The following is a 57,494-nucleotide window of genomic DNA, read 5'->3' as shown; positions in this document are numbered from 1 at the left end:
ACCGTCGAGATGGCGCTCGAGCGCGACGAGTTGAAAGGGCCGCTTGAGCGATATTTGCGCGGGCGGTTAGGTTTGTAACGGGCGAATCGAATCAGGAATCGGGAGGCGTTTATGTTCGAACGGATTGCAGTGGTAGGAACCGGGTATGTCGGACTCGTCTCCGGCACCTGTTATGCAGAAGCCGGGCATTTCGTCATTGGCGTGGATCGGGCGGAGGAGAAAATACAGCTCCTGCAAAGCGGTCATATTCCGATCTATGAACCGGGCCTGGATGAAATGGTGCAGCGGCATCTGCAAGGCGGGCGACTGGCCTTTACGACCGATCTGAAGCACGCGGTGCGTCAATCGGATATCGTGTTTCTGGCTGTCGGCACTCCGACGCTCCCGAACGGCGAGGTCGATCTAAGCCAAGTCCAGGCAGCCGTTACTGAAATTGCGGAGGCGATGGACGCGCCAAAGCTCATTGTGATGAAAAGCACGGTGCCGGTCGGCACGTCGCGGCTCGTGGAAGGATGGATTGAGACAGCTTTACGCAAGCCTCTGGCGTTCGATGTCGTGTCTAATCCGGAGTTTCTGCGGGAGGGTTCGGCAATTCGGGATACGCTGCAACCTGACCGGATCGTCATCGGCGCGGACCGCCGGGACGCGGCGGAACGAATTGCCGCGCTCCATGCGTCCTTCGGTGCACCGGTGCTGTACACGGACCGAGAGAGCGCCGAGCTGATCAAATATGCGTCCAATGCCTTCCTGGCAGCCAAAATCTCGTTCATTAACGAGATGGCAAACGTATGCGAGAAGGTGGGCGCCGACATCGACCTCGTCTCCAAAGGGATGGGGATGGACCGGCGCATCGGACCGCACTTTCTGGAGGCGGGCATCGGGTACGGCGGCTCCTGCTTTCCGAAGGATACGAAAGCGCAGCTCCGCTTGGCGGAGCATGTCGATTACGATTTTCTTATATTGCGGTCGGTCATCGAGGTGAACCGCCGCCAGCGGGAGAGGTTCGCAGATAAGATCGAGCAGACGCTGGGAGGCCCCTGCACGGTAGCGCTGATGGGCTTGACGTTCAAGCCGGAGACCGATGATCTGCGCGACGCACCGGCGCTCGATATCTTAAGCATGCTGGTGGAACGCGGCTTTCGCGTACGCGCATATGACCCGGTCGCCGCTGAGCTTGCGGCGGATGTTCTGAGTTTGGACGGCGCGGTTTACGTCAGCGACCCCTACGAAGCGTTAACCGGCGCCGATGCGATGGTCGTTACGACGGAATGGAGCGCCGTACGGACGCTGGACCTTGAGGAAGTAAAGGCAAGGCTCGCCAGGCCGGTCGTGATCGACGGCCGCAACTGCTTCGATCCGGTCCAAATGGCGAAGCACGGCATCCGGTATATCGGCGTAGGTCGTCCGGAGATCGTGATTCAGCCGGACAGCACGGCGCTAGTTCGCCAATGAAGCGGTGCGCGTATACGAAAGTTAATAAAGCAAAGCCCGGGAGCTTGTCAGCCCCGGGCTTATTTGCGCTGCAGGTCGTGCACATTTTGCAGCCCATCTGGCGGAAGCGCCGCCGTGCAACATCATCACTCGCATAGGGCGACGGGCCGAAAAAAAGGTATATGTTGGGTTAATAGGGATTTTGATGCAGAGTACCCATTTTGATATAATAGACTGGACAACGGTGTGCGGAACAACGCCGAATGAAATGAGGTTGAGGTGAATGAGTGATAAACCAGCGATACAAGAAAGACGGAAGCAGCCTGCTGCGGGCGGTTATATCGTAGGAATTGGCGCCTCTGCAGGCGGTCTGGAGGCGCTGCAGCACTTCTTCGATCATATGGTAGCGGACAGTGGCTTGTCTTTTGTGGTCATTCAGCATCTTTCACCGAATTACAAGAGTTTCATGGCGGAGATTTTGGCCAAGAACACTCGGATGCGCATATACGAAGCGGAGAATCAAATGGAGGTGAAGCCGAACTGCGTCTATTTGATTCCGCCGCGCAAAGCGATTACGATCAACAACCGAAAGCTGCAAGTGACCGGTTATTTGCAATCGGCCGGTCTTTATCTGCCGATCGACATGTTTCTGACTTCGCTGGCCATGGATGTGGGCACCCAAGCGGTCGGCGTCATTTTGTCCGGCACGGGAAGCGACGGCACGCGCGGTGCGGAGGCGATCAAGGAGCACGGGGGTCTGGTTATCGTGCAGGACGAGAAGTCGGCGAAATTCGACGGGATGCCGAATAGCGCCCGATCGACCGGCTGCGTCGACCACGTGCTTGCGCCGAGCGCGATAGCCAATTACTTGTTGGGTCGGGCGGTCGTCGATCATGAGAAAGAAAGGGATATGCCGGGGGACGAAGCGCTGCCATCTATCGTCGGTTGGGACGAGCAAACGATGCAGCGCGTTTTCGAATTGCTGAACATGTCCAGAGGCATCGATTTTTCGCACTACAAGCAGAACAGCATCTTCCGTCGCATGGAGCGTCGAATGAGCATGATCGGCATGAACAAGCAGGCCGATTATTTGCAGCTGCTGCAGAACGACGAGAACGAGCTCGGTTCGCTCGTCAAGGACCTGCTGATCGGCGTTACGCGCTTTTTTCGCGATGCACAAGCGTTCGAGGCGCTGCAGCACAAAGTGATTCCCGCGATCTTGGAAAGCAAGCAAAGCGAGCGGCAAATCCGAATATGGGCGGCCGGCTGCTCGACCGGAGAAGAGGCGTACTCGCTGGCGATATTGTTTCACCAGCATATGGCGAAGACCGGGCAATCGTTCTCGGTAAAAATTTTCGCAACCGATCTGGATCAAGACTCGATTGATTTCGCGGGACATGGCGTGTATCCGGAAGCTGCCATGAAGGGCGTCTCCAAGCGGCTTCGCAAGACGTATTTTACGCAAATCGGCGATATGCACCAGATCAACAAAGAAATCCGCAACATGGTTGTGTTTGTGTCTCACAACATGATCAAAGATCCTCCATTTCATAATTTGGACTTGATCACATGCCGCAACATGCTGATTTACTTGCAATCGGACATGCAGCAGAAGCTCATCTCTTTATTCCATGCTGCTTTGAATCCGAACGGTTATCTGTTCCTCGGGCCAAGTGAAACGCTCGGACGACTGGCGAATTTGTTCACGCCGTTCGAGCGTAAATGGAACATATTTCAGCAGCACAGCATCAACTCGAATAAAGCTGCGGCCGGAGTTCCCGGAATGAACGGTTCTGCGCATATCCCGAAGATTCATCAGATGGCACAGAGGTGGGTTCCGCTCTCGAAAGAGGTTCACGGCTGCAAAAAAACGGACGATTTGTACACGACGTTCGTCGATGAACATTTGCCACCATGCATGGTTATCGACGAGAACAACGAAGTGCTGCACTTGAGCGGCAACATCAATCCGTACTTGGCGCTTGCGCGCGGAAAGCCGAGCTGGAACATCTATAAGATGGTGGAGGCGCATTTGTCGGTGGCGATCGTTACGGCGATCCAGAAGGTACGCAGGGAACGGCGCGCTATTTATTACAAAGACATCAAGGTCAACAATTCGGAGCATTCGCCGTACATTAACCTGATAGTCAAGCCGTTCTCGTTGACCAATAAAAAGTTCGACAAGCTCGTGCTCGTTTCGTTCGAGGAGTCGGCGCAGCAGCAGTCGCCGCAGGTACGCGTCGTCGAATCGTTCGATATTGAAAATAACGTAAACCAGCGTATGGTGGAGCTCGAGCAGGAGCTGCAGCGGGCCGAAGAGTCGCTGCAGGCTACGATCGAGGAGCTGGAAACGTCGAACGAAGAGCTGCAGGCGACCAATGAAGAGCTGGTGGCCGCCAATGAAGAGCTGATGAGCACGAACGAAGAGCTGCAGTCCGTCAACGAGGAACTGGTGACGGTCAACCTCGAATATCAGTACAAAATTTTAGAACTGACCGATTTGAACAATGATATGGATAACTTTCTGGTCAGCACAAGGATCGGCACCATTTTTCTGGACCGGAATATGTGCATTCGCCGGTTCACGCCAGTGATCGCTCAGGAGATCAATTTGCTGGATGCCGACTGCGGCCGGCCGCTCGCGCACATCTCGCACAACTTCCGCTATAACGGCTTCGTGGAAGACGCGAAGCGAGTGCTCCGAACGTTAGTGCCCGAAGAGCGGGAGATCCAGAACCAAGGCGGCAAATGGTACAGCATGCGCGTGCTGCCGTATCGGACGAGCGACAATGTTATTAAAGGAATCGTGCTTACTTTTGTCGATATTACCGAGCTGAAGAGCGCCAATATCGAAATGCTGAAGCTGTCGTACGCCATTGAACAAAGCCCGTCGATTACCGTCATTGCCGGTTTGGACGGGACCATCGAATACGTCAATCCGAAATTCACGGAAGTGACCGGATTCGAGCCGGCCGACGCCATAGGCGGGCACATTCGAGAACTGCAGCATTGGGAAGGTTCCAGCGTGCCGTTCACGGAAATTTGGAGCCTGCTGTCGGAGGGTCAAGAGTGGAAGGGCGAGCTGGAGAGCCACAGCAGGAACGGATTGACTTACTGGGAATCGGTCAAGTTTTTGCCGATCAAAGATAGCGAAGGACAGACGATTCATTATCTGAAAATCGCTGAAGATATGTCCGAGCGGAGACATACGGAAGAATTGCTGCGCAAGTCGGAAATGCTTTCGGCCGTCGGCCAGCTGGCAGCGGGCATCGCCCATGAAATCCGCAACCCTCTTACCGCGCTGAAAGGGTTCACCAAGCTGCTCCGTTCGGGGGCTCATAACGATAGTTATTTATCGATCATGTCCGCCGAGCTGGAGCGGATCGAGCAAATCGTCAGCGAGCTCCTCGTGCTCGCGAAGCCGCAGGCGGTCGATTATTTGCCGAAGTCGGTCTCCTCCATTCTGAACGATGTGATCATGCTGCTTGATACGCAGGCGATCATTACGAATGTCGAAATCGTCAATGAAATCGACGATCCGCTGCCGCTCATCAGTTGTGTGGAAAACCAATTAAAGCAGGTATTCATTAATGTGGTGAAGAACGGCGTCGAGGCGATGCCGGACGGCGGACAATTAATTGTGCGCGCGCGCCTTGCAGCAGACGGTATGGTGAACATCGGGTTTATCGATCATGGCTGCGGTATTCCCGAAAAGAAGCTTGCGCGTCTCGGAGAACCGTTCTACACGACGAAAAGCAATGGGACCGGCCTGGGTCTGATGGTCAGCTATAAAATTATTGAAAACCATCAAGGCGTGATGGTAATTACGAGCAAAGAAAATGTCGGAACGGCCGTTGTCATTCAGCTGCCGACGATCTCCTGATTTTCTTCCAATACAAGACCCAGCAGATCTTTTTTGGCGCAAGGGAAAGCGTACCAGCCTTCCTATATGTGGGGGAAGCGGGTGAAGCGCAAAAAAAAAGACCGCCTGTCCCGGAATGCAGCATGTCCTTGCTGCTTCATCAAGGGACCGGCGGTCTTTATGTCGTTCTCCCGGCGGCGAACGTTATTTCACGGTAAAGGGCAGCTGTTTAATCCGTTCGGGGTCCGGTGTGACGAACAGCGTCTTCTGATGATCGTAGATGACGAAGCCGGGCTTGGCGCCGCTCGGTTTACGGACGTGCTTGACCAGCGTATAATCGACCGGCACTCCGCTGGATTCCTTCGCTTGGCTGTAATACGCGGCGAGCTGCGCCGCTTCGAGCAGCGTGGCGTCGCCGAATTCCGCGCTGCGAATGACAACGTGAGAGCCGGGAATATCCTTCGTATGCAGCCACGTATCGCCGGGTCCGGCGAGCCGGTTGGTCAAGTACTCGTTCTGCGTATTGTTCTTGCCCACATAAAGAGCAATGCCTTCGCTGGATGTGTAGCAGGCGAGCTGCGGCCTGGCGTTTGCCTTCTTGCGCTTGCCCTTCTTGCCGCGGTCGCGCAAGTAACCTTGTTCTGTCAGTTCCTCGCGGATTTCCTCGATATCGGAGAGGCTCGCGCTCGTAAGCTGCTGCAGCAAATTGTCCAGATAGGCGATTTCCTCGTGCGCCTGCTGCATTTGCTCCTTCACGACGCTTAGGCTGTTTTTGGCTTTCGTATATTTTTTGAAGTACCGCTGGGTATTTTCAGACGGTGACAGCAGCGGGTCCAGCTCGATTTCGATCGGACGCTGTTCTTCATCGTAGTAGTTAATCACTTCGATACGGCTGTCGCCTTTGCGGATCTGATGCATGGAGGCGGTCAGCAGCTCGCCGAGAATCCGGAAACGATCGGCCTGCTGCGCGTCCTGCAGCGTTTCCTCCAGTTTCTCCAGCTTCTTCACGTTCTTGGTCCGCTCGTTCGTCAGTAAGCGGAACAGGTCGCTGACCCGCTGCTTGACCGTATCCCGCTCGGCTTTATCGCTGTAATAGGCTTCCAGGCAGGCGCTTATCGAATCGAATCGGCGCATGCCGCCGCCGATATGCGTCAGTTCGAGGATGGAGAAGTAGCTCTTTCCCGACGACGGATGCTCGGTTATGACAGGCGTCAGCTGCCTTCGCTCCAGCTTGCCGATGAGCTCATGGAACGGCTCCCACAGCTTGCGTACGGCTGAGGCCGCGTCAAGCTCCGGGTCAAAGGCGCCGCCGAAGGCGCGGTATGCGAGCTCGCGCGCCACAAGCGGGCTGATGCCGCTAAAGCGCTGTACGATCGCTTGCTCCCACAGCCGGGCGCCGTATTCCCCGCCGGCTTCCAGCAGCCCGGCGGCCGTATCGCCGAGCTGCTGCTCGAATGCGTCCGCACTCAGGCCGAGCGGCAGCGTCTTGTGCTGCTCCGGCGGAGCTGTGTAACGTACGCCGGGCATGACTATCCGGTAGCTGCTGATCGCCGGTGTGACGTGATGAATGCCGTCCAGAATCGTGCCGGTCGCCGGGTCTAGCAAAATAATGTTGCTATGGCGGCCCATAATTTCCACGACGATCGTCTTCAAGGACAGGTCGCCGAGCTCGTCGCGCTGCCGGATGTGGAAGCGGATGACGCGCTCCATGCCCGGCTGATCGATCGCTTCAATGATGCCGTTCTCGCAATGCTTGCGCAGCAGCATGCAGAACATCGGCGCTTCGAGTGGATTCAAGAAGCTTTCCTCCGTAACGTGTACACGCGGATAGGTCGGGCTGGCCGATAACAGAAGCTTCGTATTTTTGCCTCCGGCGCGAAGCTGCATCACGATATCGTTCGCGGAGGGCATTTGCACTTTATTGATACGGGCGGGCAGGAGGCTTTGCAGCTCGCTTACGAGCCCGTGTGTAACGAGACCGTCAAAAGACATGAGGGAACAACTCCAATCGTGTTTGCCGCTGCGGCGCGGCCAGGCTTACCAGCCGGACCGGACACGCGTTGCGGGCAAACGTAGGCTAAGTTTTAAACGCTACCCCCTATCATGCCATATTTTCATCAAAAACTTAAGGTCTTTTTGCAGCTGCAGGAAAACGTGCTAATTTGCGGCTTGTCTGAATACATTTACCCTAGACAACCTTATGGGAGGGAATGAGCAGATGAGTCAGAAACCGTGGTATCAATGGACGGCCGAGGAGATCTTGCAGTCGTCGGGAACAGAGCCCTCACAAGGCTTGAGCTGGGAGGAGGCGGACAAGCGGCTCGGCTCGCAGGGCAAGAACGAGCTGGCCGAAGGTCAGAGCATCTCGCCGATCACGTTGTTCCTGAATCAATTTAAAGATTTTATGGTGCTTGTGCTGGTAGGAGCCACGCTTGTTTCCGGATTGCTCGGGGAGTATTTGGATGCCATTACGATCATTGCGATCATCATTATGAACGGCATTCTCGGCTTTGCCCAGGAGTTTCGGGCGGAGCGTTCGCTGCGCGCGCTGAAGGAACTGTCGGCCCCGAACGCCAAGGTGGTAAGAGCGGGCAAGCTCGAGCTGATTCCGGCCCGCGATCTCGTGCCCGGCGATCTCGTGCTGCTCGAAAGCGGAGACCGGGTGCCGGCCGACATTCGTTTCATCGAAACGTTCGGCACTTACATCGAGGAATCGGCTCTAACCGGAGAGTCCGTGCCGGTGGCCAAGCATACATCCCCGCTGCCGCAGGACGATATTCCGCTAGGCGATCAGCGCAACCTCGGTTTCATGGGAACGATGGTCACCCGGGGAACGGCCAGAGGGGTTGTCGTACGCACCGGCATGCAGACGGAGATGGGCAAGATCGCCGATCTTATCCAGAATACCGATGCCATGGAAACGCCGCTGCAGCATCGGCTCGAGCAGCTCGGTAAAATATTGATCATCGTCGCGCTGGCGCTGACGGTGCTTGTCGTCGTCGCGGGGATTGTACACGGCCAAGAGCCTTACGGCATGTTTCTCGCGGGCGTCAGCCTGGCGGTCGCCGCGATTCCCGAAGGGCTGCCGGCGATCGTCACGATCGCGCTCGCGCTCGGCGTGCAGCGGATGATTCAGCGCAAGGCGATCGTCCGCAAGCTGCCGTCGGTCGAGACGCTCGGCTGCGCGTCGGTGATTTGCTCGGATAAGACCGGCACGCTGACACAGAACAAAATGTCCGTGACGCACCTGTGGCTGGGCGGCGAGGTGCTGGAGGTGACGGGCGACGGGTACGAGCCGAACGGGAGCATCATGAACCGGGGCAAGCCCGCCGACCTGCGCGACAATCAGATGCTCCGTCGTCTGCTCCAGGTCGCCGTGCTGTGCAATAACGCCATGCTATATGAAGAAGCGAACGAAACGAAGAAGAAGAAGGAGGCGACCGAGCGGAGCGGCGTCTGGGCGATTAAAGGCGACCCGACGGAAGGCGCGCTGACCGTGCTCGGAGCAAAAGCGGGTCTTACGAAACAAGCGCTCGACGGGCTGTACCGGCGCACGCTTGAGCTTCCGTTCGATTCCGAGCGGAAGCGGATGTCCGTGATCGTCGAGCATCAAGGCGGACGGATGGCATGCACGAAAGGAGCGCCGGATTTGCTCGTTCAGCAATGCGCCTATGTGCTGTGGGACGATAAAGTCATTCCGTTCACCTCGACGCTGAAGCAAAAGGTGCTCGCCGCAGCCGAGGGCATGGCCAAAAACGCGCTGCGCGTGCTCGGTCTTGCGTACCGCGATTTGAAAGCGACGGAGCGGAATCTTGACGAGTCGACCGTCGAGAGTCAGCTCGTGTTCATCGGTCTGACCGGCATGATCGATCCTCCTCGTCGCGAGGTGCGCGACGCGATCGTGAAGTGCCGCCGCGCCGGCATCAAGACGGTCATGATCACCGGCGACCATCAGACGACGGCGGAGGCGATTGCGAGGCAGCTCGGCATTTTGCAGCAGGACGGGCTGGCCTTGAACGGCCAACAGCTTGCCGCCATGAGCGACGACGAGCTGGATAAGCGGGTGAACGACGTGTTCGTGTACGCGCGCGTATCCCCGGAGCATAAGCTGCGCATCGTCAAGTCGCTGCAGCGCCAAGGCCACACGGTTGCGATGACCGGCGACGGGGTCAACGACGCGCCTGCGATCAAGGCGGCCGATATCGGCATTGCGATGGGCATCAGCGGCACGGACGTCTCCAAAGAAGCGTCGTCGCTCGTCTTGTCCGACGACAACTTCGCGACGATCGTGGCGGCGATTGAGGAAGGCCGGGGCATTTACGAGAACATCCGTAAATTCATCCGATACCTGCTGGCGTCGAATGTAGGCGAAATTATGACGATGTTCCTCGCGATGATGGCCGGCCTGCCGCTGCCGCTCGTGCCGATTCAAATTTTGTGGGTGAACCTGGTGACGGACGGGCTGCCGGCGATGGCGCTTGGCGTCGACCAGGCAGAGAGAGATTTGATGCAGCAAAAGCCGCGTTCGGCCAAAGAAAACATCTTCGCCCGCCGGCTCGGCTGGAAAATCGTCAGCCGCGGCATCTTGATCGGGCTTTGTACGCTGGCGGCATTCTACATTACGCTGAAACAGGGCGCCGATAGCCCGAACGCGCTCATGAAAGCGCAGACCGTGGCGTTCGTTACGCTGGTCATGGCTCAGTTGATTCACGTGTTTGATTGCCGCAGCTCGCGCTCGATTTTCCATCGCAACCCGCTCCAGAACGTTTGGCTCGTGCTGGCGGTGGCGTCTTCGCTGCTGCTGATGTTCCCGGTGCTTTACGTCGACGCGCTGCAGCCGATCTTCAAGACGGTGCCGCTCGGTCTCGTCGATTGGGGGCTTGTGCTCGTGTTCGCGGGTATTCCGACGTTCCTTATGGGGCTGGGCAGCTTGCTCAGCACGTCCAAACGCAAACAGACGACGCTGCCCAAAGGGCGCAACCCGATGAAGCCCGTCGTCCGATAAGAATCTCTAAACATGCGGCCCGAGCCGCCTGCAGCGACGCAGGGGCTAAGGCCGTTGCTTTTTTTGGAGCGATGCGGTAAAATTTTGCGGAACCGCTTTGCAGCGTCACTTTTTTACGCTATAGTAGGGGATAAACCGTAAAAATGGGAGTTTTCGCTATGAATTTCACGAAAATGCACGGATTGGGCAACGATTTCATCGTTTTTTCCAATACGGAGACGCTTCCCGCCGACGCTTCCGAGCTGGCTGTCCGCTTGTGCGACCGCCATTTCGGGATCGGGGCCGACGGACTCGTGTTCGTGCTGCCGTCCAACCGTGCTGACTATATGATGCGCATTATCAATTCCGATGGCTCGGAGGCCGAACAATGCGGCAATGCGATCCGCTGCGCGGCGAAGTACATTTACGACAACGGGCTTGTCGATGCGGGGCAAACCGAGCTGACGATCGAGACGATCGGCGCCGGGCCGCAAGTCGTCCAGCTCCAGGTGGAGAACAGACGGGTGACCCGGGTGCGCGTCGATATGGGCGAGCCGGTACTCGCCGGCTTGCAGGTGCCGACGACGGTCGACGCCGAGCCGGTGCTGGAGCATCCGGTCGCGGTAGACGGCCGTGAATTCACGTTTACCGCCGTATCGATGGGCAATCCGCACTGCGTCATTTTCGTGGAGGACGCGGTCCGTTTCGACTTGGCCGCATGGGGGCCGAAGCTGGAAACGCATCCGCTGTTTCCGCGCCGCATCAACGTCGAGTTCGCTACGGTCAAAAGCCGGGACTATGCGGATATGCGCGTCTGGGAACGAGGCGCCGGTCCTACGCTGGCCTGCGGGACAGGCGCCTGCGCGACACTCGTTGCCGGCGTGTTGAACGGCAAAATGGACCGGAAGGGCATTGTCGCTCTGAAGGGCGGCGAGCTGCTGATCGAATGGAACGAGACGGACAACCGCGTGTACATGACCGGTCCTGCCGAGACGGTGTATACGGGAACGCTCCCGTCACTTATATAAGAAGCAAGAAAGGGGAGGCCGCGAGTGAAACCGGATTTGAGAGAAGCGCTGCGCCGTGGCGTGCTGGTCGGAGATGGGGCGATGGGCACCTATTTATATCAAATGGGCTTTCCCGTCGGCATCTCCTACGAGGAATTGAATTTGCTCAAGCCCGACGTCATTCGGGACGTCCATCGGCGATATTATGAAGCGGGCGCGCGGTTGATCGAGACGAATACTTTCTCCGCAAACCGCGAGAAGCTGTCGAAGTTCGGTCTGGAGGGAGAAGTCGAGGCGATTAACCGGGCCGGCGTGAAGCTGGCGCGTCAAGCGGTCGGGGACGATGCCTATGTCGTCGGGGCTGTCGGTTCGATTCGCGCAGGCAAACGGAAGAACGTCCGTACCGCCAAGGTCAAGGAAGATTTGCGCCAGCAGATCGAGGTGCTGGCCGATGCGGGCGTGGACGGGCTGCTGCTTGAAACGTTTTTCGATTTGGAGGAAATGATGCTTGCGCTGAAGCTGATTCGCAAAGTCAGCTCGCTGCCGGTCATTTGCCAGTTTACGACCGAAGGCGTCGGCGCGACGATGGACGGGGTGCCGATGCCCGAGGCTTTCTCGAAGCTGCTCGCGGCTGGCGCAGACGTCGTCGGCTTCAACTGCCGCAGCGGCCCGAACGGTCTCCTGCGCTCCCTCGAACAGGCGAGCGGCATGGACGAGAAGCCGCCGTTCTCGGTGTTCCCGAACGCGGGACTGGCCGATTACGTGGACGGCCGGTATACGTTCGCCGCAACGCCGTCCTATTTCGGCGAGTCCGCCCGTAAATTCGCCGATCTCGGCGCACGCATTGTCGGCGGTTGCTGCGGCACGACGCCGGAGCATATCGCCGCCATCGCCGCCGCTCTGGAAGGCTACATGCCGAACGAGAGCGGGGCGCAGCAGACACGGGGGATAAGCGGCGAAGCCGGCGTCTTCGCGACGAGTGAATGGCAGAAGGTGCGCGGTATCGCGATCACGGAGCCGCCACCCGCGGAGCCGACGATTGTCGATCTCGTCAAGGAACGGCCGACGGTTATCGTAGAACTCGACCCGCCTCGCGATTTGGATATCGCGAAGTTTATGCAGGGCGCGGCCGCTTTGAAGGAAGTCGGCGTCGACGCGCTGACGATGGCCGACAATTCGCTAGCCGTGACGCGGATGAGCAATCTGGCGCTCGGTTCGATCGTGCAGGAACGCGTCGGGATTCGGCCGCTTATTCACATCGCATGCCGCGACCGCAATATGATCGGTACGCAGTCGCATATGATGGGGCTGCATGCGCTGGGCATCGACCACGTGCTCGCGGTCACCGGCGATCCGGCGAAATTCGGCGATTTGCCCGGCTCCAGCTCGGTGTACGATTTGACTTCGTTCGAGATCATTCGTATGATCAAACAGCTGAATGAAGGGGTTGCTTTCTCCGGGAAGCCGTTGAAGAAGAAAGCGAACTTCATCGTCGGGGCCGCCTTCAATCCGAATGTCAAATACTTGGACAAAGCCGTGCAGCGCCTCGAACGCAAAATCGAGGCGGGCGCCGACTACATCATGACGCAGCCCGTGTACAACGCCGAACTGATCGAGAGCATCTATCAAGCGACGCGTCATCTGAACATTCCGATCTTCCTTGGCATCATGCCGCTCGCCAGCGGAGGCAATGCGGAGTACCTGCACAATGAGGTGCCCGGCATTCAATTATCCGACGATGTGCGCCGGCGCATGAACGGGTTGAAGGGCGAGGAAGGACGCGCGATGGGGGTGCAAATCGCCAAAGAACTGCTTGACGTGGCGATTTCGCGGTTTAACGGCATTTACTTGATGACGCCGTTCATGGCTTACGAGATGACCGTAGAGCTGACGCAGTACGTGTGGGAGAAGGCGGGCCGCAGGGATTTCCACTTGTCCCCACTTGCAAAATGAATTAAAATAGGGTAACGGATGTGACTGCCATGGTGACGAGTATGACCGGTTTCGGACAAGCTGAGCGTTCCATCGCCGGATTTCGGATGCAGATCGACCTCAAATCGGTGAACCATCGATACTGCGAAGTGGCGGTTCGCCTTCCGCGCGAGTTTGCCCGTTATGAGAATACGGTGAAGCAGGCGATCCAACAGCGAGTGAAGCGGGGACGCGTCGACGCGTTCGTTACGGTCGAACGGGACCGTGAGGCGCCGCTCGAGGTCGATATCGATTGGGCGCTGGCGCAAAGCTACCGCCATGCGGCCGAGGCGCTCCGCGAGAAGCTCTCGCTTACGGGCGAGCTCACGCTGCGTGAGGTGCTGGGCTTGCCGGGGATTGTGTCGTTTCGCGACAAACCGGATCTCGATGAGGAGTCGCTTGAATACGAAATCGCTGCTTGCGCCAATGCCGCCGTCTCCGAGCTTGTTTCCATGCGGGAGCGGGAAGGGAATTTTTTGCTGGGGGATATTCACAGTCGCTTGGAAGCCATCGAACGGTTCCGGCAGCACGCCGCCCGGCTTGCACCTCAGATCATTCAAGAATATGCCGTCAAGCTTAGGAGCCGCATTCAGGATATGCTGCAGCAGACGGAGCTGGACGAAACGCGTCTGGCTATGGAAGTGGCACTGTTCGCGGATCGCGCGAGCATCGATGAAGAATTGATCAGGCTGGAAAGCCACGCGGAGCAATTCCGCAAGCTGCTGAGCGAAACGGAGCCCGTCGGTCGCAAGCTCGATTTTCTCGTTCAAGAAATGAACCGGGAAGTCAATACCGTCGGCTCGAAAGCGAGTCATGCGGGTCTTGCCGCCGTCGTCGTGGATATGAAAGCGGAACTCGAGAAAATACGCGAGCAGATTCAAAATATCGAGTAAATTCGGACTATCATTCTTTCTTTTCCGCTCGCGACCGAAACGCCGAGGGAAGCAAAGAACCAGGGGGAACCATTCAATGGCGATCAAACTTATCAATATCGGTTTCGGGAACATTGTTTCCGCGAATCGAATCATTTCCATCGTCAGCCCGGAATCGGCGCCGATCAAACGGATTATCCAAGAAGCGCGAGACCGCCATATGCTGATCGATGCGACCTACGGTCGCCGTACCCGTGCTGTGATTATTACCGACAGCGATCATGTGATCTTGTCCGCCGTCCAGCCGGAAACGGTGGCACACCGACTTTCCAATAAGGACGATGATCATGACGAGTAATGTAAGTGTTTCCCCTTCGGACAAAGGGATTTTGATTGTCCTGTCCGGACCATCCGGCGTAGGCAAGGGCACCGTATGCAAAGCGCTTCGCGCCTGTGCGCCGGACATCGTTTATTCGGTATCGGCTACGACGCGTTCGCCCAGAGAGGGCGAAGTCGACGGGGTGAATTATTTTTTCAAGTCGAGGGAACACTTTCAGCAGTTGATCGAACAGGACCAAATGCTGGAATGGGCCGAGTACGTCGGTAATTTCTACGGAACCCCTCGCAAATTCGTGGAAGATACGTTGAACAGCGGGAAAGACATCATTCTGGAAATCGAAGTGCAGGGCGCCTTGAAGGTGAAACAAAAGTTCCCGAACGGCGTATTTATATTTTTGCTGCCTCCTTCGCTGACTGAACTGGAAAGCCGCATCGTCGGCCGCGGGACCGAATCGGAAGAATCCATTAGAAACCGGATGTCGGTCGCCTTGGAAGAAATCGCGATGATGGAGCAATACGATTATGCGATCGTGAACGATCAGGTCGATTTGGCCTGCCATCGCATTCGCAGCATCTTGACGGCGGAACATTGCCGCAAGGACCGCATGGTGTCAAAAATTCAACATTGGATGGAAGAGGTGAGAAAATAACATGTTGTATCCTTCCATTGACCGGCTTTTGGATAAAGTCGACAGCAAATACTCGCTCGTCGTCGCAGCCGCCAAACGGGCGCGCTTGCTGCGTGACGGAGCCAAAAGCGAAGTTCGTCAAAAACGCTCGCATAAATTTGTTGGCCTGGCGCTAGAAGAAATATACGAAGATCATATTTCGTACGAGAAGCTCCAAAACAAAGAAACGATTAAGTAAAACAACCCTTCGTGGTTGTTATTTTTTTAGCGCAGAAAGGGAGAGGGGATTCGGCGGATGTCGAAAGGGTTGAACGGAAAAACGATCGTCCTCGGCGTTAGCGGAGGCATCGCCGCTTATAAAGCGGCCGCGTTGTGCAGCAAGCTGGCGCAGGCGGGTGCTGAAGTTCGGGTCATTATGACCGCATCGGCCGTTAAGTTTGTGGCGCCGCTGACGTTCCAGACGTTATCGCGTCATGAGGTGGCAGTCGATACGTTCGACGAGAAGGATGCGTCCGTCGTCCAGCACATCGATCTCGCCGACCGTGCGGACCTGTTCGTCGTTGCGCCTGCGACGGCCAACGTGATTGGCAAAATGGCGCACGGACTTGGCGACGATATGCTCAGTACGACGCTGCTTGCGACGACGGCGCCGGTCCTGGTCGCACCGGCAATGAACGTGCATATGTACGCGCATCCGGCCGTTCAGCAAAATATGAAGACGCTGGCGGACCGCGGCGTTCGTTTCGTCGAACCGGGTACCGGTCAATTGGCGTGCGGTTATGTAGGCAAAGGCCGGTTGGCCGAGCCGGAGGAGATCATGCGGGCGATCGAGCAGCATTTTGCCGAAGACGGACGGTTGAAGGGGAAGCGGGTGCTGATCACGGCTGGCGCAACGCTGGAACGCATCGATCCGGTTCGCTACATCAGCAACGATTCCTCGGGCAAAATGGGGTACGCGATCGCCGAGGCGGCGGCTCGTATGGGAGCGGACGTCACGCTTGTGTCGGGCAAGGTTTCGGTTCCGGTCCCGCCGGGCGTGACGCTCGTTCAGGCGGAATCGACACTGGAGATGCGCGATGCGGTATTGTCCCGGATGGACGATCAGGATGTGATCATCAAAGCGGCGGCGGTCGCCGATTATCGGCCGGCCGAGCAGTATGAACATAAACTCAAAAAGATGGAAGACGAAATGACGATGAGGCTGGTCAAAAATCCGGACATTCTGCAGCTTGTCGGCGAACGGAAAACGAAGCAGCTCGTCGTCGGTTTTGCGGCCGAAACCCGGGATCTGGAGAAGTTCGCGATGGACAAGCTGCAACGGAAACGGTGCGATCTGCTTGTCGCGAACAACGTGACGCTGGAAGGGGCCGGCTTCGGCACCGATACGAACATCGTGCGCATCTTCGATGCGAGCGGCTTGGTCGAAGCGCTGCCGATGCTGGGTAAGCGGGAGGTCGCATCGCGGCTGCTCAGTCTGATCGCCGACCGTCTGACGAAGGGGGATGCAACGGGCGCATGATCGCCAAAGTGATAGTCGATGTCCCGGCCAAGCCGACGAATCGCTCGTTCGACTATGTGGTGCCGGAGCCGCTGCTCGAGCTCGTGGCCGTCGGCAGCCGGGTCGGCGTCCCGTTCGGCCCGCGTACGGTGCAGGGGTTCGTGGTCGAGCTGCAGAACGGATCCGATATCGACGTAAGCAAGCTGAAGCCGATCAAGCAGGTGCTCGACGTTACGCCGCCGCTTACGCCGGAGCTCGTCAAGCTTGCCCGCTGGATCGGCCGTACGTATGTGTGCCATGAAATTGTCGCCTTGCAGGCGATGATTCCCGGCGCGTTGAAGGCGAAATATGAGCGTCACGTGGCGGTCGCGGAGGAGAGCGAACGTGCAGAGACCGCAGCGATGCTGTTTCCCGAGCATCGTATGATCGTCGATTACGTCCGCAAGCAGGAGAGCGTTGAGCCCGAGTCGCTGCTTGCGAAATTTCCCGAAGCCGGCGGGCGGATCAAGCAGCTGTTGGAGGAAGGCGTTCTTGTCGAACGGCAGATGGTCAAAGACCGGATGACGGTGAAGAAGGCGCTGACCGTGTTCCCGCCGGACGATCCGTCGCAGCTGGATGCGTGGATCGCGGAGCTGCCGGCGCGCGCGGCGAAGCAGCACGAGGTGCTGCGTTTTTTTCGCGAGCAGCCGGTACCGGAGCCCGTGAAGCTGACGGATTTGCAGACCAAGCTGCATATTACGGCATCGGCGGTCAAAGGTTTGGTGGAGCGCGGTTGGTTGCGGCTCGAGGAAGTGGAGGTGCGGCGGGATCCTTATGGGTCCCGCACCTTCAAGCCGACGACGCCGCTGCCGTTGACGCCTGAACAGCAGGACGTGTACGACCGGATTCGCCGGGCGGTGCTGGCCCGGGAGCGGCGCATCTTTCTGCTGCACGGCGTAACCGGAAGCGGCAAGACGGAAGTATACCTGCAGTCCATCCAGACGTGTCTGGATCAGGGACGCGAAGCGATCGTGCTCGTGCCCGAAATCTCGCTGACGCCGCAAATGGTGGAGCGGTTCAAGGGCCGGTTCGGCCACCAAGTCGCCGTGCTGCACAGCCGTTTGTCGCATGGGGAGCGTTATGACGAGTGGCGCAAAATCGTACGCCGCGAGGTGCGTGTCGTGATCGGCGCAAGATCGGCGGTATTCGCGCCTTTTACGAAGCTCGGGCTCATTATTATCGATGAAGAACACGAATCGACCTATAAGCAGGAAGAGAGCCCGAAGTACCATGCGCGCGACGTGGCGATCGCCCGCGCGCGCGAGCATGGGGCATCGGTTGTGCTCGGTTCGGCGACGCCGTCGCTGGAGAGCATGTACCGCACCAGCGTTGAGGCAGAACGGCTGGCCACGGAGGACCGGCCGCGCTTCGAGCTGTTGTCGATGGCAAGCCGGGTGGAAGGCCGTCCGCTGCCTCCGGTGCATATCGTCGATATGCGGGAGGAGCTCAAGAACGGCAATCGCTCGATGTTCAGCCGCGCGTTGTATAAAGCGATCGAAGTAAGGTTACACAAGAAAGAACAGATCGTTTTATTGCTGAACCGCCGCGGGTATGCGACGTTCGTCATGTGCCGCACGTGCGGGTATGTGGCGCAGTGTCCGCATTGCGACATTTCACTCACGTACCATCAGAGCTCGCGCGCCGTCCGCTGCCATTATTGCGGCTATGCGGAGCGGGAGCTGTCCGTCTGTCCGGATTGCGGGAGCGAGCATATCCGCCATTTCGGTACCGGGACACAGCGGGTGGAAGAGGAGCTCGGCAAGCTGTTTCCCGGCATCCGGGTCATCCGGATGGACGTCGATACGACGACGGAGAAAGGCTCGCACGAGAAGTGGCTGACGATGTTCCGCAACCGCCAGGCGGATGTGCTGCTCGGCACGCAGATGGTGGCCAAGGGGCTTGATTTTCCCGATGTGACCCTGGTCGGAGCGCTGGCCGCCGATTCGGTGCTGAATCTGCCGGATTTTCGCGCGGCCGAACGGACGTTCCAGCTGCTGACGCAGGTAGCGGGCCGGGCCGGACGCCACCAGCTGCCGGGCGAGGTGTTCGTGCAGACGTACACACCGGAGCATTACAGCATCGTCAGCGCCAGCCGTCACGATTATTTGGGCTTCATGCGCAAGGAAATGCTGATGCGCAAGCTTCACCATTACCCGCCGTTTCATCAGCTGGTGCTGATTACGCTGTCTCACGAACAGGTGCAACTGCTGATTCGTTCCGGGGAAGCGCTGGCCGGACGGTTGAAGGCGCTCGCGGTCGCTTTGCCGAAAGACTCGACGGAGTTTGAGGTCTTGGGCCCCGTCGCTTCGCCGATCTCCCGGATCAAAGATAGATATCGATTCCAATGCATGATAAAATATCGGGGAGATTCCCGCATCGAAGAGCTTGTGCAGCAAGCGGTTTCGGTGCTCGACGAACCGATGAAGCAGCACAAGCTGACCGTCTCGATCGATGTGGACCCGCAGATCTTGATGTAAGCCGCAAGGAGAAGCCGACTTGAACGCTTATTCGTCGGGTCGGCAAGCGTTGTTGAGGAAATAGCGGAGCCTCGAGTTCGTTATTTGCAGGTTGGCAAGCTTGTTTCCGGAACCGGGCGGCGTTTGAAACAGATAGCGTACGGAAGTTCCGCTATGATCCGGAGAAGTCCGTATTCGAAACAGACGGTGTTCTTGTTCCTCTTATTCCTAACGTTACCTTGTGCAGCTGCTCTACATACTATAGGTCTTAGAAGCAACAGCAAGTCATGTTTACTATAGAAAGGTGCTGAACGTTATGGCAATTAAAATCATCGTGAAAGATCCGGACCCCGTTCTGCGGGAAAAAAGCAAGCCGGTGCCGAAAATTACACCCAACATTCATAAGCTGCTGGATGATATGGCCGATACGATGTACGATGCGGAAGGGGTAGGCTTGGCAGCGCCGCAAATCGGTATTTTGAAGCGTGTCATTGTGATGGACGTCGGCGACGAGCACGGGTTGATCGAGCTGATTAACCCGGAAATTATCGAGAAGGACGGCGAACAATTCGGGCCGGAAGGCTGCCTGAGCATTCCCGGACTTCGCGGGGACGTGCGCCGGGCTGAGCGCGTGAAGGTGAAAGGCTTGAACCGCAACGGCGAAGAAATCGTAATTGAAGGCAGGGAACTGCTCGCCCGCTGCATTCAGCATGAAGTGGATCACTTGGACGGGATTTTGTATACGGACTTGGCGGAGTCGATGTATCGAACGCCTGAAGATTCGGAGCAGGACGAAGCATGAGTGTGAGAGTCGTCTTTATGGGAACGCCGGAATTTGCTGTTCCGGCGCTGCAAGCTTTACTGCGGTTCGACGGAGTCCGCGTGGTCGGGGTTGTGACGCAGCCAGACCGTCCCGTCGGACGCAAGCGTGTGCTGACACCGACGCCGGTTAAGGTCGAGGCCGAGAAGCACGCCCTGCCCGTACTGCAGCCGGAGCGTCTGCGACGGCCGGAATCGGTGGAAGCGATTCGCGAGCTGAAGCCGGATTTGATCGTCACCGCCGCTTACGGTCAAATTTTACCGAAGTCGGTGCTCGACCTGCCGAAGCTCGGCTGCATCAACATTCACGCTTCGCTGCTGCCGAAATACAGAGGCGGCGCGCCGATTCACTACGCCGTCATGAACGGTGACAAAGTGACCGGCGTCACGATCATGTACATGGCCGAAGGACTTGATACGGGCGATATGATCAGCCGTATCGAGGTGCCGATCGGCGACGAAGATACAACCGGTACGATGTTCGATAAATTAAGCGCCGCCGGGGCGGCGCTGCTGGAATCGACGCTGCCGGACTTGCTGGCCGGGCGCGTACAAGCGGTGCCGCAGGCGGATAGCGATGCGGTATACTCGCCCAACATCACGCGCGAGCAGGAGCGGATCGACTGGCACCAGCCGGCCACGGCCATCTGGAATCTGGTGCGCGCGCTGCACCCGCGTCCGGGCGCCTATACGCTATGGAACGGTGAGGTGCTGAAAATATGGGCGTGCGCCAAGCCGAATGCAGCGGAAGTTGCGAGGGCCGGCGTTCAGCCGGGCACTGTGCTGGAAGTGGGCCCCGGCGGCATCGTCGTAGCCGCAGGCGAAGGTGTGCTGCGGATTACGGAGCTGCAGCCGGCAGGCAAGAAAGCGATGGACGCCGCTACGTTCGTGCGGGGCGGACAATTGGCGCCCGGCACGGTGCTGGGTTCGCAGGATGACGGGAGCTGAGATCTAACATGAGCGACACAAGGAAAGCAGGGGCGGACAGCCGCCGCGAAGGGCAGCCGTCTGCCGGATCGCCGCAACGTGCGGGCAACGTACGCGGAGCGGGGCGCCCGAACGCATCGGGCGGCAGGAGCGGTCCCGCCGTTAAACCGCCGGCCCGCAAGCCTGTGCGGGGCACGGCCCGGGAAGCAGCTCTCGACGTGCTGACGCGGATCGACGCCGACCGCGCTTACAGCAACCTGCTGCTGAACCAAACGCTGCAGGCGTACAAGCTTGATAAGCCGGATGCGGGCCTCGCGACGGAAATCGTATACGGGACGGTGCAGCGACTCAATACGATCGATTATTTCTTAACGCCTTTTGTGGCGAAAGGGCTGGCGAAGCTGGAGCCGTGGGTGCGAAGCTTGCTGCGTCTAAGCTTCTATCAGCTGTATTACTTGGACCGGATTCCCGACCACGCGATCGTGAACGAAGCGGTCAATCTGGCGAAGCGCCGCGGCCATTCGGGCATCTCAGGCATGGTGAACGGCGTGCTGCGCAATGTGCTCCGGCGCAAAGGCGAGCTTGCGCTGCCGGCGGATTTACCGCCAGCGGCGCGAATCGCGCTCGAAGAGTCGCACCCCGAATGGATGGTGCGGCGCTGGATCGCGCAGTACGGCGAATCCGCAGCGCGCGACTTGTGCCGCGCAAACAACGAGCCGCCCCGGGTCAGCTTGCGCGCCAATCGTCTGCGGCTCGATCCGCAGACGCTGATCGAGCGGCTGCAGAAGCAGGGCCTGGACGCGCAGGCCTCCGCGCTGGCGCCTTCCGGCGTCGTCGTTCGAGGCGGCGGCAACATGGCGCTGACGCCCGAGTTCGCAAGCGGTCTGTTCTCCGTGCAGGACGAGAGCTCGATGCTCGTCGCCGAATGGGTCGATCCGCAGCCGGGCGAACGGGTGCTCGACTGCTGCGCGGCGCCGGGGGGCAAGACGACGCATATGGCCGAGAAGATGGGCGATCGCGGCGAGATCGTCGCTTGCGACGTGCACGAGCACAAGGCGCAGCTGATCGCCGGGCAAGCGGATCGACTTGACCTGAAGTCGATCCGCACGATGACCGCCGACGCCCGCGAGCTTGACCGCTATTTTCCGCCGGGGAGCTTTGACCGGATCCTGCTCGATGCCCCGTGCTCGGGGCTCGGGGTCATCCGCCGCAAGCCGGACTTGAAGTGGGCCAAAACGGAAGCGGAAATCGCAGCCGTCTGCAGCATTCAGCGCGACCTCCTCGCGGCGGTCGCACCGCTGCTGAAGCCGGGCGGCGTGCTCGTTTACAGCACGTGTACGGTGGAGAAGGCCGAGAACGAAGAGATGGTGCAAAGCTTTTTGCGCGAGCACCCCGATTTTTCGGCGGACGCGCCTCCGGGCGGGCCGGCGGCGATGCGCCAGCTGATGCCGTACGAATACGGCTCGGACGGCTTTTTTATCGCCCGTCTGCGCAAACGAGCATAAGCGTTTAAAATGTGGTAAAATAAAACGTGGCCTTTTCGGCAGTATTGCCCGAAGGGCCTTCAATTTAGAAAAAACGGGTCGTGATAAGATATGGAACTGCCAGCAAGCAAAATGCCCACCAACCTTAAGCCCTACGTCTACGATTATACGTTAGAGGATTGGCAGGCTTGGGTGAAAGAGAACGGAGAGTCGGGCTTTCGCGCCGGCCAAATTTTTGACTGGTTATATGTGAAAAGAGTTTCAAGCTTCGACGCGATGACGAACCTGCCGAAATCGCTGCGGGACAAGCTGCGGGATCAGTTCGACTTCGTCACGTTAAACGAAGTGGCGCACTACCGGTCCAAAGACGGTACCGTGAAGTTTCTATTCGAATTAACGGATAAGAACGCGATCGAAACGGTCATCATGAAGCACAGCTACGGCAACAGCATTTGCGTCACGACGCAAGTCGGCTGCCGGATCGGCTGTACGTTCTGCGCTTCCACGCTAGGCGGCTTGAAGCGGAATTTGACCTCGGGCGAAATTATCGCGCAGGTGGTCAAAGCCCAGCAACTGCTCGATGAAACGGAAGAGCGCGTCAGCAGCATCGTCATCATGGGCATTGGCGAGCCGTTCGAGAACTATGACGCCGTCATGAAGTTTCTCAAGGTGATGATTCATCCGAAAGGTCTGAACATCGGGCAGCGCCACATTACGGTATCGACGAGCGGCATCGTGCCGAACATTTACCGTTTTGCGGACGAAGATACGCAGATCAATCTGGCGATCTCGATACACGCGCCAAACGACGAGCTGCGTTCCAAGCTGATGCCGGTGAACCGGCGCTATCCTTTTGCCGACTTGCTGGAAGCCTGTCGTTACTATGTGGCCAAGACCGGCCGCCGCATCACGTTCGAATACGCTTTGATGGGGAATGTAAACGACAGACCGGAGCATGCGGAGGAGCTGGCTCGGGTGCTCAAGACGTTCCCGATGGCTCACGTCAACCTCATCCCGGTCAACTTCGTATCCGAGCGCGACTACGTGCGTACGCCGCGCAACGATATCTTCGCGTTCCAACGCATTCTCGAGAAGAACAAAGTGAACGCCACGATCCGCCGCGAGCAGGGCAGCGACATCGCCGCGGCTTGCGGACAATTGCGGGCGAAGCATATGGAGTCGGGTGCGAGGTGAAACCTACGATGTTGAAAATGGCCTTTTTATCCGATATTGGACGGGTCCGCACGGTCAATGAAGACCGTGCGCTCGTTCAGGATCAACCGGACGGATGGGCGCTCGCCATCGTCGCCGACGGCATGGGCGGTCATCAGGCGGGCGATATCGCAAGCGCAATGGCGATCGAATGGATTCCGCAAGGTCTGCATCCGATGGACGCTGATCTGAACGGCGAGCAGCGGGGCCAGCGTCTGCGTTCGGCGATCGAAAAAGCGAATGAGAAAATATTTGAGTACGCTTCCGAGCGGGAAAACTACCACGGAATGGGAACAACGGTGGTCGCTGTTCTGGCCAGCAGTGAATCCGCTGTGATCGCGCATATCGGGGACAGCCGGGCTTACCGCATTCGCGGCGGTCATATCGAACAGCTGACGGAGGATCATTCGCTCGTGAACGAGCTGGTCAAGAGCGGGCAAATCAGCCGTGAAGAGGCGGAACACCATCCGCGCCGCAATGTGTTGACACGGGCGCTGGGCACGGAGCCTACGATCGAGGTTGACGTGCAGGAAATTTCCTGGCAGTCCGGCGACATGCTGCTGCTGTGCAGCGACGGCCTTAGCGGTCTCGTGGAGCAGCAGCGCATTTTACATACGGTGTTGGGAGAAGGCGATCTTGAGGACAAAGTTCGCGGCTTGATCAACGAAGCGCTGGCTGCGGGCGGCGACGATAACGTCACTGTCGTATTGATGGCTAACGATTCCCGGCATCGGGCGTCGGAACCTAACGGAGAAGCGGGGTGAGGGATGGAATGATCGGCAGACAGCTAGGAGGACGTTACGAAATTCTCGAGCGGGTCGGCGGCGGAGGAATGGCCATCGTATACAAAGGACTAGATATTTTATTACATCGACATGTGGCCGTGAAAGTGCTCCGCCAGCAGTACGTGCACGACGAGGAATTCATCCAGCGGTTCCGCCGCGAAGCGCAAGCGGCCGCCTCCTTATCGCATCCGAATGTGGTCAGCATCTACGACGTCGGTCAGGAAGAAGACGTGCATTACATCGTGATGGAGTACATCGAAGGGACGACCTTGAACGATTTGATTAAAACGAGGGCGCCTCTGCAGGTGGAAGAAGCCGTGCATATCGCCGGTCAAATCTGCGATGCGCTCGATCACGCACACCATAATCAAATCATCCATCGCGACATCAAGCCGCACAATATCCTGATTGGCAAAAACGGACGCGTCAAAGTGACCGATTTCGGCATCGCGCGCGCCGTTACATCCTCTACGATCACACAAACCGGCTCGGTGGTCGGTTCGGTGCATTATTTCTCGCCGGAGCATGCCAAAGGTACGCCGACCGGCGAGCAATCCGATTTGTACTCGCTAGGGATCGTCATGTACCAAATGCTGACCGGTCGTCTTCCTTTTCTCGGGGAGAGCCCGATCAGCGTTGCACTGAAGCATTTGCAGGAGGACGTCGAGGAGCCGCGCAAAGTAAATCCGCTCATTCCGCAGAGCGTCGAGAACGTCATTTTGCGGGCGATGCGGAAAAGCACGACGGAACGGTATCGTTCCGCCAAAGAAATGCTCGGCGATCTGGAATCGTGCCTGCTGCCGCATCGCCGAAACGAGCCGAAGGTCAACTTCCTCGATGACGACGAGCTCGATGAAGAACGGACGCGCGTCATGCCGGCTCTAAGGCCCGACCAATTTACGATCGACCGTTCCTCGCTGCAGGCAGCCGAGGACGACGAGGACGATGAGGAGGAACCTGCGGCTCCGCGCAAGAAGAAACGCTGGGTAAAACCGCTGGTTATCATCCTTGTGCTGCTTGCGGTGCTGGGCGGCATGTGGTATGCGGTCGGTGTGGTTAAGGCTAAAGTGATGATCGAGCGGGTGGACGTCCCGACCGTCGTCGGCCTGCAGCTCGTGCAAGCGCAGCAGATGCTGCACGACGCGAAGCTGGAGTCGGAATTCGAGTACGTCAAGGATGACAAAAATTCGCCTAAGGACACGGTTGTCCGTCAAAGCCATTCCGACATGAAGGTGAATGTCGGCTCGAAGATTACGCTGTACGTCAGCCAAGGGCCGGATAAGAAAAAAATGCCCGACCTGGTGAAATTGAAGCTTGGCGATGCGACAACGCGGTTGAAGGAGCTGGGCATCGCCGAGAAGAACATCGTCGTCGAATCGAAGTTTATGGACGAGCCGCCGGACACGGTCGTGAGCCAGACGCCGGCGGCGGACGAAGAATTCGCCGATCCGGCGGCCGTCATGGTGAAGCTGGTTGTGTCCAAAGGGCGCGAATCCATCCCGATGCCGAATTTGATCGGCAAGACGGAGAATGAAGCGAAAAACATGCTGCTGGTCAACAACCTGAAGCTCGCTAAGGATGGAATTACCTACGAGGCTAGCTATAAGCAATCGAAGGGCAAGGTCATCGGGCAGTTCCCTTACCAGCCGAATGATTCCGTGCCGCCGGGAACAGAAATCACGTTAACGGTCAGTTCGGGTCTTCCGGAAGAAGCCGGACCGATGTCCGTCAGCATACCGATCAAGCCTGCGCAAGAGGGGAAAGCGTCAACGGTCAAAATTTTGTTGACCGACGCGACTTACGACACGCCGACGGAATATCAAACGCTGAGCAACGTAACGAAGACGGAGATGCTTCAAGTGAAGCTGGTCGTGTCCCCGGATAAAAACGCGGTCATCCAGGTTAAGGTGGATAACAATATCGCCGATCTGATTACGGTGACGTATCAGGATTATTTGATGCAAAAAAGCGGCAAGCCTGTAACGCCGAGCACTGGAACGCCGAATACCGGCGCCGGCGGGACGGGGATTCAGCAGCAGGGCGGCACCAACAAGCCGGCCGGGACGGATAGTCAGGCTCCTGCAAACAACGGCGGGGCGAAGCCCGCGCAGGGCGGCACAAGCGTGCCAGCCGGAGGAGCAAGCGGAAATACGACAACGGGAGGCCGAATGTCATAATGCCCAACGGATTGATCGTCAAGGCATTAAGCGGATATTACTACGTGCTGGCGGAAGGGTCCCACGATTCCGAATATATTCAATGCCGGGCGCGCGGCGTCTTCAAGAAGCGGAACATCTCGCCGCTGGTCGGAGACCGGGTCGCTTACGAATTGACGGAGAACGGGGAAGGAACGGTCACGGAAATTTTGCCTCGGTCCTCGGAGCTCGTGCGTCCACCGATCGCCAACGTGGAACAAGTCGTTCTTGTGTTTTCGGTCGGGGAGCCGGCGCTTAACATTCCGCTGCTCGATAAATTTCTCGTGCATACCGAAAGCGCGGGACTGGATACGATCATTTGCTTGACGAAGCGGGATTTGTGGTCCCCGTCCGCATCGGACAAGACGGATGAGGATTCGTCGGAGGAGCTTGAGGCGGTCGTGCGTTTGTACGAGTCGATCGGCTATCCGGTGTTTGTCACGAGCTCCAAGGAAGGGGTCGGCGTGGAAGAGGTGCGTAAACGTCTCTCCGGACGGATCAGCGTGTTCGCGGGTCAGTCGGGCGTCGGCAAGTCGACGCTGCTTAATGCGATGATTCCCGGGCTGCAGCTGGAAACGAACGAAATCAGCATGAAGCTTGGCCGGGGCAAGCATACGACGCGTCATGTCGAGCTGCTGCGCCTGCCGAACGGCGGCATAGTCGCCGATACGCCGGGGTTCAGCCAGCTTGACTTTCTGCAGGTTGACGCCGAAGGTCTGGGCGCATGCTTCCGCGAGTTCGCGCCGTTCGCGGCGCAATGCCGATTCCGCGGCTGCCTTCATCTGCACGAGCCTGATTGTAAAGTGCAGGAAGCGATGGAGCAGGGGCGGATCGCGGCCTCGCGGTATTCGGATTACGTACTGTTTCTGGAAGAAATCCGCGGTCAAAAAAGGAGGTATTAACGATGCTGCGCATAGCGCCATCGATTCTTTCCGCCGACTTCGCCCGTCTGGGCGAGGAGGTGGCAGACGTGGAGCAGGGCGGAGCCGATTGGCTTCACGTCGATGTGATGGACGGGCACTTCGTGCCGAATATGACGATCGGACCGCTTGTGGTGGAAGCCCTTCGGCCGAGAACGAAGCTTCCGCTCGACGTTCACCTGATGATCGAACAACCGGATCGTTATGTGCCGGCGTTCGCTAAAGCCGGCGCAGATCTGATCTCCGTGCATGCAGAAGCGTGCGTGCATCTGCACCGCACGCTTCACGGCATTAAAGAGCAGGGAGTCAAGGCGGGAGTTGTCTTAAACCCGGCTACGCCGTTATCGGCGATCGAATACGCGCCGCTGGAAATCGTGGACTTGGTGCTCGTCATGACGGTAAACCCCGGCTTCGGGGGCCAAAGCTTCATTCCGGGGTCGCTGGAGAAAATTCGTTCGCTGCGTAAGATGTTGAATGAGCGGGGTTTGGCGCACATCGACATCGAAGTGGACGGAGGCATCAATGCCGAGACGGCCAAGCTTGTGGCGGCTGCCGGGGCCAACGTGCTGGTGGCGGGCAACGCGGTGTTCGGCCAACCGGACCGTGCCGCCGCGATCCGCGCCATTCGCGGGGAGGAGCGCTGATTCCAGCTTGCCTGCGGCAAAAGTTGTGGTGTTCGGCCTGTTAGGCGGCGGTCTTATCTTTCTATTCTCGATTATGCAGGATCTGAGCAAGTATGTGTTCTCACTGGGAGCACTGTACGTCGGCTACCAGTTTTTTACGCGCAACGACTCGCGCGCCATGCGCATCGGTTTTGTCGCCGCGGCAGTCGGCTTTTACTTTCTGTTCATATGCTTCTACGCGGTGTTTTTGTTTATGAACGAACCTGCGCAGCCGGCTTGACGCTGTGTAAGCGCCGCTCCAACTTATCGGTTGGGGCGGCGTTTTTTTTCGGGCGTGAGCTTTACATGGCGGACGCATCGGCATTACCATCCGGCTCACCTTGTGCCCCTCCTTCAAACCAAGCGTGACACCTGCAGCGAATCGGCGTGCTCGGCGTGCTGCTATCTTGCTTAGGGTCAAGCGGGAAAGCCGAGAGGAAGAAAGTCCCCCGGACTGCGTAAATCTTGTCTCGTGTGAAGTCATAATTAATCGGAGGAGTTAATAATATAAAGTAAAAAGTTATGGCTCTAGCATGCCATTGGATGTGTGAACCGGAAGAAAAAGGTAAGTCACCTTTGGGGAGCGGTACGAATATAATGCTTACGAAAATGGTTTTGCCGGGCAAAGCCGAGCAACTGCTTACGAAGCGACTTTGCTTTCGCAAAGCTTATGACTATGCTGACGAAGTGGCTTTGCCAGTCAAAGCCCGGGAGGAGGATGCAAAATGAAATTTTACACAATCAAGCTTCCGAAGTTTTTAGGTGGGTTTGTGAAGGCGGTACTTAATACATTCAGTAAAAACTGAACGTACGCCACCCATACTTATACGGGTCGACTTGCAGCCTTCGAAGTTCGGGGCAAACTAAAAAAGCACCTGAAACAGGTGCTTTTTGTCTGCAAGCGCAGATTACACGCGAGTTACTTTGCCGGATTTCAAAGCCTTCGTGCTTACCCAAACACGTTTAGGTTTGCCGTCCACCAGAATGCGGACCTTTTGCACGTTAACTCCCCATGTGCGTTTCGCTTTGTTGTTCGCATGGGATACGTGGTTTCCAGTGCTCGGACTTTTACCGGTAATAAAACATTTACGGGACATGTGTTACACCTCCTTAAAGCATACGCGCTCAAAGCATACTTAACTATGATAGCACAGTGGGTAAAAGCCGTCAACGGAACGAAAGGACAATCTTGGCACTTTTCATGGAAGTTTATTTATTTCTTGCAACAGATATAGTACAATGTTACATAGTCCATCGTAATCTAAATTAAAGGAGCGTTCTAAAGATGGCTATTGAACTGGCTTCACCCTATGGCAAAATATATGTGACGGACGAAGTAGTCTCCGTACTCGCCGGCTCCGCAGCTCTGGAATGTTACGGGCTTGTCGGCATGGCGTCGCGCAACCAGTTCAAGGACGGAATCGCCGAGCTTCTGCGAAGGGATAACCTGAGCCGCGGCGTTGAAGTGCATCGCGATGAAACGGGCATTCTCGCCATTGATTTATATATCGTCGTTAGCTATGGCACGAAGATTTCCGTTGTGGCGCACAACGTTCAAACCAAAGTGAAGTACATGCTTCGCGAAGTGGCGGGATTGCAAGTCGATGCCGTCAACATTTTCGTACAAGGCGTTCGTATCGCCCAATAAGACTAAGCAGAGGCATCAGTTGCGACCGGGCCAGGGGCCTGGCGCGGGATAGGGAATAGCAGGAAGGGGAATGGTCTTTTTGAGTAAGCGCTTCAATGAATTGAACGGTGCGGATTTTATCCGAATGGTGGAGGCGGGGGCTCTTCGGCTGAAGACGAATGTCGATCGAGTCAACGCGCTGAACGTGTTTCCGGTGCCGGATGGAGATACAGGAACGAATATGAATCTAACCCTTACATCCGGGGTCGAGGAGCTGCGGCGCAGGCCGTCCGAACACCTCGGGAAGGCAGCCGAGGCGCTGGCCAAAGGGCTGTTGATGGGTGCACGCGGTAACTCGGGCGTCATTCTGTCGCAGTTGTTCCGCGGTTTTTCGAAAGCCGTGGCCGACCTTAGCACAGCGAACGCGCAGCAGGTCGCAGCCGCTTTTCAGAACGGCGTCGATATTGCGTATAAGGCAGTGGTGAAACCGGTGGAGGGCACCATTCTGACGGTAGCCAAAGAAGCGGCCAAACAAGCGGTCGTGACGGCAAAGCGTCAATCGGATGTGACGACGGTTGTGTCCGAGCTTCTGCGTCAAGGGCAGGACGCTTTAAACCGTACACCCGATTTGCTTCCGGTGCTGAAGCAGGTTGGCGTTGTCGATTCGGGTGGACAAGGCTTGGTATTGATCTATGAAGGGTTTATGTCGGCGCTTGAAGGTCAAGATGAGGTGGTTGAGCCGGCGGATATGCCGTATGTGGCGTTTGGCGCGGTGCAGCCGATCGACGAGCTGCTGGAACCGGAGAATACGGCCGTGAACGTCCAGGCTCACGCCGAACTGAAGAGCGCGCAGGCCCACCTGGCGACGGAAGATATCGAATATGGGTACTGCACCGAGTTCATGATCCGGTTGAACCCGTCCAAGACGGCCTCCCGGCCTTTTGACGAAGCGCTCTTCCGCGAGCAGCTGTCCGCGTATGGAGATTCGCTGCTCGTCGTGGCTGACGACGATCTGGTCAAAATTCATATCCATGCCGAATATCCCGGAACGGTAATGACGCATGCCCAGCAGTACGGCGAGCTGAGCCGGATCAAGATCGAAAATATGCGCGATCAGCACACGCACATTTTGGAATCGGAGCAGCCGTTCGGAACGGTAGAGCCTGCGCTTCAAGCAGCCGCTGCCGCGGTTCCGGCCGAAGCTGACGCAATCGCGGATACGGACGATTTGAAGCGATACGGCTTCGTAGCGGTGTCCGCAGGCGAGGGGCTGAGCGGAATCTTCACCAGCCTGGGCGTCGATCGCGTGCTGCACGGGGGACAAACGATGAATCCGAGCACGGAGGACATCGTAAAGGCCGTTTCGGAGGTCGAAGCGCATACCGTGTTCGTACTGCCCAATAACTCCAACATCATCATGGCTGCCCAGCAGGCAGTCGAGCTCGTGGAAGACAAGCAAGTGATCGTCGTTCCGAGCAAGTCGATTCCGCAGGGCATCGCCGCCATCATCGCGTTTCAGGAGGAAGCGGCGCCTGACGAGAATGCCGACAATATGCAGCAGGCGCTCCAGCAGGTGCATGCCGGTCAAGTGACGTACGCGGTCCGCGATACGCAGATGGACGGCATCGACATTAAGCAGGGCGATTATATCGGCATTCACAACAGCAAGATCGTCGCTTCGAACCCGGACTTGGTCGCCTCCTGCCGGCAGCTGATCGACAGCCTGCTTGCGGACGGCGCGGAAATATTAACATTGTACGCGGGGGCGGACGCCGAGGAATCGACGACGCAGCAGCTTGTCGCGTATGTGCATGAGGCGCACGGCGACGTCGAAGTGGAAGTGCACGAAGGCGGTCAACCGTTGTACTATTACATTATTTCCGCAGAGTAAGGCACGGTTCGAGACCGTTTCGGTCTCGAGGCGCGTCACCCAATTACCATTTGGACGGGGGGAGGCTCCCATGAGCCAAGTTCGTATCGTAACCGACAGCACAGCCGACATTCCCAAAGACGTACGCGAGAAGCTGGGGATCGAGATGGTGCCCTTGAAGGTATTGTTCGGCACCGAATCTTACCGCGATGCCGTTGATATTAGCGCAGATGCGTTTTATGATAAATTGACGGGTTCGAACGTCATGCCGACTACTTCGCAGCCGTCGCCGATCGAATTTCTCGAAGTGTATCAGCAGCTGGCCGAACAGGGGGACGGACCGATCATCTCGATCCATCTGTCTTCGGCGATGAGCGGCACGTACCAGTCGGCGCTGATCGCGAAGACGATGATCGACGATAAGATCGACATTGACGTCGTCGATTCGAAGTCCGCGTCTTACGGCTTCGGTCTGCTCGTCGTCGCAGCGGCGGAAGCCGCACGGCAAGGGAAGAGCAGGGAAGAAATCTTGGCAATGATTGCCGGGATTCGCGAAAGCACGAAAATATATTTTCTGGTCGATACGCTGGAATTTCTGCAAAAAGGCGGACGTATCGGCAAAGCGGCTGCATTGGTCGGCTCGCTGCTCAATATTAAGCCGATCTTGTCCATCAGCGACGACGGCCAAGTGTTTTCCGTCGATAAAGTGCGCGGCACGAAGAAAGCGATGGGCCGCATTGCCGAGATGCTGAAGCAGGATTTCGGCCATCGTCCTCTTCATCTTATTTTTGCTTATACGAAGGGGCAAGAGCATGCGCAGGAGCTGCAAAGGCAGCTGGAGTCTCAATTTCAAGTGCAGAGTATCAACTATACGCAAATTGGCTCCGTTATCGGAGCTCATGCCGGACCGGGAACCATTGCGGTGTTTGCCTATCCGGCTCAGGAGTGAATGAACATGTCGATCGATTTGTACAAAGTACCGGTCGGTCAAGTCGTCGGCGTTAAAGGAAAGAAGCTGGAGGAGCTGCACGCGCTTGGCATTTCAAGCGTGGGGCAGCTTCTTGATTATTATCCTTTCCGCTACGAAGATTACACGCTTCGCGACTTGACCCAGGTAAAGGATGGGGACAAAGTTACGGTGAAGGGTCAGATCGTCGGCATCCCGCAGGTGCAGATGTATGGGCGAACGAAGTCGCGCATGCTCTGTAAGGTGCTGGTCGATACCTGGTTCGTGACGGCGGTTTGGTTTAACCGGCACTTTCTGAAGGACAAGCTGACGAGCGGCGCCGAGATCGTGCTGACCGGCAAATGGGATCAGAAGCGGCAGCACATCACCGTAACCGAATCCGAATTTCCCGGACAGGGCGCTTCACAGACCGGAACGTTACAGCCCGTCTATTCCATATCCGGGGCGTTCACGCAAAAGTGGTTCCGCCAAACGATGAAGCAGGCGCTGCTTCAGTTCGGGGAGATGATTCCCGAGGTGCTGCCGGCCGAGCTGCTGTATAAATATGAGTTGCTGCCGCGTAAGGCCGCCGTGAAGCTGCTGCACATGCCTGGCAATATGGAGCAGGGGCAGCGGGCGCGCTGTCGCATGGTGTTCGAGGAATTGTTCCTGTTTCAGCTGAAAATGCAGGCTTACCGGGCGATCAACCATAAGCGCGCCGACGGCGTCGCGCACCCGGTCGATCTGCCGGCCGTGCGGGCGTTCGTCCGTTCGCTGCCGTTCACATTAACGGATTCGCAGAAGAAGGTGATCGCCGAAATTTTGCATGATCTGCAGCAGCCTTACTGCATGAACCGTTTGCTGCAGGGCGACGTCGGTGCGGGAAAAACGGTCGTCGCAGCGGTTGCTTTGTTCGCCGTCGTCAAGGCCGGGTACCAAGGCGCGCTGATGGTGCCGACGGAAATTTTGGCCGAGCAGCATAAACGCTCGCTTGACCGCTTGTTTGAGCCTTACGGCATCCAAACGGCGCTGCTCACCGGGAGCCTGCCGGCCCGCGGGCGCCGCGACGTCTTGGGCGCGATGCAGATGGGGCTCGTCGATATCGTCGTCGGGACCCATGCGCTGATTCAGGAAGACGTGTTCTTTCGCGCGCTGGGGCTCGTCGTAACCGACGAGCAGCATCGCTTCGGCGTCAACCAGCGCAGCGTGCTGCGCCGCAAGGGCATGAACCCGGACGTGCTGACGATGACGGCGACGCCGATTCCGCGCACGCTGGCGATTACGGCGTTCGGCGATCTGGACGTGTCGACGCTGCGGGAGCTGCCGAAGGGGAGGAAGCCGATCCAGACTTATGCGGTGCCGCATTCGATGCTGGAGCGCGTGCTCGGGTTTATCAACCGCGAGGTCGAGTCCGGGAGGCAGGCGTATGTCATTTGTCCGCTGATCGAAGAATCGGAGAAGCTGGATGTGCAGAACGCCATCGATATCCACGCGCAGCTGCAATTTGCGTTCCCGTCTTACCGCGTCGGGCTGCTGCACGGCCGCATGTCGCCTGGCGAGAAGGACGAAGTGATGCGCGAATTCAGCGAAGGACGCGTGCATGTGCTCGTCTCGACGACCGTCATCGAGGTAGGCGTCGACGTACCGAATTCGACGCTGATGGTCGTTTACGACGCCGACCGGTTCGGGCTCTCGCAGCTGCACCAGCTCCGCGGCCGGGTTGGCCGGGGCGAGCATCAGTCGTACTGCGTGCTCATCGCCGACCCGAAGAGCGAAGTCGGCAAGGAGCGCATGAAGGCGATGACGGAGACGAACGACGGCTTCGAAATCGCGCGGCGCGACCTGGAGCTGCGCGGACCGGGGGATTTCTTCGGAACGAAGCAGAGCGGGGTGCCGGATTTCCGCCTGGCGGATATGGTGACCGACTTCGAGGTCATGGAGCAGGCGCGCGACGACGCGGCGGAAATCGTCCGGCGTCCGGAATTCTGGACCGGGGCGGCGTACGTGCCGCTCAGGAGCTTCTTGCAGCGGGAGCACATTTTTGAAAGCGAGATGTTGGACTAATTCATGATTTGGGTGCCCGAAGGGTAAACATGGTCAAGCCATCCGTCATAGACTTACGGTATAGGTATGTTTCTATGCTGAAATTGACGGAGGTGGGCGGCGTGAGCTACACGAAATACGGTTTTGACCCCGCACAGGTGGAACGGATCAAGCAAAAGATGAAAAACCCGGAGACGAAGGAACGGGTGAAGATGATTCTGCAGGGCGTGACGAAGGCCGATTTGCAGGATCGGGTGAAAGTGCGGCGTTTCGTAGGGATGCTGACCAAGGCGCTCGGAGAAAAGGTAACGGATCTCCAAATGGAGAATTTGGTAAATTTCATAATTTCGCAAAAAATCGATCCGAACAATACGTTCCATCTTATTAAATTGTGGACCATGTTCCGTTAAACGGAGCATGGTTTTTTTGAAGATCTTCCCGGCTGCATTGTCAAACGTTCAGGCTACGGCTATAATTTTCATAGATTGCTAGATTATGTAGATTTACGGGAGGTACATCGGTATGCCATCGGACTCTTCTTCAAAGCAACAGACGTGGTCGCGGCGCAAGCTGCTGGCGGCGATCGGTACGGGCGCGGCGGGACTTATGTTGGGAGGGAGCGCAAGCTTCGAGCGGACCGCTTCGGCGGCAGCTCCGCTTCCCTCGGCGGCGGGCCCTTGGTTGAACGTTAAGGATTACGGCGCCAAAGGCGGCGGGCTCGTCTTCGAGAATGATGCGCCGGCCATCCAGGCGGCAATCAATGCGGCCGGGTCTTCCCGGTTCGGCGGCACGGTGTACGTTCCTCCAGGACGATATATCATCGATGCGCCTTTGTTTCTGTATTCGAATGTCCGGTTGATCGGAGACGGGCCCGTTTCTTCGGTCATCAAGTCGAACCGTTCGTCGATGGTGATGGTGCAGGGCGCGAAACTGAAGCACTCGTCGGTGGAACGGCTCGGCTTTGAAGGCTCGGGATCGCTGACAGGCCGCAACGACTTGCAAACGGAGAAGGCGATCGCGCTGACGGAATGCGAGCAGGCTATCGTCCGCGACTGCGCGTTCCAGGCGGTTGCAAACGGCGTCTGGCTAACCGGCTGCCGCGAAACGACGGTGGTCGGCTGTTCGTTCATCCGGCTGTACTCATCGGAAAGCTTGTACGAAGGTTACGGAATCGTTGCTGAGGCGGGCGAGAAGCTCGGCCTTGTCGACAACCGGTTTCAACAGCTGGACAAGCCCTGCATTTACGTATCGGGCGGCTGCTCGCATTCCACGATCGCAGGCAATACGGCTGAAGCTTGCAAGGAATCGCTAATTACCGTTACGTCACCGCTCAAGGCGTGCTCCCACTTGCGGATCGAAGGAAATACGGTGACGTCAACCGGTCTGGCCGCCGGGGAGAAGAGCTGCAGGCATGGAATTGTGCTGCGCCATTACTGCACGGATAACGTAATTGCCGACAATAGAATCGCCGGCGCGTCCGCGGCCGGCATTTGGCTGGAAGGCGACGGGGCGGCGGAGGCGGAACGCCCGAAGAGCAATCTGATCGCCGGCAACCGCATCGTAGATTCGCCGAAAGGCATCGCGCTGCTGAACAGCGACGCCAACACGGTGAGCGGCAACGACGTAAGGCGGACGAAGGTCGGCATCGAGCTGGACACGTCCGGCGAGAAGGGCGGTTCCGTTTGCCGGGATAACGTCATCACCGGCAATACGGTGTTTCGCTGCACGGAGGCCGGCATCCGCCTTGCCACGCAGCGCTGCGAAGCAAACGCCGTCTTCGGCAACGGCGGCTCCGCGAACGGCGAAGCGTTGGCTGATGCGGGCAAGGGCACGATCCGCAGCGGGTTTTGAAGTAATGAGGAAGGCTCGGCGCGCATTGGCGCCGAGCCTTATTCATCTTCACCAATGTACTAGTTTAGAATGCTCCTGTATTTGGTAAGGGTTGAAGTGAAATTCAAGAAATCTTTTTGGAGTTCGTAGGCAACCAACAAGCATTCAACAGCTTGTTTAATTAACGGATGGCCGGGTGCCAGTTTTTTTTCATAGATCCGAAGTGCCTTGTTGAAATACGTAACCGCCTTATCCAAATAGAACGGAAGACGCGTCATGCAGTACGAGAATCCCAAATTGAGATAACTCTTCGCTAACTCGCTATGATCGGATTTATAAAATTTTTTCTCCATAGCCAGTCCTTGTTCCAAATATTCAATGGCTTCGGTCGTTTTTCCTAAACTTTGATAAGCCGTTCCAATATTAACGAGCTGCGTTGCGGCTTCCAATGAACCGTCCGGGAATGCTTTTTGATTGATGGCAAGCGATTTTCTGTAAAATTTGATGGCAAGTCGATGCTTCCCTTTATGATTATAAGCGAGACCTACGTTGCAAAGGCGAACCGCTATTTTCGGGTGATCCATGTCCAGGTATTGACGGTCGATCCGGTAACAGCGTTTAAAATAAGCGAGCGCTTCGTCATATTGCTCCTGATTAATGAGCGCCAGCCCGAGGTTATTGCAATCGGTTGCCACTTTGGGATGCTCGCGGCCAAACAACTCTTCATCCATCCCGAGGGCTAAACGGCAATGCTGCTCCTGCTCATTGAATCGGTGAAGATTGCTGTAGGCTTGACCGAGGAGAATGTGGCAGGTCGCTATGGAAGGATGCTTGTCGCTGTACAAATCCTGTAACAACTTTATGTTTTGGTTAAGAATTTCTAACCCTCGTTCGTTTTGATCCAGTCTTAAAAGCAGCTCGGCATAGTTGCCATTAATATTGACGGTTTGCAATGATTTTTTTCCGAATTTTTTCCTTGACCCCCGCAGTGCTTGAATAAAAAATGTTCTCGCTTCGGGAAACCGATTCGTTTTCAACAACAGCAAGCCGTAATGATTGTAGGTGGCGTACTCGTTGCTTGCCTTACTTCTCGAAATCAATTGTAGCGCTTGTTGATACAAAGACTCCGATTTTGCGTATTGTGCCATGCGGTAATAGGTAAAAGCCAGCCCGCTGTAGGGGTCGATCAAGCCTTCATATTGTTCGCCTAAAGACTTTTTGACCCAATCGATCGTTTCTTCATAAACATGGATCGCTTTTTCGTAGTTGGAGGTTAGCGTGAAATACTGTCCTAAAAAAGTCATTAAATCAATGGCTTGATCCGTAAATTGATCCATTTGCAGCGCATGTTCGGTAGCGCGTACCAGATGGGGAACAAGCCGTTCGCCGCTAGCGGTGATCTCCAGTTCCGTTTCGTTGCATTTGGAGGTCGATTTTTCCAATAGCCGCAGCACCAGACGCAGCGTCTCCCGTTGCTGGGATTCCGGCAATCCCGCGCGTACAATCTCTTGGATCAGCCGGTGCATGGATAGCGAAGCCTGATCCGCATGAATGATAGAAAAACGCCGTAATTCATAAATATAAGAGTTAAGCGTTAATGAATCCCTAATGGGGTAGTGTTCGAGCTCCAAATCTGTATCGTCCTGGACAAACAAGTCCTTGGGGATATCCTCAGGATGAAGGAAGCTCATCGCGTTAAGCAGACATAGCGCATCCGGCTTACTATCGCGTATTCGCTCCAGCGCTAGTTCCGTGACCTTAACTACCGTAAAATTGTAATTGTACGGTTGGAAAAGCTGGAGCAGCTTTGACTTATATTTATTGTATTCCTCGATATAATCTGCAAGTGAACAGCGGGTGGCTTCAATGTAGGCCCCTGCTTGTTCCAGCGCTAGTGGAAGATTGCCCAGAAGATTGGCCAACTGAAGGGCGGCAGCAGGGTCTGAAACGCCGGATCGCTGCTGGAGATACAACGCTGAATAGTCAGGATCCAGGAGGCCCAGTTCAATCGGTTCGGCAGCATGCATCCAGTTCGGGTTTCTGCTCGTGAGCAGAATGTTACCCCGGACCTCGTCCGGTAAAAAAGTTTGAAGAAGCTTAGGATCATCCATATTATCAAAAACTAACAGCCACCGTTCGTTCGCGCCAAGCCAGTTTTTGACCAGTTCCAGATTGCTGCGTTGCTCCTGATCCGGGTCTATGGGTAATTTCAGCTTTTCTCCGAGCCCGATAAAATCTTTCAGCGCCAGCGTTTCATCTTCTGCGCTCATCCAGTAGATCAGGTCGTATTGATCTTTGAATGTACGGATGTATTCGTACACAATCTGGGTCTTGCCAATCCCGGCCATACCGTGAATAGCAAAAATGCGGTTAGATACCGCTGTATGAACATGGTGGTTCAGATCGGCTATAAACGTATCTCTGCCTACGAAGTTTTTGTTTTTCAGGTGGTGCGGAATATTCCAGTGTGAACGTCTGGCAGACACGGTTTGTGGGCCCATCAAGTGTGTGTCTGATTGTCCCGATGAGCCTGCTAGGGGTTTACACGATTACCCGGGAACGGAACAGTCTTTGCCGCTGCTCCCGGAAAAACGGGTGCTTGATTTGGCTTTGCCCGCCCTAGCTGCACGCCTTGAAGCAGCGCTTCTTCCGCTTCATCGGCCGGTTTGTCGAGCAGGTCGATGTAGATGAGCGGTTTTAACAGACCTTCCAGTTCGCATGGTTTAACGCGCACAGTCAGCAGGGTAGACTGATTACCAGTCGGATCATGAACAAATGCACTTGCCCATTCCGGCTGCGTAAATGCTGAATTCAAATAATCTTGCGACAACACGGCGATGGTTCTTTGGCATTGACTGGCAGCTTCCTGCATTTTTAGAATAAAATTATTTCCCGGTCTGAAATCCCAAGCCTGGATGACGGTTTGATAACCTTTTGCTTCCAACACCCAAGCGATCCATTCCGCCCACTGCACGTCGTTCTTGTTGTAGCTAATAAAGAAGTCTTTATTCGACATATTCATACCCCTCATCATTCGCTATAAAAGATGGAAACAGCTATATATTCGACATCATCCATACATTTCCTTTTATTGCCCGACATGTGAGCTTGTCGCGCTGCCGGTGTACGCGCCTGGGAAATGTACCTGATTTTATCCGAAGGCGCAACTTTGGAGCCCGAAAGTGCGTCTAAGCGAAATGGTAATGGGTAATGCGGCCGTTGTTACGAAACGAATCTTTAGGCGCGGTTGCACGTATGAATGGTACGGATGCCGGATAAGGGCGGATGCAGCCCGCAGGCCGCGGACGACGCCTTGATGCCTCCGCGCGGTCGATGACGGAAAGGAGCGGTTTACTTGGCGCGATTGGAATATCGGTTATATACGGAAGGCGGCGAGACGTTCCCGGTCCTTTATTACTACGAGCAGATCGGGAGAGACGAGGCGGCGCTTCGGTTCGCTTGCGATTATTTCGTCAAAAGCGGACGGGTGTATGAAAAAACGTCATGCGCCGTCGAGTCGGACGGTTACGTCATTTATGTGAAAGAAGCCGAAGAGGAGCGAACGATGCCATGGCGCCGGCCGGATGTGAACGGCCCGCGCGGCATCTACATGGAGCTGCGGGAGTACAGCGAAGGCACAGCCGACTACCGGCTGGTCGAGACTTACCGCTTCGCCGATACGCTGGAAGCAATGCTGCATGTGCAAGCGAATTATTTATATGCGGAAGGTCGGGAGTGGCAGCGCACGTCTTCGGAAATCGATGAAGACCGCGAAACGTATGTATATTACGCCATTTCGACTTCGACGTAAATGAATGCAATAGCCCGGAGGGAGAGGCGGCGGAGTTTGGCTTGCCCGGCTCCCGGGCTATGTAATCGCGGTCAGCCGCAAGGGGAGGGGTGAAACGAACGATGGGTCTAACGAAAAGCAGAACGCGCAAAGTCGTTTCGCTGTTCGTCGCTTCGGCGCTCGTGATCGGCGGTGCGGCCGGCTGTTCAAGTAACGGCAGCTGCACGGATCGAAATCAAGACGGCTATTGCGATGACGGAAGCGGGGGACATTCGTCGGGCTACTACGGCGGCTCCAGCGGTAAGGTGAAAAGCAGCACGAGCGGTGCGACATCCGGGATCAGCAAGGGCGGTATCGGCAGCAGCGGGAGCTCCGGCTCTTGACGTGACGGCTCGGGTACAATCGAAACGGAGGAGATGGACCATGACCAAGGAAAGCCGGAGGGTTGCAGATCTCACCTATGCCGAGCGTCGAGAAGCGCTGTATGAGCCGCTGCGCCGGGAAGGCGTGTTCACTTGGGATTGGTTGTACGGCCAAGAGTATGCACTGGCCGGGCTGTGCCGTATCCGCCGGAGCCGGCTTGAGGAGATGCGCCGCGCTGCGGAGGCGCTCGGGCGCGTGTATGCGCGCACCGTGCAGATCGTACAGCAGGGCGAGCCCGCTTTATGGACGGAGCTCGGGCTGCCGGAGGCGTCGTTCGGCGCGCTGCGGCTTCGCTTTGATGACACGGTGCCGACGATGATCGGCCGGTTCGATTTTGCGCTGACGCCGGACGGCCTTAAGATGCTGGAGTTCAACAGCGATACGCCGACGGGCATCGTCGAGGCTTTTCACGCGAATGGGCGCATCTGCGCAGCCTACGGCGCGGAGGACCCGAACGCGGGCTGCAGCGAGGCGCTGGGCGAAGCGTTCGAGCGGATGCTGCGGCTGTACCGGGAGGCCGGTTACCCGACGGAGCGCTTTGTGTTCAGCGCGCTCGGCTGGCACGAGGAGGATGCGGGTACGACGCGCTACCTGCTGCAGCAGTCCGGCGTTACCGGCGCTGCGTTCGTGCCGCTGGCCGACCTGCGGGTGAAGGGCGAACGCCTATGGGCGCCGGGCCTGCCGCCGGCCGGCTCGACCGCCTTCGCTGAGCAGCCGCTGCAGCCGGTTGACGTGTTATACCGGCTGCACGCGCTTGAGAAGCTGGCCGAAGACCGCGACACGGACGGTTACCCGACCGGCGAGCATGTGCTGCGGCTGATTGCGGACCGCCGGTTGGCAATCGTCAATCCGCCGTCGGGCTTTGCCGCGCAGACGAAAGCGCTGCAGGCGCTCATCTGGAACCTGCACGAAGCGGACGAGTTTTATACCAAAGAGGAGCACGACACGATCAGGCGGTACATGCTGCCGACTTACTTGGAGCCTTGCTTCGAGCCGGGAACGCCGTATGTGGCGAAACCCATACTCGGGCGGGAGGGCAGCAGCGTCACGATCTATGACGGCAGCGGCGCCGCCCGGGAATCGAGCGGCGAACAGGAGTACGCCGATCAACCGATGGTGTACCAGCAATTTACCGAGCTGCCGCCGATCCGGGTAGAGACGGCGAACGGCCCGTTCGACGGTCGTCTCCTGTGGGGCTGTTTCCTGATCGATGGCAAAGGTTCGGCGGTCATCGCGCGCGTCGGCGGAACCATCACGAGCAATATATCCTATTATTTGCCGTGCGCTTTGGAGGAAGAGGGCACTGAAAGCTAATTTGCGGGAGGAGAATCGAAGGTGGAGCAATTCGAAAGCGTCGTTAATTTTTTCATGTATTTGGGGGTTACGGTGCCGCTTGTCGGGTTAGGGCTATTGTTTTTCAACCTCGTCACGCCTTACAATGAGTTCCGGTTAATTCGCGATGCCGGGGATGTCACCGATCCGGTCAAGGCGGCGGCAGGCAAAGCGGCGGCCTACGATCTCGGCGGCAAGCTGATCGGTCAAGTGCTGGTGCTCGCTTCCGCGGTGTATCATTCCCTGGGGCTTGTCGATTTGATCGTATGGGGATTGATCGGCATCGCCTTCCAGATCCTTATATTTTACTTGTTCGAATTGTTGACGCCATTTAAGGTGTTGGCCGAAATTCCCAGGGGAAACGTCTCCGTCGGCATCTTCTCGTTCTGCTTGAGCCTCGCCTCCGGTTTGCTGATGGCCTCGCTGATCAGTTACTAAGGAGCGGACGCGATGATTCCTATTAAACGCATTCATCATGCCGCCATCATTTGCTCGGACTATGAAAAATCGAAGCACTTTTACGTAAACATCCTCGGACTTACGGTACATAACGAAACGTATCGCGCCGAACGGAACTCCTATAAGCTGGATCTGAGGGTCGGCGGCATCTACCAAATCGAGCTGTTCTCGTTCCCCGAAGCGCCGGTGCGCTCGAGCTATCCGGAGGCCCGGGGGCTGCGGCACTTGGCTTTCGAGGTGGACGACGTGGAGGCGGCGGCCGCCCGCCTGACCGCTCAAGGCGTACAGGTCGAACCGATCCGGGTTGACGAGACGTCGGGCAAACGGTTCACATTCTTCGCGGATCCCGACGGACTGCCGCTCGAGCTGTACGAAGCTTAGCGCTGCCAGGAAGGAATAACCGCGCGCAAGACAGGAACGAAACGAAGCGCCTGCTGCCGGCAGGCGCGTTGCCCAGCATGCCCCGCAAGAAGATGTGCCGATCTCGGGCGGTCCCGGGACCGGTCTTCAGAATATGACAACGAAGTTGAAAGAAGGACGGTCCTGGAATACGGCTGGACTCGTTTGCCGGATTGAACCGTCTGAAGAACTTAAGATCGTTGCATCGGCATAACGAACCGTTCGCAGCTGCGATCGGTAGCAAGGAGCGGGAGGGGTTGTGCATGGGAGGGATTTTCATCTTTGTCGCGGTCGTTGCCGTCAATTTGATGTTGCTCCTGTTTACCAGTCTGATCGGGGTTGTGCTGATGGATTTGTCCCTCATCGTCACGTTATTAATCGTCGTCTACGAGAACCAATTGAAGCTGCTGTAAGGGGGAGCCCCGGAGCCGGACTTATCGAGGCGGGAGGAGCTGCTGCGGCAGGCGGAGCAATCCAAAGAGGAATTTGACGAGAGTGATTTGCCGAGCGCCAAGGACATTATAGAGTTGTCGGATCGTGACGACGAAAGGCGCAGCGACAACTAGTCAAATTGAACGTGGTAAAAGAAAGCGTCTTCGGTTATAATTGAAAATGAAAATCGTTATCAGCCTATAACGAGGTTAACTTTCCTTTATCGATCCGCGAAAGAAGGCGCTGCATCCTGATGGACTTTCTGACATTGGAACAAAAATATCATATTCGTCGAGAAGACCCGGAGCACTTGATTTGTTCGATTCCTGCCGCCGAATTGCTGGAGCGGCCTAATATGCAGCAGTTTCTGGAGCTTTACGGGACGCGTATCCACGCGCTTGAACCGGCTGCGTCCGCCGCTTATTTCAGCGGATGGCTTGGTTATGCGGCGTTTGCACAGCAGTATGCGCTGTCGTTTCACAATCAGGCGTTAGACCTGTCGCTCTCAAACTTCGTTGTGCAGCTGCACGTCAAGGAGAGCTATACGGCTATCTCGTTTAAGCTCGTTCGCGAGGCGGCGCAGCCGGCTCCCGCCGGGGAAGCGGAAAGAACCGCGTGGCTGCGCCGAACGCTGACGGAGCTCTACGGCACGACGTTTCGTCCGCTGCTGGAGGCCGCTTCGGAGGCCGCGGGAATCGAAGTCGGCCAATTATGGGGTCAATTCCCGACGAAGCTGAATTACTTGATGGACGATCTATTGGCGGAGGCGGAAGAGCATGAGCTGCGTGAGCGGATTGCTGAAGACTACAACCGCTTAAGACAGGAATTGAACGGCGAGGTGTTTGGCCGTGCCAAAAATCCGCTCGACGTCAAAATTCGCTGGATGGAAGACTTGAAAGATCCGGACAAGCGTATCCGTATGAAAAACGCCTGTTGCTTGTATTATCGAACCGAAGGCGGCTTTTGCTGCTATACGTGCCCGCGCTTGACGGAAGAGCAGCGCGAGGAGCGCCGTACACAGGCGCGGAAGACGGCAATCGCGCAGGGCTCTTAGCGCTAGGGCTTGCCATACCAAACAAAAACGGAACGAAGGTCGATGACTTTCGTTCCGTTTTCATTAGGCGTGATAGCTGCCGACCGGTTCGTTCAATACCCATTCAAGCAGCATGATTTGTTCGTCGAGCCGGTCGATTTGCTGCCGCAGCGGATGGTTGTCCGCGCCCGCGGCTTCGTTTTCCAGCCGGGACTCCAACGTTTTCTTCTGCATCAGAAGCTCGTTGAGCTTGCGTTTCACTTGATTTTCGGTTCTCATCGTTCCCACCCTTTCTTCTCTGGTATGATCTTACCAGAAAAGGGGAGAGCCGAAAAGGCTGGTCCGCTTAAACCATTTCTGCGTAGACGTGTTCATGAGCCTGGCTCAGGAAGGCATCGGGAACTGGGGCCTGAAGCTCGTAGAAAGGAACCGCGCGAACTGCTGCGCGGCACATCGCGGCGGTTTTGGCCGATTCATGCGTGTCGAGTGCTTGAAAGGCCAGTAAATGCCGCAGTCGGCTGACGGCTTCGGTTTCGCTGAGCCGAATTCGGCGAGAATGGAGCGTAGGGCGGTTCAGCAGACACTCGTCTAGCTCGCCATTCAGATGGATTTCAAGCGGATTTCGCAACGAACCGCTGCGGAAAGGCGAATTGAACGCCCGGAGATGATCGCCGGACACTTTAATCAGCGCAGCTTCATCCGATAACAGGGTGTGGGCAAACGGCTTTTCGTTCGTCATGAATGGCCGTGGGGAGGACGTATCGGCGGACATGAGGACACGACCGTCTTCGATCCAACAAGTCGCCCGTACGAGGAGTCCCCACTCCCGGTATGTAATGAGCGCGCTGTACAACGTCAGGAGAGCCTGATTTAAAGCCAAAAGATCATACGCCTCGATCGTTGCTTCCGAATAGTCGCGTGAGACGACGATCAGGAAGTCGCTTCGCCAATATTGTATGAATGCCGCAGTGCAGGAAATTTGCGCTGGCCGCCCGTCGAAGGATTGACCGTACCCTACGTTCGCGCTCAGGATGAGGTCGATCGGGGAGGCGAAGGTATAGCTGGTTGCCGGAACCGCGCAAAATGTACGCGCCGCCCACGTATATAACGTGTCCGAAGGCACTTCCATAACGAGACGGTGTTCGGCAATGTTCAATTCCAGCAAATGAAACATGCAAATCCCCTTTCTATAAATACGATACAAACCGTATAACGTCAGCTGTGACCTTTTACATTGCCGATAGTTTTCTGAAAGGAACAAGATCTGCTCCATTATGTAACTATAAGATACGTAATGTATCGAGTCAAGCGCTTTTATACACCGTTTGTATCCTAGATAAGAGAAAAGCGGAACTAAGGCAGCCTCGTTCCAGGCTATCAGGCCGTAAAGCCCGGATATGAGCCGGAATGAAGATCCTTGTTCCGCTACTGCGGGATAGTTGGCCGCTGCTCTTTTCTCAGCCTCAGGTCGAACAGGAATGGCCCGAACGGCACGAAGGCGGCAATAATCGCAAGCCCTATTTTCCCCATGGACCAGCGATGCACGAAGGCAGCGTTGGCAATGGCCAGCAGGTACAGCACGAAGAAGAGGCCGTGGAGTTGCCCGACTGTCGTAACGGCTTGCGGCATCTCGAAGGCATACTTCAGTGGCATGGCGATTCCGAGCAGAATGAGGAAGGAAAGGCCCTCGATCGCACCGATCAAGCGCAAACGTCCTAGAGCGGTTGTGAGCATCGTTACACCTCGAATGACATTTATCGTTTAAAACTCACTCTTCATTATAACAACAGGCCGCAGGGAACGCCATGGACGAGATGTGAACATGAATCGAAATCAAATATTGATAATCTTCGGTATAAGATTGCTTCGATCGGATATCCTAACTAAGGACGGTGACAAGAGAGGTGTGGTTCCGTTGGGCGATCTAACGAGCAATACCAGGGAAGTTGTTATTGAAACCAATTAGGAGCGAGGGGATGTGCCGCAGACACGTTAATGTAGTGCTAAACTGCATGGTGTGATCAAGGTTTGACCCGAGGTTCAGAAGGTTCAAGGCAGTGTACCCATTCCATCACCGTCAGGGACTCCGAGAGGAGTCCTTTTTTAATGCATGGATAATCGAACGTGTGTTCTTTGTTGGCCGTAAACAGGCCTGGACATTTGTGCGAAAGACGTGCTATTGTAACTTTGGTTACATTTATTTTGCATAAAGAATAAGGGGAATGGCCTTGAATCAGAACTTACGTATGTTCCTCTCGTTATCCGATGCCGTCATTATTACCGATGCCGACCATCGTATTCTTGATGTGAACCAGACATACGAGGAAATTACCGGGTACAAACGCGAGACCATCATAGGTGCCAGAGCAAGCATTCTAAAAACGAAATTTACCACAGAAGCGACCTATAGAAGCATGTATGAGGCGTTGCATAAAAAAGAGAGCTGGGCAGGCATTTTTATCAATAAAAAGAAGAGCGGCGAACTTTGGCATTCTTCCATTTCGATTACTCCTTTTCTTATCGAAGGGGAGTGGTTCTACGTCGGACTGTTCAGGGAACTGGAAGATTTGCGAGAAGGCATCTACATAGCGGAAGAACGAAGAAGCTCCTTTCAAGCCGCGCTTCTGAAAGTGCTGGCTATTTCCTGTGAAATCAGAGATCCCGCGATCGAGGAACATCTAACAAGAGTCCAGCAACTAACGGAGCGGTTAATAACGACTCATAATGAGCGCTTGAATCTTAAGCTGAAGGATGAATATGTCCGCAGTGTAAGTCACTCCAGCATTATGCACGATATTGGGAAATCCGGGGTACCCGAAGGTATTTTATATAAGCCGGGGCAGTTAACAAGCTATGAACGTTTAATTATTGAAATGCATCCGCTCATTGGTGTAGATATTCTCGAAAAAATAAATGCAGAGCTGGACGATGAGTTTTTTAAAGATGAATTCGATGTAGCCAGAAACATTATCCTGCACCATCACGAGAAATGGGACGGATCTGGTTATCCTCATCGATTGAAGGGCGCTGACATCCCATTAGAAGCTCGTATTGTCAGTGTGGTGGATGTTTATGACGCTTTAACTTCACGAAGGCCTTACAAGGAAATTTGGGGAGAGGAGAGAACATTGGAATTCCTGCTGGACCACCGTGGATCGTTCTTTGATCCGGATATTATAGATTCGTTTCTTCTTATATTGAAATAAAAGTAGAGTAAGCAGATTTGACTTCATGATGCAGAGGAGCGTACCCATGCTAAACTTATCGGAAGCACGAAAACAACAGCTTGATTACATCGGCATTACCAGCGAAGATTTAACGCTTTTGCAAAGTAAAGAACCTATATTTAAACAAGTCGTGGACACACTGGTTGATGAACTGTATGAACGGATCATGCAGCGATCAGAACTGAAACGGATTATTGAGGCTCACAGCACGGTTGAACGATTGAAGGAGACGCAAAGGTGGTATTTTCTTTCGCTTGCGACCGGTACCATTGACAATGAATTTATTGAAAAAAGGATTTTTATAGGTCAGGTTCATTCTCGAATCGGTTTAACGACGCAGTGGTATTTAGGAACGTATTTGCTGTATTTGGACTTGGCAACCCATCATTTCAAACGGACGATGCCTGACGCATGGTTATCGGTCATCCAAGCGCTTACCAAAATGTTTAATTTCGATTCTCAATTAGTTTTGGAAGCTTATGAATTCGAAGAGAAGAAGAAAGTCCAAACGCTCGCTGATGAACGGGGCCGTCTCTTGCACGGGATTAGTTCCGCCGTCCAGGAACTTGCTTCGATGATGGTGGAACTCAGCAGCAGCAGCCAATCGGTTGCAGATTCCGCTATTCGTTCCTCGGAATCTCAGGATAAATCCTATCATATGGTGCAATCGCTTACTCAAGAAGTGACGCATATTGAAAATATGGGTTCCCTGATCAAAGAAATATCGGATCAAACTCATTTACTTGGTCTCAACGCGGCCATTGAAGCGGCGCGCGCCGGTGATCAGGGGCGCGGCTTTGAGGTTGTAGCCAATGAAGTTCGTAAATTAGCTTCAAGGTCGAAGGAGGCGCTTGAGCAAATTCAGGAGAAGCTTGAAGTGATTTCACGTTTACTGCGAGAGGTTGAGCATGAGTCCCACCAAACGTCCATCCAAGCGCGGACCCAGGCGGCCAGTTCCGAGGAGTTATCTTCGTTTGTGCAGATGATTGAGAAAGTGACCGCTGATCTTGAGCAATTGCAATCCAACTGAAACCCCAGTGATTCCCTGATTATTCGTGCATAATCCCCGTGGTACAATGATTGCGGGTGATTCTTATGTTCATAGCGCCGATGCTGCTTGAATCACGTCCGGAGCCATTCTCAGACGACGGATGGATTTTTGAACCGAAACTTGATGGTCATAGGGTGATCATGTCGCGGCAATCCGATGAAACCAGATTATGGACGATGCAGGGGAATGAATGCACGAGGCAATTTCCCGAGCTGCACCTGCCGCCAATGGACGGCGATTTCGTGCTGGATGGCGAAGTCTGCTGCACCGATCCGGAGACAGAAGCGATAGATGTTGAGCTTGTGATGGAACGATTCCGGCTGAAAAAGAAAAACAAAATCGATACGTACTCGAAACAGCAGCCGGTGAATTATATAGTTTGGGACATTTTGTTCCATAAGGGTCGGGATTTGCGGCAGCTGCCGCTAATGAAGCGACGCTCGATTCTGGAGTCTGTTCTTGAGTCGAATCCGAATATATCGATCGTGCCGCATATCGATGGCCGCGGTGAGGATCTATGGGAATATGTCGTGGCGAACCGAATGGAGGGGATTGTCGGAAAGCGGAAAAACAGTAAATACGTGTCCAGGCAATCCCATGATTGGCAGCAAATTATTAACTACCAGTATGCGGATGTGTACCTTGCAGGGTATCGTAAAGATGGATCGGGTTGGCTGATTCATCTGGAAGAGAACGGCAGGCTGCGTCCTTCAGGCATGCTCGAGCTTGGGGTGACGGCTGAGCATCGAGAAACGTTTATGAGCCTGTCCCGGAAACTCCAAGCCCGTGAAGGCCCCAGCTTTGTCTATTTGGAGCCGAAGATAAGAGCTCGGGTGAAATACCGGAACCGGACGCGCGGCGGGATGCTGCGGAAGCCGGAGCTTGTTCAAATTTGTGCAGAATGAACGCATGCATGAAGCGGGTGGATCGGCTATACTCAGGAGAGTGCAGGCGATCCCCGCACTTGGTAAACAGAATCGTTACATCAGGAGGATGAACCCGTGATCGCATTTACAGCTACGTTAAAAGCAAAGCCTGGAAAAGAAAAGGAACTTGAAGAAGCGCTGATTCATATGGTGTCACAGGTGCAAAACGAGGAAGGGGCGTTGGCGTATACCCTGCTCCGGGCCAAAGACGATCCGGGCCAATTTACATTCTACGAAAAGTATAAAGATCAAGCGGCCTGGGATTTCCATGACAACACTCCGCATATACGGGAATTGCGCGAAAAGTTTGCCTTGCTGGTAGATGGAGAAATTAAGCTGACCCATTATGAAGAAATCGCATCCATCCGCCGGTAATTTTTTTGAACGTAGAGATACAATAATTTCTTTGTCACGGGACATCCTACATAAGGACGGTGACAAGAGAGGTGTGGTTTTCGTTGGGCGATCTAACGAGCAATACCAGGGAAGTTGTTATTGAAACCAAATAGGAGCGAGGGGATGTGCCAAAGACACATTAATGTAGTGTACAACTGCATGGTGTGATCAAGGTTTGACCCGAGGTTCAGAAGGTTCAAGGCAGTGTACCCATTCCATCACCGTCAAGGGACTCCGAGAGGAGTCCTTTTTATTTTGCGGCGCGACGGGGAACGTATGTTCCGGAGATATGAGATGAGATGACCAAGCCCGGCAGGACAATGGCCATTACAAAAAAACGATATACTTTTATGGTGATATTTGTTATTTTTTATATGATTGAACTATAGGGTTGTTTCCAATGGTGCAGGAACGTTTGTGTATGGTGACAGGCCATCTTTCGAAGAGGTGCACAGATGAAAGTCTTTATTAGTTACAGCCATGAGGATAAAGATATAACCAATCGAATTGTACGCGAATTAGAAACAGCGGGTCACCACATTTGGCTGGATTCCTGGAGAATCGAACTGGGTGACAATATTTTTGAAAAAATTAAAGAGGGCATTGATAACGCGGATGCCATCATCGTCGTCATCAGTAAAAATTCTCTGAACTCCAGAGGGGTGTTAAAAGAATTTTCGGCAATGGCGCTGGCAGATATATCAAGGGGCAGCAGAAGGATCATACCGGTCCTCATTGACAAAAGCAGCGTGCCCAGTTATCTTTCGGAAATCAAGTATTTAGATTTATCGTCTAACTTTGAAGATGGACTTAAAGAGTTAATCGAAAGCTTGTTCGATAGAGTCGAAGATGGATTTACAGCAGCGGCATCGAACACTTTTACAGTTTCGCACGATAAAGATATTAAAGTCATTGCCAAATCGTTGTCGGACGGAAGGCTCACCTTGATTTGCGGAGCCGGTATTTCCATAAGTGCGGGGATTCCGGCTTGGAATGTGCTATTAAATAAACTATTGGAATCCATGATGACCCGAATATCGAATAATCATGATATTTCAATCGATTTCAGCAATATCGATGACATTAACAGCAGATATTCCAGTCTAATCATCGGCAAGTACCTGAAAAATAATCTGGGCGATGACTTCCAGGCAGAAGTGCGCAATGCCCTGTACTCCTCCGATATTAGGATTAACGATACGATCGAATCCATAGCAAATCTGGCACGGCCCCAACGGGATCGCAAACCGCTTGATTCCATTATAACCTTTAATTTTGACTCGCTCATTGAAGAGCATCTTACTAACAATAATATAAAAAATAAACCGATTTATTGTGAAGGTTTAAAACACAATTCCGATGAAATCCCCATTTATCATGTGCATGGTTACTTGCCAAGATCAAGCCCTATTCCAAAGGATTCCAATATTGTGTTTAGTGAGGATTCCTATCATAGTCAATTTATCGAACCTTTCAGCTGGTCCAATCTTATTCAGCTCAATAAGTTAAACCAGAACACGTGTCTATTGATTGGTTTAAGTTTAACGGATCCTAATTTAAGGCGCTTGCTGGATGTGTCCTCCAGGAAAAATTCAGAGAAGAAAATCAATCATTATATTATTAAGAAGGTACCTACAACTTATCGCGGGGATACTGAGATCATAGATAGACTGGCTTTTTTATTGGAAGAGCAGGATGCGAATGATTTAGGGCTTAATGTATTGTGGATTCATTCGTTCGAAGAAATTCCCGACATTTTAAATCGAATCAATATTGAATCATGATGATGTAGAATGACTAGAACAGGGATGAATGCACTCAGGTCAGGAAAAAATACGGCAATGCGTATGTGTTTACTGGAAGTGCGTGATAAACTGGATCAGGCGAATATAGTCCTCGATAAACATAGGATTCGCAGCTGCAAGCTGGCCTCTGTACCCTACAGACGTCAGCTTGTTTGGTTTTCGTTTATAAGAAAAGTGCTGGAAGGTTGTACAGCCGATTAGAAGCATGGAGAAGTTGGAGCAGATGAGGTCAGTTTTCAGAAAACGGTCGGAGCGCGACTGGTTTCTGCTGGTGATGGGCGTTAACGTGGGCTGCGGATCGGTGACCTGCTGCAGCAGATACTTAGCTACAGCGTGCCGAGCATCACCATGCGATACATGGGGACCAACCAAGACATTATAGACGAAGCTATTGGCGACTTTCACTTGTGAAGTGCAGCATCGGATTGATCCCCTATGAAATCCCGATCATAGATGCCGGAAGCCACCCTATTCCTAAATGTCTACACAAATGGATTCACTGCGGGGTCTATAATTTAAATAATCAAAAGCTTTTTGAGGATGAATTCAATAAATCCTTGCTTCTTACGTTTTCTTTTCGATCTAGGTATAAATGGAGATTCATGGGCACTCTTTCTTGAGAGAAGCAGGTTTAGTTCTTCTTGAGTCAAGCCGGCTTCGAACATGGTGATTCAACTCCTTAATAACATTGTTCCCATTAAGAATATCGGCAACCTCGAGCACTAACTGAATAGGGAGAAAAGGGGAATCTCTTTCGCTTTCCAAAGGAATGAGATTTTAGGGTGGACGGGAATCCCGGAACGATTGCAGGCGGCAGTGACAACGGATATCTTGATGTTGTGTTCGACGGCAAATATATCGAGGTGAACTGCCATCCATGGTGGCGGACAGGTCTGAAAATGATGTTTCTCCCTCTAAGGGGAGAAGAGGCCATCTTAATGCCCCTCTTCTCTGTGCTGCGATTGCTCCTTACAGCTGTCCTTGTATAAAAATTTTAAGAAGAATAGCGGCGACGTGTAGAGTTCGGTACTTCCTAAAGTCTCCGCCCAACTAATAATAACTAAGAAAGGCAAAAGACCTATGACGAAGACAGCTAAGAACAAGCCAACAGAAAGCGATAAAAGTGCTTTTCTGATCGACATACTTCCCACCTCCCGTCTGTCTTTATCTTCTATGTATATGCATGAAGGCTTGGTCATATTTGGGAAAAGCCGAAACATGTCCGGAATGGCTAGCATTGCTATCGAAGAAATGAAAACACTGACGGGAAAACGCTTATGGCGACGGACCCGTACTTGGGTGGCTCCTGGAGTAAAACGCATCCTTTTTGGGATGTTATCCTGGTTGGGACCGGCAAAAAGTAACTTTATCCTATTTACTAAATAAGGCGGGGCATATTGCCCCACCAGTGAAGGGCGTAGAACCCATCCGCCCTTCATATTTTAGTTAAAAAGTTAGTCAGTAATGGCGGCGAATCCTACTCATCTTGTTTCTGAAGCACAGACTGAATATTAATCCTCCTGCGATCAATCTCCTCCTCGAGCATTTGTACAAAATCCCGGTCTAACTCATGTTCAATAGCTATTTTGTATGCATCGATTAGTTCGGCGTCAGTCATCCTTCGCACTCAAATGTCTCCTTTGAAGCGAATGGATTCCATCCCTTCACCGTAGTTCAGAATCCTACAGATGGAATGAAATGTATATAAAAAAATTGGTTAATGCTTCATGCTGATATTCACATCATGCAAACTCATATTTTGTAATATGTGGGTATAAACCCGTTCGAAGAGGTTAGACATCGGGAGAGCATTCAGCACTTACGCCAAAGACAAGAGATGACCTCATTATTGCTTTAAAGCAGCTGGACTAGCTATCGTAGTCGATTAAAGTGTTGGAGAAACCGGTTTAACGGCGTTACAACCCCATATTTGCAACACTATTTTGCTTGGTATCGTTATTTAGATAGCAAAGAATATGAAAACACGAAGGCAAACAAGGAAAATATGCTGTCTTGTCTAGCTTGAACGCTGTAACTAATTCTAACAAACGGTTTCAACAAATGGAGGCGATTTCATGAAACCAATAATAACATCTTTTGTTCTACTATTCGTTATTCTCCCTTTTATTGCTGAGTGCAGTAAAACTGTACCAGAACCTCAATTAACCACGAAAAAACTGTATGAGCTATACCCTGGCGATATTCAGAAAGTTGATTATATCGAGATTCGCAGTGGGGAAACGGGTCATCTCAAAACGTATACAGACAAGAATCAGATACAAGATTGGATTGGTCAGGTTCGTAATTTTAAATTCGTTCCCGACCCCAATCAAGAAGATAGAAGCGGTTTTCTATATGGGGTTTCTTTGTTTGAAAACAAGGAACTAAAGCTTGGGTTTACTCCCAATAGCACGGGCGGGCATTATTATATTTACAATGAAGAATTGAAAAATAAAATTCAAGAGCTATACGAAAGTAAACAATAGAACAATAATGAAGACAAGAGTTTTTCCCACGCGTTCGGATATTGCTATAGTTGAACAAAAAGTGATGAGTATGAACAACTTAGTAACAACATTGAAGACGTTCTCGCAATTATTGAATTAAAGTTTAAAGGATATGCCACCAACATTGACCCATTTAATAAAGATATCAAGGAGACACAAAAATATTTAAATAAAAAGAAGTACAGAAACGGCCAGTTTTACTTGGGATTTATACATGAAGCAGAATACCCACTTGCACAAGTATCATGGCTTACTAAACGTCAACAAAACTCTTGGGCCAGAGGCAAGCTTACTGAATTATCAGGATTCTATAATGATGACAAAGGATGAAGCCAGCCTGATGCTAAACCAAATGCCCAACTATACCATTTTCGGAAAAGTAACCAGTGGGATGGATACGGTATTAAAGATTGCTGAGACTCGAGTTAGTAGGAGCAACCTGACGAGTGAATCTAGTCAACCTACTGAAAATGTAATTATCCAGTCAGTTGAGATAATTGAAAAGGATATTTAATAAACTTCAGCGGCACCTAACAAGGTGTCGTTTTTAATTCTTTTTTCCTGAAAAATGATATACTCTTTTGGCGAATTTTGTTATTTTATTATAGTGGAAATATGATAATGCCTCGGTTGTTTGACTGTTGCATATAGTTGTTATGTTTAATTCTGTAATTGAATATTCAGTTTGAATCATCAATGAGTGTGGCAGTGTTCTCAGAAAATAAAATTCTAAAGTGAGGGAATAGCTCGGTATGTATTCAGCTGTAGAAAATTTTAAAAGTAAAATAGAACTTGATCCCCCTAGATTAGTGAAATTTTTAGAAAGTAGGAAAAGTGAATTCCTTACCAATATTTACGAGCTTGCTAGGAATGTAGAATTTGTATTGAATAATGAGATTCCAAAAACGTTCCCTAAGTACACAATGCATGATATTAATCATTCGATCCGAGTTATGGAGAATATGTTTAGCTTGATTCCTAATATTGAAGAACATGATGAACTGGATATAACCATACTTATTTATTCAGCATTACTTCATGATATAGGGATGGCTGTTACTGATGCTGAAAAAATACAAATCAAAAGTAATACCTATCCATACTCAGACATAGTTTTTGAAGCATTACTAGAGAAATTCTGTGGTAATGAGACTGAAGCAATGCAAGAATATATTAGGAAGATTCATGCAATAAGATCTGCAGAAATTGTAAGAAAACAATATTCGAATTATTTTACTATTCCTTCATATCCAAGTAGTAATATTATGGAAGAGGTTGCATTAATTTGCGTGGCTCATACAGAAGATATTGGTTTCTTAAAACAAAATTTAAAGTCATACGATGAAAAAGGGAAATATAAGATTAACCCTTATTTTTGCGGTATTTTATTACGATTAGGTGATATTAGTGATTTTAATAGTAACAGAACTCCACGAAAGCTTTATGAACTAATTAATCCTGAAAATAAAAGTGATGAAGAATGGAAAAGTCATTTCATTATCGAGAATAGCGAAATAATCAAAAAGGATGATGCCAATTCACAAAGCTATATAGCATTTTATGGACGTTGTTCTGATCCGAAAATTCATAGAAATGTTTTAGGTTATTTCGATTGGGTCAATAACGAAATATATAACGCAAATTTAATTACTTCAACTATGAATAACCGTTATAAAGTAAGCGTCAAATAACTCGGTGGATAGAAAAAAGAGCAAAACTCGTGTAAACAGAGCTTTGCTCTATTGGCAGGCTTCCTGGACTTCTGGGCTCCAGGGAAGGTAATCTTCAAGAAACTCCGGATGTGGGTCTGTAAAATAAATCGTGTAACCTCTTAAACCGGGGAAAAATGGGCATACTTTTATCATAGAAAACCCGGTGGAGGTACGAAGACATGATCGAGAAGTTTTGGACCAAAAAGGATTTGCGTGAGTTTGTAAAAGAACACAACTTTCAATCGGTTGAACACATTCAAACAACCTTGAAGGAATTGTTTAAGGACGTACTTGAAGAGGCGCTCCAAGCTGAGTTGGATACGCAGCTGGCGTATGATCGTTACGATGCCAAAAGCAAAAAAACAAAGAACAGCCGCAATGGTTACAGCAAGAAAACCGTATCTTCGGAGTATGGGGACATTGAAATCCAAGTGCCTCGTGACCGCTTGGGCGAGTTTGATCCGGTTGTGGTGAAGAAGCATCAAACCAATGTCACAGGGATTGAAGACCAAATTGTGGCTCTCTATGCTAAGGGAGTAAGCACGCGAGATATTCAAGATCACCTGCTGAATCTGTATGGCGTTGAGGTTTCACCTACACTCATTTCAAACGTTACAAATAAAATTGTTCCCATCATTAAGGAATGGCAAAACCGGCCGCTACAAAACATCTACACGGTTGTCTTCTTGGACGCGATCCACTTTAAAGTAAAGCAGGACGGGCATATTGTAAACAAAGCGGCCTATATGGTCATTGGGATTGATCTGGAAGGCAACAAAGACGTACTCGGCATTTGGATTGGCGAGAATGAATCCGCCAAGTTCTGGCTCAGCGTACTGAATGATCTCAAGAATCGTGGAGTGCAGGACATTCTCATTGCCTGTGTAGACAACCTAACGGGCTTCACCCAGGCCATCTCTGCATGCTACCCGCAAACGGAGATTCAAAAATGTATCATTCATCAGATTCGAAACAGCACGCGATACGTATCCTACAAAGATCTCAAGAAGGTGACGGCTGACCTTAAACCCATTTACAAGGCGGCTACGGAAGAAGCTGCTCTGCTGGAGCTGGATCGTTTTGAAGAGACCTGGGGAAGTAAATATCCCCTGTTAGTGAAATCATGGAGGCAGAACTGGGATGAATTGTCGACTTTCTTCAAGTATCCTCCGGAACTTCGGAAGCTCATCTACACGACGAACATGATCGAAAGCTACCATCGGCAGCTTCGCAAAGTCACGAAAGGCAAGAGCATTTTTCCAACGGATGAATCGCTTTTAAAAATGTTATATCTTTCCACGATGGACGTACTAAAAAGGTGGACGGGCCGCGTGCAAAACTGGGGACAGATTTTGCTGCAACTCACGGTATACTATCCAGAACGCGTTCAAGTACGTTAAAAGCGGCTTTACTTGGAGGGGCAGGCATGATAGGCTGGATGCCGGTGCGAACAGTCTTCAGCTATTCGCCCTTTCGCAAGGACATCATGCCTGCCGGAGGTTCCAAGTCAAGCCGCGGCTCACTGTTACTAGACTCGGGAAAGAGAGATTACACAAAATTATTGACAGACTCCCGGATGTTGTCCAAACTGAAC

55 protein-coding genes and 1 pseudogene (1 of these 56 running past the window's edge) are annotated in these 57,494 nt (G+C 54.0%); 45 read left to right on the top strand and 11 right to left on the bottom strand.

Annotation, left to right across the window (positions count from 1 at the left end; genetic code table 11):
* The 3 genes from galU to PVA01S_RS16185 form a co-directional block, all read left to right on the top strand.
* On the top strand, nucleotides 1-78 hold the final stretch of the coding sequence (galU, locus tag PVA01S_RS16195) for a UTP--glucose-1-phosphate uridylyltransferase GalU (RefSeq protein WP_054797032.1). It extends 789 nt beyond the left edge of the window; only the last 78 of its 867 coding nucleotides appear in the window; the start codon falls outside the window, past its left edge; it ends in the stop codon at nucleotides 76-78.
* Between the two features lie 33 nt (nucleotides 79-111).
* On the top strand, nucleotides 112-1,452 hold the full coding sequence (locus tag PVA01S_RS16190) for a UDP-glucose dehydrogenase family protein (RefSeq protein WP_054797033.1): 1,341 nt from the start codon (nucleotides 112-114) through the stop codon (nucleotides 1,450-1,452).
* 262 nt (nucleotides 1,453-1,714) lie between these two features.
* Nucleotides 1,715-5,314 carry a CheR family methyltransferase gene (locus PVA01S_RS16185; protein ID WP_127608478.1) on the top strand — a complete coding sequence of 1,200 codons (3,600 nt, stop codon included), beginning with the start codon at nucleotides 1,715-1,717 and terminating at the stop codon, nucleotides 5,312-5,314.
* Between the two features lie 183 nt (nucleotides 5,315-5,497).
* Here PVA01S_RS16185 and PVA01S_RS16180 read toward each other — a convergent pair whose 3' ends face one another.
* Nucleotides 5,498-7,285 carry an Rqc2 family fibronectin-binding protein gene (locus tag PVA01S_RS16180; protein WP_127608477.1) on the bottom strand — a complete coding sequence of 596 codons (1,788 nt, stop codon included), beginning with the start codon at nucleotides 7,283-7,285 and terminating at the stop codon, nucleotides 5,498-5,500.
* A gap of 226 nt (nucleotides 7,286-7,511) precedes the next feature.
* Here PVA01S_RS16180 and PVA01S_RS16175 point away from each other — a divergent pair, with 226 nt between their 5' ends.
* The 19 genes from PVA01S_RS16175 (at nucleotide 7,512) to spoVM (ending at nucleotide 28,898) form a co-directional block, all read left to right on the top strand.
* A complete protein-coding gene (locus PVA01S_RS16175; RefSeq protein ID WP_127608476.1) occupies nucleotides 7,512-10,298 on the top strand; it encodes a calcium-translocating P-type ATPase, SERCA-type in 2,787 nt (928 codons plus the stop codon).
* 158 nt (nucleotides 10,299-10,456) lie between these two features.
* Nucleotides 10,457-11,305, top strand: coding sequence for a diaminopimelate epimerase (dapF, locus tag PVA01S_RS16170; protein WP_127608475.1), 849 nt, complete (start codon nucleotides 10,457-10,459; stop codon nucleotides 11,303-11,305).
* Between the two features lie 24 nt (nucleotides 11,306-11,329).
* On the top strand, nucleotides 11,330-13,237 hold the full coding sequence (locus PVA01S_RS16165; protein WP_127608474.1) for a bifunctional homocysteine S-methyltransferase/methylenetetrahydrofolate reductase: 1,908 nt from the start codon (nucleotides 11,330-11,332) through the stop codon (nucleotides 13,235-13,237).
* Nucleotides 13,238-13,266: 29 nt separating this feature from the next.
* On the top strand, nucleotides 13,267-14,148 hold the full coding sequence (locus PVA01S_RS16160) for a YicC/YloC family endoribonuclease (protein ID WP_054798757.1): 882 nt from the start codon (nucleotides 13,267-13,269) through the stop codon (nucleotides 14,146-14,148).
* Nucleotides 14,149-14,224: 76 nt separating this feature from the next.
* On the top strand, nucleotides 14,225-14,485 hold the full coding sequence (remA, locus tag PVA01S_RS16155) for an extracellular matrix/biofilm regulator RemA (RefSeq protein ID WP_009672664.1): 261 nt from the start codon (nucleotides 14,225-14,227) through the stop codon (nucleotides 14,483-14,485).
* Nucleotides 14,475-15,116 (top strand): guanylate kinase, encoded by a 642-nt coding sequence (gene gmk, locus PVA01S_RS16150; RefSeq protein ID WP_127608473.1) that lies wholly within the window; start codon nucleotides 14,475-14,477, stop codon nucleotides 15,114-15,116. The genes remA and gmk overlap by 11 nt, the downstream gene beginning before the upstream one ends.
* A 1-nt stretch (nucleotide 15,117) precedes the next feature.
* On the top strand, nucleotides 15,118-15,333 hold the full coding sequence (rpoZ, locus tag PVA01S_RS16145) for a DNA-directed RNA polymerase subunit omega (RefSeq protein WP_054798758.1): 216 nt from the start codon (nucleotides 15,118-15,120) through the stop codon (nucleotides 15,331-15,333).
* A 57-nt stretch (nucleotides 15,334-15,390) separates the two neighbouring features.
* Nucleotides 15,391-16,614, top strand: coding sequence for a bifunctional phosphopantothenoylcysteine decarboxylase/phosphopantothenate--cysteine ligase CoaBC (coaBC, locus tag PVA01S_RS16140; RefSeq protein ID WP_127608472.1), 1,224 nt, complete (start codon nucleotides 15,391-15,393; stop codon nucleotides 16,612-16,614).
* On the top strand, nucleotides 16,611-19,109 hold the full coding sequence (gene priA, locus PVA01S_RS16135; RefSeq protein ID WP_127608471.1) for a primosomal protein N': 2,499 nt from the start codon (nucleotides 16,611-16,613) through the stop codon (nucleotides 19,107-19,109). Before coaBC ends, priA begins: the two co-directional genes overlap by 4 nt.
* A gap of 295 nt (nucleotides 19,110-19,404) precedes the next feature.
* Nucleotides 19,405-19,890 (top strand): peptide deformylase, encoded by a 486-nt coding sequence (def, locus tag PVA01S_RS16130; protein ID WP_127608470.1) that lies wholly within the window; start codon nucleotides 19,405-19,407, stop codon nucleotides 19,888-19,890.
* Nucleotides 19,891-19,907: 17 nt separating this feature from the next.
* Entirely contained in the window at nucleotides 19,908-20,855 is a 948-nt protein-coding gene (gene fmt / locus PVA01S_RS16125; protein ID WP_127608490.1) for a methionyl-tRNA formyltransferase, read from the top strand.
* Nucleotides 20,856-20,863: 8 nt separating this feature from the next.
* The gene (gene rsmB / locus PVA01S_RS16120; protein ID WP_127608469.1) at nucleotides 20,864-22,339 is read left to right on the top strand and encodes a 16S rRNA (cytosine(967)-C(5))-methyltransferase RsmB; all 1,476 of its coding nucleotides are present in this window, start codon (nucleotides 20,864-20,866) and stop codon (nucleotides 22,337-22,339) included.
* 90 nt (nucleotides 22,340-22,429) lie between these two features.
* The gene (rlmN, locus tag PVA01S_RS16115) at nucleotides 22,430-23,512 is read left to right on the top strand and encodes a dual-specificity RNA methyltransferase RlmN (protein ID WP_054798204.1); all 1,083 of its coding nucleotides are present in this window, start codon (nucleotides 22,430-22,432) and stop codon (nucleotides 23,510-23,512) included.
* A gap of 8 nt (nucleotides 23,513-23,520) precedes the next feature.
* Nucleotides 23,521-24,294, top strand: a complete 774-nt coding sequence (locus tag PVA01S_RS16110) for a Stp1/IreP family PP2C-type Ser/Thr phosphatase (protein ID WP_127608488.1) — start codon at nucleotides 23,521-23,523, stop codon at nucleotides 24,292-24,294.
* A gap of 8 nt (nucleotides 24,295-24,302) precedes the next feature.
* Nucleotides 24,303-26,492, top strand: coding sequence for a Stk1 family PASTA domain-containing Ser/Thr kinase (gene pknB, locus PVA01S_RS16105; RefSeq protein ID WP_127608468.1), 2,190 nt, complete (start codon nucleotides 24,303-24,305; stop codon nucleotides 26,490-26,492).
* Nucleotides 26,492-27,412 carry a ribosome small subunit-dependent GTPase A gene (gene rsgA / locus PVA01S_RS16100; protein ID WP_127608467.1) on the top strand — a complete coding sequence of 307 codons (921 nt, stop codon included), beginning with the start codon at nucleotides 26,492-26,494 and terminating at the stop codon, nucleotides 27,410-27,412. Before pknB ends, rsgA begins: the two co-directional genes overlap by 1 nt.
* A gap of 2 nt (nucleotides 27,413-27,414) precedes the next feature.
* Nucleotides 27,415-28,074, top strand: a complete 660-nt coding sequence (gene rpe, locus PVA01S_RS16095; protein WP_054798202.1) for a ribulose-phosphate 3-epimerase — start codon at nucleotides 27,415-27,417, stop codon at nucleotides 28,072-28,074.
* A gap of 7 nt (nucleotides 28,075-28,081) precedes the next feature.
* On the top strand, nucleotides 28,082-28,333 hold the full coding sequence (locus PVA01S_RS16090) for a hypothetical protein (RefSeq protein ID WP_127608466.1): 252 nt from the start codon (nucleotides 28,082-28,084) through the stop codon (nucleotides 28,331-28,333).
* Nucleotides 28,334-28,817: 484 nt separating this feature from the next.
* The gene (gene spoVM / locus PVA01S_RS16085; protein ID WP_014652194.1) at nucleotides 28,818-28,898 is read left to right on the top strand and encodes a stage V sporulation protein SpoVM; all 81 of its coding nucleotides are present in this window, start codon (nucleotides 28,818-28,820) and stop codon (nucleotides 28,896-28,898) included.
* A 102-nt stretch (nucleotides 28,899-29,000) separates the two neighbouring features.
* On the opposite strand, the gene rpmB is transcribed toward spoVM, so the two are convergent.
* Nucleotides 29,001-29,189, bottom strand: coding sequence for a 50S ribosomal protein L28 (gene rpmB / locus PVA01S_RS16080; RefSeq protein ID WP_054798201.1), 189 nt, complete (start codon nucleotides 29,187-29,189; stop codon nucleotides 29,001-29,003).
* Nucleotides 29,190-29,377: 188 nt separating this feature from the next.
* Here rpmB and PVA01S_RS16075 point away from each other — a divergent pair, with 188 nt between their 5' ends.
* The 6 genes from PVA01S_RS16075 (at nucleotide 29,378) to PVA01S_RS16050 (ending at nucleotide 36,429) form a co-directional block, all read left to right on the top strand.
* Entirely contained in the window at nucleotides 29,378-29,740 is a 363-nt protein-coding gene (locus tag PVA01S_RS16075) for an Asp23/Gls24 family envelope stress response protein (RefSeq protein ID WP_054798200.1), read from the top strand.
* Between the two features lie 70 nt (nucleotides 29,741-29,810).
* Nucleotides 29,811-31,610: a DAK2 domain-containing protein gene (locus PVA01S_RS16070; RefSeq protein ID WP_127608465.1), complete on the top strand. Its 1,800-nt coding sequence runs from the start codon at nucleotides 29,811-29,813 to the stop codon at nucleotides 31,608-31,610.
* Nucleotides 31,611-31,680: 70 nt separating this feature from the next.
* On the top strand, nucleotides 31,681-32,538 hold the full coding sequence (locus PVA01S_RS16065; RefSeq protein ID WP_127608464.1) for a DegV family protein: 858 nt from the start codon (nucleotides 31,681-31,683) through the stop codon (nucleotides 32,536-32,538).
* 6 nt (nucleotides 32,539-32,544) lie between these two features.
* Nucleotides 32,545-34,599, top strand: coding sequence for an ATP-dependent DNA helicase RecG (recG, locus tag PVA01S_RS16060; protein ID WP_127608463.1), 2,055 nt, complete (start codon nucleotides 32,545-32,547; stop codon nucleotides 34,597-34,599).
* A gap of 101 nt (nucleotides 34,600-34,700) precedes the next feature.
* Nucleotides 34,701-34,988, top strand: coding sequence for a stage VI sporulation protein F (locus PVA01S_RS16055; protein ID WP_054800063.1), 288 nt, complete (start codon nucleotides 34,701-34,703; stop codon nucleotides 34,986-34,988).
* A gap of 112 nt (nucleotides 34,989-35,100) precedes the next feature.
* Complete coding sequence (locus PVA01S_RS16050) at nucleotides 35,101-36,429, top strand: right-handed parallel beta-helix repeat-containing protein (protein WP_127608462.1); 1,329 nt, start codon at nucleotides 35,101-35,103, stop codon at nucleotides 36,427-36,429.
* A gap of 59 nt (nucleotides 36,430-36,488) precedes the next feature.
* On the opposite strand, the gene fxsT is transcribed toward PVA01S_RS16050, so the two are convergent.
* Nucleotides 36,489-38,894 (bottom strand): FxSxx-COOH system tetratricopeptide repeat protein, encoded by a 2,406-nt coding sequence (gene fxsT / locus PVA01S_RS16045; RefSeq protein ID WP_164751863.1) that lies wholly within the window; start codon nucleotides 38,892-38,894, stop codon nucleotides 36,489-36,491.
* A gap of 47 nt (nucleotides 38,895-38,941) precedes the next feature.
* A complete protein-coding gene (locus tag PVA01S_RS16040) occupies nucleotides 38,942-39,424 on the bottom strand; it encodes a toll/interleukin-1 receptor domain-containing protein (protein ID WP_054798191.1) in 483 nt (160 codons plus the stop codon).
* A gap of 339 nt (nucleotides 39,425-39,763) precedes the next feature.
* Between PVA01S_RS16040 and PVA01S_RS16035 the strand changes: the two genes are divergently transcribed.
* From PVA01S_RS16035 to PVA01S_RS16010, 7 genes are all read left to right on the top strand, one after another.
* A complete protein-coding gene (locus PVA01S_RS16035; protein ID WP_127608459.1) occupies nucleotides 39,764-40,219 on the top strand; it encodes a hypothetical protein in 456 nt (151 codons plus the stop codon).
* A gap of 101 nt (nucleotides 40,220-40,320) precedes the next feature.
* A complete protein-coding gene (locus PVA01S_RS16030; RefSeq protein WP_054798190.1) occupies nucleotides 40,321-40,581 on the top strand; it encodes a hypothetical protein in 261 nt (86 codons plus the stop codon).
* 40 nt (nucleotides 40,582-40,621) lie between these two features.
* Nucleotides 40,622-41,935: a glutathionylspermidine synthase family protein gene (locus PVA01S_RS16025; RefSeq protein ID WP_127608458.1), complete on the top strand. Its 1,314-nt coding sequence runs from the start codon at nucleotides 40,622-40,624 to the stop codon at nucleotides 41,933-41,935.
* 21 nt (nucleotides 41,936-41,956) lie between these two features.
* Nucleotides 41,957-42,391: a DUF350 domain-containing protein gene (locus PVA01S_RS16020; RefSeq protein ID WP_127608457.1), complete on the top strand. Its 435-nt coding sequence runs from the start codon at nucleotides 41,957-41,959 to the stop codon at nucleotides 42,389-42,391.
* Nucleotides 42,392-42,403: 12 nt separating this feature from the next.
* On the top strand, nucleotides 42,404-42,793 hold the full coding sequence (gloA2, locus tag PVA01S_RS16015; protein ID WP_054798258.1) for an SMU1112c/YaeR family gloxylase I-like metalloprotein: 390 nt from the start codon (nucleotides 42,404-42,406) through the stop codon (nucleotides 42,791-42,793).
* Nucleotides 42,794-43,074: 281 nt separating this feature from the next.
* Nucleotides 43,075-43,224 (top strand): hypothetical protein, encoded by a 150-nt coding sequence (locus PVA01S_RS26705; protein WP_164751862.1) that lies wholly within the window; start codon nucleotides 43,075-43,077, stop codon nucleotides 43,222-43,224.
* Between the two features lie 272 nt (nucleotides 43,225-43,496).
* On the top strand, nucleotides 43,497-44,297 hold the full coding sequence (locus tag PVA01S_RS16010; protein ID WP_127608456.1) for an IucA/IucC family C-terminal-domain containing protein: 801 nt from the start codon (nucleotides 43,497-43,499) through the stop codon (nucleotides 44,295-44,297).
* Nucleotides 44,298-44,360: 63 nt separating this feature from the next.
* Here the strand turns inward: PVA01S_RS16010 and PVA01S_RS16005 are convergent, their stop codons facing one another.
* From PVA01S_RS16005 to PVA01S_RS15995, 3 genes are all read right to left on the bottom strand, one after another.
* A complete protein-coding gene (locus tag PVA01S_RS16005; protein ID WP_054798255.1) occupies nucleotides 44,361-44,555 on the bottom strand; it encodes a hypothetical protein in 195 nt (64 codons plus the stop codon).
* A gap of 67 nt (nucleotides 44,556-44,622) precedes the next feature.
* Nucleotides 44,623-45,450 (bottom strand): hypothetical protein, encoded by an 828-nt coding sequence (locus PVA01S_RS16000; protein WP_127608455.1) that lies wholly within the window; start codon nucleotides 45,448-45,450, stop codon nucleotides 44,623-44,625.
* Nucleotides 45,451-45,701: 251 nt separating this feature from the next.
* Nucleotides 45,702-46,010, bottom strand: a complete 309-nt coding sequence (locus PVA01S_RS15995) for a DUF3817 domain-containing protein (protein ID WP_054798253.1) — start codon at nucleotides 46,008-46,010, stop codon at nucleotides 45,702-45,704.
* Between the two features lie 494 nt (nucleotides 46,011-46,504).
* Here PVA01S_RS15995 and PVA01S_RS15990 point away from each other — a divergent pair, with 494 nt between their 5' ends.
* The 5 genes from PVA01S_RS15990 (at nucleotide 46,505) to PVA01S_RS15970 (ending at nucleotide 51,660) form a co-directional block, all read left to right on the top strand.
* On the top strand, nucleotides 46,505-47,482 hold the full coding sequence (locus PVA01S_RS15990; protein ID WP_244932975.1) for an HD domain-containing phosphohydrolase: 978 nt from the start codon (nucleotides 46,505-46,507) through the stop codon (nucleotides 47,480-47,482).
* Nucleotides 47,483-47,528: 46 nt separating this feature from the next.
* Nucleotides 47,529-48,533, top strand: a complete 1,005-nt coding sequence (locus tag PVA01S_RS15985) for a globin-coupled sensor protein (protein WP_127608453.1) — start codon at nucleotides 47,529-47,531, stop codon at nucleotides 48,531-48,533.
* Between the two features lie 65 nt (nucleotides 48,534-48,598).
* On the top strand, nucleotides 48,599-49,459 hold the full coding sequence (locus PVA01S_RS15980) for an ATP-dependent DNA ligase (protein ID WP_127608452.1): 861 nt from the start codon (nucleotides 48,599-48,601) through the stop codon (nucleotides 49,457-49,459).
* A 96-nt stretch (nucleotides 49,460-49,555) separates the two neighbouring features.
* Nucleotides 49,556-49,855, top strand: a complete 300-nt coding sequence (locus PVA01S_RS15975; RefSeq protein ID WP_054798249.1) for a putative quinol monooxygenase — start codon at nucleotides 49,556-49,558, stop codon at nucleotides 49,853-49,855.
* Between the two features lie 476 nt (nucleotides 49,856-50,331).
* Nucleotides 50,332-51,660 carry a TIR domain-containing protein gene (locus tag PVA01S_RS15970; RefSeq protein WP_127608451.1) on the top strand — a complete coding sequence of 443 codons (1,329 nt, stop codon included), beginning with the start codon at nucleotides 50,332-50,334 and terminating at the stop codon, nucleotides 51,658-51,660.
* A gap of 69 nt (nucleotides 51,661-51,729) precedes the next feature.
* Here the strand turns inward: PVA01S_RS15970 and PVA01S_RS15965 are convergent, their stop codons facing one another.
* From PVA01S_RS15965 to sda, 4 genes are all read right to left on the bottom strand, one after another.
* A complete protein-coding gene (locus tag PVA01S_RS15965) occupies nucleotides 51,730-52,086 on the bottom strand; it encodes a hypothetical protein (RefSeq protein WP_127608450.1) in 357 nt (118 codons plus the stop codon).
* Nucleotides 52,087-52,196: 110 nt separating this feature from the next.
* A complete protein-coding gene (locus PVA01S_RS26700; RefSeq protein ID WP_155615679.1) occupies nucleotides 52,197-52,346 on the bottom strand; it encodes a hypothetical protein in 150 nt (49 codons plus the stop codon).
* 270 nt (nucleotides 52,347-52,616) lie between these two features.
* Entirely contained in the window at nucleotides 52,617-52,823 is a 207-nt protein-coding gene (locus tag PVA01S_RS15960; RefSeq protein ID WP_127608449.1) for a hypothetical protein, read from the bottom strand.
* A 335-nt stretch (nucleotides 52,824-53,158) separates the two neighbouring features.
* Nucleotides 53,159-53,299, bottom strand: coding sequence for a sporulation histidine kinase inhibitor Sda (gene sda / locus PVA01S_RS27745; RefSeq protein ID WP_127608448.1), 141 nt, complete (start codon nucleotides 53,297-53,299; stop codon nucleotides 53,159-53,161).
* A 252-nt stretch (nucleotides 53,300-53,551) separates the two neighbouring features.
* On the opposite strand from sda, the pseudogene PVA01S_RS27285 reads away from it, so the two are divergent.
* From PVA01S_RS27285 to PVA01S_RS15935, 5 genes and pseudogenes are all read left to right on the top strand, one after another.
* A pseudogene (locus PVA01S_RS27285) lies at nucleotides 53,552-53,690 on the top strand (IS1595 family transposase); the annotation flags it as partial.
* Nucleotides 53,691-53,756: 66 nt separating this feature from the next.
* Nucleotides 53,757-54,167, top strand: a complete 411-nt coding sequence (locus tag PVA01S_RS15950) for a hypothetical protein (protein ID WP_127608447.1) — start codon at nucleotides 53,757-53,759, stop codon at nucleotides 54,165-54,167.
* A gap of 235 nt (nucleotides 54,168-54,402) precedes the next feature.
* Complete coding sequence (locus PVA01S_RS15945) at nucleotides 54,403-54,702, top strand: peptidylprolyl isomerase (protein WP_127608446.1); 300 nt, start codon at nucleotides 54,403-54,405, stop codon at nucleotides 54,700-54,702.
* 238 nt (nucleotides 54,703-54,940) lie between these two features.
* Nucleotides 54,941-55,879, top strand: coding sequence for an HD domain-containing protein (locus tag PVA01S_RS15940; RefSeq protein WP_127608445.1), 939 nt, complete (start codon nucleotides 54,941-54,943; stop codon nucleotides 55,877-55,879).
* Nucleotides 55,880-56,079: 200 nt separating this feature from the next.
* Entirely contained in the window at nucleotides 56,080-57,300 is a 1,221-nt protein-coding gene (locus PVA01S_RS15935; protein WP_127608444.1) for an IS256 family transposase, read from the top strand.
* Nucleotides 57,301-57,494 lie beyond the last annotated feature (194 nt).

The sequence above is a fragment of the Paenibacillus validus NBRC 15382 genome, assembly GCF_004000985.1.
Lineage (GTDB): Bacteria > Bacillota > Bacilli > Paenibacillales > NBRC-103111 > Paenibacillus_G > Paenibacillus_G validus.
The sequence above is the reverse complement of the archived record's forward strand: the minus strand, read 5'-3'. Positions and strand labels throughout refer to the sequence as shown.

Bases quoted from the DNA above. Each gene is read 5' to 3' on its own strand.
- PVA01S_RS16190 (WP_054797033.1), top strand. From the start codon at position 112: ATGTTCGAACGGATTGCAGTGGTAGGAACCGGGTATGTCGGACTCGTC.
- PVA01S_RS16185 (WP_127608478.1), top strand. From the start codon at position 1,715: ATGAGTGATAAACCAGCGATACAAGAAAGACGGAAGCAGCCTGCTGCG.
- PVA01S_RS16180 (WP_127608477.1), bottom strand. From the start codon at position 7,285: ATGTCTTTTGACGGTCTCGTTACACACGGGCTCGTAAGCGAGCTGCAA.
- PVA01S_RS16175 (WP_127608476.1), top strand. From the start codon at position 7,512: ATGAGTCAGAAACCGTGGTATCAATGGACGGCCGAGGAGATCTTGCAG.
- dapF (WP_127608475.1), top strand. From the start codon at position 10,457: ATGAATTTCACGAAAATGCACGGATTGGGCAACGATTTCATCGTTTTT.
- PVA01S_RS16160 (WP_054798757.1), top strand. From the start codon at position 13,267: ATGGTGACGAGTATGACCGGTTTCGGACAAGCTGAGCGTTCCATCGCC.
- remA (WP_009672664.1), top strand. From the start codon at position 14,225: ATGGCGATCAAACTTATCAATATCGGTTTCGGGAACATTGTTTCCGCG.
- gmk (WP_127608473.1), top strand. From the start codon at position 14,475: ATGACGAGTAATGTAAGTGTTTCCCCTTCGGACAAAGGGATTTTGATT.
- rpoZ (WP_054798758.1), top strand. From the start codon at position 15,118: ATGTTGTATCCTTCCATTGACCGGCTTTTGGATAAAGTCGACAGCAAA.
- coaBC (WP_127608472.1), top strand. From the start codon at position 15,391: ATGTCGAAAGGGTTGAACGGAAAAACGATCGTCCTCGGCGTTAGCGGA.
- priA (WP_127608471.1), top strand. From the start codon at position 16,611: ATGATCGCCAAAGTGATAGTCGATGTCCCGGCCAAGCCGACGAATCGC.
- def (WP_127608470.1), top strand. From the start codon at position 19,405: ATGGCAATTAAAATCATCGTGAAAGATCCGGACCCCGTTCTGCGGGAA.
- fmt (WP_127608490.1), top strand. From the start codon at position 19,908: ATGGGAACGCCGGAATTTGCTGTTCCGGCGCTGCAAGCTTTACTGCGG.
- rsmB (WP_127608469.1), top strand. From the start codon at position 20,864: ATGAGCGACACAAGGAAAGCAGGGGCGGACAGCCGCCGCGAAGGGCAG.
- rlmN (WP_054798204.1), top strand. From the start codon at position 22,430: ATGGAACTGCCAGCAAGCAAAATGCCCACCAACCTTAAGCCCTACGTC.
- PVA01S_RS16110 (WP_127608488.1), top strand. From the start codon at position 23,521: ATGTTGAAAATGGCCTTTTTATCCGATATTGGACGGGTCCGCACGGTC.
- pknB (WP_127608468.1), top strand. From the start codon at position 24,303: ATGATCGGCAGACAGCTAGGAGGACGTTACGAAATTCTCGAGCGGGTC.
- rsgA (WP_127608467.1), top strand. From the start codon at position 26,492: ATGCCCAACGGATTGATCGTCAAGGCATTAAGCGGATATTACTACGTG.
- rpe (WP_054798202.1), top strand. From the start codon at position 27,415: ATGCTGCGCATAGCGCCATCGATTCTTTCCGCCGACTTCGCCCGTCTG.
- spoVM (WP_014652194.1), top strand. From the start codon at position 28,818: ATGAAATTTTACACAATCAAGCTTCCGAAGTTTTTAGGTGGGTTTGTG.
- rpmB (WP_054798201.1), bottom strand. From the start codon at position 29,189: ATGTCCCGTAAATGTTTTATTACCGGTAAAAGTCCGAGCACTGGAAAC.
- PVA01S_RS16075 (WP_054798200.1), top strand. From the start codon at position 29,378: ATGGCTATTGAACTGGCTTCACCCTATGGCAAAATATATGTGACGGAC.
- PVA01S_RS16070 (WP_127608465.1), top strand. From the start codon at position 29,811: ATGGTCTTTTTGAGTAAGCGCTTCAATGAATTGAACGGTGCGGATTTT.
- PVA01S_RS16065 (WP_127608464.1), top strand. From the start codon at position 31,681: ATGAGCCAAGTTCGTATCGTAACCGACAGCACAGCCGACATTCCCAAA.
- recG (WP_127608463.1), top strand. From the start codon at position 32,545: ATGTCGATCGATTTGTACAAAGTACCGGTCGGTCAAGTCGTCGGCGTT.
- PVA01S_RS16050 (WP_127608462.1), top strand. From the start codon at position 35,101: ATGCCATCGGACTCTTCTTCAAAGCAACAGACGTGGTCGCGGCGCAAG.
- PVA01S_RS16040 (WP_054798191.1), bottom strand. From the start codon at position 39,424: ATGTCGAATAAAGACTTCTTTATTAGCTACAACAAGAACGACGTGCAG.
- PVA01S_RS16030 (WP_054798190.1), top strand. From the start codon at position 40,321: ATGGGTCTAACGAAAAGCAGAACGCGCAAAGTCGTTTCGCTGTTCGTC.
- PVA01S_RS16025 (WP_127608458.1), top strand. From the start codon at position 40,622: ATGACCAAGGAAAGCCGGAGGGTTGCAGATCTCACCTATGCCGAGCGT.
- gloA2 (WP_054798258.1), top strand. From the start codon at position 42,404: ATGATTCCTATTAAACGCATTCATCATGCCGCCATCATTTGCTCGGAC.
- PVA01S_RS26705 (WP_164751862.1), top strand. From the start codon at position 43,075: ATGGGAGGGATTTTCATCTTTGTCGCGGTCGTTGCCGTCAATTTGATG.
- PVA01S_RS16010 (WP_127608456.1), top strand. From the start codon at position 43,497: ATGGACTTTCTGACATTGGAACAAAAATATCATATTCGTCGAGAAGAC.
- PVA01S_RS16005 (WP_054798255.1), bottom strand. From the start codon at position 44,555: ATGAGAACCGAAAATCAAGTGAAACGCAAGCTCAACGAGCTTCTGATG.
- PVA01S_RS16000 (WP_127608455.1), bottom strand. From the start codon at position 45,450: ATGTTTCATTTGCTGGAATTGAACATTGCCGAACACCGTCTCGTTATG.
- PVA01S_RS15995 (WP_054798253.1), bottom strand. From the start codon at position 46,010: ATGCTCACAACCGCTCTAGGACGTTTGCGCTTGATCGGTGCGATCGAG.
- PVA01S_RS15985 (WP_127608453.1), top strand. From the start codon at position 47,529: ATGCTAAACTTATCGGAAGCACGAAAACAACAGCTTGATTACATCGGC.
- PVA01S_RS15980 (WP_127608452.1), top strand. From the start codon at position 48,599: ATGTTCATAGCGCCGATGCTGCTTGAATCACGTCCGGAGCCATTCTCA.
- PVA01S_RS15970 (WP_127608451.1), top strand. From the start codon at position 50,332: ATGAAAGTCTTTATTAGTTACAGCCATGAGGATAAAGATATAACCAAT.
- PVA01S_RS26700 (WP_155615679.1), bottom strand. From the start codon at position 52,346: ATGTTCGAAGCCGGCTTGACTCAAGAAGAACTAAACCTGCTTCTCTCA.
- PVA01S_RS15960 (WP_127608449.1), bottom strand. From the start codon at position 52,823: ATGTCGATCAGAAAAGCACTTTTATCGCTTTCTGTTGGCTTGTTCTTA.
- sda (WP_127608448.1), bottom strand. From the start codon at position 53,299: ATGACTGACGCCGAACTAATCGATGCATACAAAATAGCTATTGAACAT.
- PVA01S_RS15950 (WP_127608447.1), top strand. From the start codon at position 53,757: ATGAAACCAATAATAACATCTTTTGTTCTACTATTCGTTATTCTCCCT.
- PVA01S_RS15945 (WP_127608446.1), top strand. From the start codon at position 54,403: ATGAAGCAGAATACCCACTTGCACAAGTATCATGGCTTACTAAACGTC.
- PVA01S_RS15940 (WP_127608445.1), top strand. From the start codon at position 54,941: ATGTATTCAGCTGTAGAAAATTTTAAAAGTAAAATAGAACTTGATCCC.
- PVA01S_RS15935 (WP_127608444.1), top strand. From the start codon at position 56,080: ATGATCGAGAAGTTTTGGACCAAAAAGGATTTGCGTGAGTTTGTAAAA.